The 57,671-nt window shown below is 52.0% G+C and carries 55 protein-coding genes and 1 pseudogene (1 of these 56 only partly in view); 22 read left to right on the top strand and 34 right to left on the bottom strand.

The annotated features are described in order from the left end of the window. Window positions 1–195, top strand: partial view of an Lrp/AsnC family transcriptional regulator gene (locus IE076_RS13920; RefSeq protein ID WP_189437365.1) — the end only. 234 nt of this gene lie to the left of the window's left edge; only the last 195 of its 429 coding nucleotides appear in the window; its start codon lies beyond the left edge, outside the window; the stop codon is at window positions 193–195. A gap of 97 nt (window positions 196–292) precedes the next feature. Here the strand turns inward: IE076_RS13920 and IE076_RS13925 are convergent, their stop codons facing one another. The 6 genes from IE076_RS13925 to IE076_RS13950 all read right to left on the bottom strand — a co-directional run bounded on the left by IE076_RS13925 (window position 293) and on the right by IE076_RS13950 (window position 4,772). Next, window positions 293–952, bottom strand: a complete 660-nt coding sequence (locus IE076_RS13925; RefSeq protein WP_189437366.1) for a MerR family transcriptional regulator — start codon at window positions 950–952, stop codon at window positions 293–295. Window positions 953–994: 42 nt separating this feature from the next. Then, on the bottom strand, window positions 995–1,306 hold the full coding sequence (locus IE076_RS13930) for an integration host factor subunit alpha (protein WP_008546564.1): 312 nt from the start codon (window positions 1,304–1,306) through the stop codon (window positions 995–997). A gap of 135 nt (window positions 1,307–1,441) precedes the next feature. Further along, the gene (locus IE076_RS13935) at window positions 1,442–2,440 is read right to left on the bottom strand and encodes a beta-ketoacyl-ACP synthase III (RefSeq protein WP_209009104.1); all 999 of its coding nucleotides are present in this window, start codon (window positions 2,438–2,440) and stop codon (window positions 1,442–1,444) included. Further along, complete coding sequence (gene plsX / locus IE076_RS13940) at window positions 2,430–3,479, bottom strand: phosphate acyltransferase PlsX (protein WP_189437367.1); 1,050 nt, start codon at window positions 3,477–3,479, stop codon at window positions 2,430–2,432. Before plsX ends, IE076_RS13935 begins: the two co-directional genes overlap by 11 nt. Window positions 3,480–3,646: 167 nt before the next feature. Next, on the bottom strand, window positions 3,647–4,219 hold the full coding sequence (locus IE076_RS13945) for a DUF177 domain-containing protein (protein WP_189437368.1): 573 nt from the start codon (window positions 4,217–4,219) through the stop codon (window positions 3,647–3,649). Then, window positions 4,212–4,772 (bottom strand): ubiquinol-cytochrome C chaperone family protein, encoded by a 561-nt coding sequence (locus IE076_RS13950; protein WP_189437369.1) that lies wholly within the window; start codon window positions 4,770–4,772, stop codon window positions 4,212–4,214. The genes IE076_RS13945 and IE076_RS13950 overlap by 8 nt, the downstream gene beginning before the upstream one ends. Before the next feature lie 127 nt (window positions 4,773–4,899). Here IE076_RS13950 and IE076_RS13955 point away from each other — a divergent pair, with 127 nt between their 5' ends. Beyond that, on the top strand, window positions 4,900–5,337 hold the full coding sequence (locus tag IE076_RS13955; RefSeq protein ID WP_189437370.1) for an outer membrane protein assembly factor BamE: 438 nt from the start codon (window positions 4,900–4,902) through the stop codon (window positions 5,335–5,337). A 415-nt stretch (window positions 5,338–5,752) separates the two neighbouring features. Here IE076_RS13955 and IE076_RS13960 read toward each other — a convergent pair whose 3' ends face one another. After that, window positions 5,753–7,882, bottom strand: a complete 2,130-nt coding sequence (locus IE076_RS13960; RefSeq protein ID WP_189437371.1) for a sodium-translocating pyrophosphatase — start codon at window positions 7,880–7,882, stop codon at window positions 5,753–5,755. Window positions 7,883–8,062: 180 nt separating this feature from the next. Continuing rightward, the gene (locus IE076_RS13965; RefSeq protein ID WP_189437372.1) at window positions 8,063–9,280 is read right to left on the bottom strand and encodes an MFS transporter; all 1,218 of its coding nucleotides are present in this window, start codon (window positions 9,278–9,280) and stop codon (window positions 8,063–8,065) included. A 379-nt stretch (window positions 9,281–9,659) separates the two neighbouring features. Between IE076_RS13965 and IE076_RS13970 the strand changes: the two genes are divergently transcribed. The 3 genes from IE076_RS13970 (at window position 9,660) to IE076_RS13980 (ending at window position 13,596) form a co-directional block, all read left to right on the top strand. Then, the gene (locus tag IE076_RS13970) at window positions 9,660–10,838 is read left to right on the top strand and encodes an aromatic ring-hydroxylating oxygenase subunit alpha (protein ID WP_189437373.1); all 1,179 of its coding nucleotides are present in this window, start codon (window positions 9,660–9,662) and stop codon (window positions 10,836–10,838) included. A gap of 588 nt (window positions 10,839–11,426) precedes the next feature. Next, on the top strand, window positions 11,427–11,729 hold the full coding sequence (locus IE076_RS13975; protein ID WP_189437374.1) for a GYD domain-containing protein: 303 nt from the start codon (window positions 11,427–11,429) through the stop codon (window positions 11,727–11,729). A gap of 415 nt (window positions 11,730–12,144) precedes the next feature. Continuing rightward, entirely contained in the window at window positions 12,145–13,596 is a 1,452-nt protein-coding gene (locus tag IE076_RS13980; RefSeq protein ID WP_189437466.1) for an alanine/glycine:cation symporter family protein, read from the top strand. 59 nt (window positions 13,597–13,655) lie between these two features. On the opposite strand, the gene IE076_RS13985 is transcribed toward IE076_RS13980, so the two are convergent. The 17 genes from IE076_RS13985 to IE076_RS14060 form a co-directional block, all read right to left on the bottom strand. Beyond that, complete coding sequence (locus IE076_RS13985) at window positions 13,656–13,856, bottom strand: helix-turn-helix transcriptional regulator (RefSeq protein WP_189437375.1); 201 nt, start codon at window positions 13,854–13,856, stop codon at window positions 13,656–13,658. Continuing rightward, entirely contained in the window at window positions 13,856–14,239 is a 384-nt protein-coding gene (locus tag IE076_RS13990; RefSeq protein WP_189437376.1) for a hypothetical protein, read from the bottom strand. The genes IE076_RS13985 and IE076_RS13990 overlap by 1 nt, the downstream gene beginning before the upstream one ends. 125 nt (window positions 14,240–14,364) lie before the next feature. After that, window positions 14,365–14,775, bottom strand: coding sequence for a GNAT family N-acetyltransferase (locus IE076_RS13995; RefSeq protein WP_209009105.1), 411 nt, complete (start codon window positions 14,773–14,775; stop codon window positions 14,365–14,367). Between the two features lie 697 nt (window positions 14,776–15,472). Continuing rightward, window positions 15,473–16,492: a thiamine-phosphate kinase gene (gene thiL, locus IE076_RS14000; protein ID WP_189437378.1), complete on the bottom strand. Its 1,020-nt coding sequence runs from the start codon at window positions 16,490–16,492 to the stop codon at window positions 15,473–15,475. Between the two features lie 2 nt (window positions 16,493–16,494). Further along, entirely contained in the window at window positions 16,495–16,986 is a 492-nt protein-coding gene (gene nusB, locus IE076_RS14005; protein WP_189437379.1) for a transcription antitermination factor NusB, read from the bottom strand. An 8-nt stretch (window positions 16,987–16,994) separates the two neighbouring features. Further along, window positions 16,995–17,444, bottom strand: a complete 450-nt coding sequence (gene ribH, locus IE076_RS14010; protein WP_189437380.1) for a 6,7-dimethyl-8-ribityllumazine synthase — start codon at window positions 17,442–17,444, stop codon at window positions 16,995–16,997. 157 nt (window positions 17,445–17,601) lie between these two features. Further along, complete coding sequence (locus IE076_RS14015) at window positions 17,602–18,225, bottom strand: riboflavin synthase (protein ID WP_189437381.1); 624 nt, start codon at window positions 18,223–18,225, stop codon at window positions 17,602–17,604. After that, on the bottom strand, window positions 18,226–19,371 hold the full coding sequence (gene ribD, locus IE076_RS14020; protein ID WP_189437382.1) for a bifunctional diaminohydroxyphosphoribosylaminopyrimidine deaminase/5-amino-6-(5-phosphoribosylamino)uracil reductase RibD: 1,146 nt from the start codon (window positions 19,369–19,371) through the stop codon (window positions 18,226–18,228). 93 nt (window positions 19,372–19,464) lie between these two features. Then, entirely contained in the window at window positions 19,465–19,950 is a 486-nt protein-coding gene (gene nrdR, locus IE076_RS14025) for a transcriptional regulator NrdR (protein WP_189437383.1), read from the bottom strand. 69 nt (window positions 19,951–20,019) lie between these two features. Then, entirely contained in the window at window positions 20,020–21,333 is a 1,314-nt protein-coding gene (glyA, locus tag IE076_RS14030; protein WP_189437384.1) for a serine hydroxymethyltransferase, read from the bottom strand. 186 nt (window positions 21,334–21,519) lie between these two features. Then, window positions 21,520–21,705 (bottom strand): DUF6898 family protein, encoded by a 186-nt coding sequence (locus IE076_RS23090; protein WP_371871505.1) that lies wholly within the window; start codon window positions 21,703–21,705, stop codon window positions 21,520–21,522. Window positions 21,706–21,867: 162 nt separating this feature from the next. Continuing rightward, window positions 21,868–23,235, bottom strand: a complete 1,368-nt coding sequence (locus IE076_RS14035; protein ID WP_189437385.1) for a L,D-transpeptidase family protein — start codon at window positions 23,233–23,235, stop codon at window positions 21,868–21,870. A gap of 506 nt (window positions 23,236–23,741) precedes the next feature. Further along, complete coding sequence (gene ldtR / locus IE076_RS14040; RefSeq protein ID WP_189437386.1) at window positions 23,742–24,254, bottom strand: transcriptional regulator LdtR; 513 nt, start codon at window positions 24,252–24,254, stop codon at window positions 23,742–23,744. Window positions 24,255–24,409: 155 nt separating this feature from the next. Further along, window positions 24,410–25,312, bottom strand: coding sequence for a 3-hydroxyisobutyrate dehydrogenase (gene mmsB / locus IE076_RS14045; protein ID WP_189437387.1), 903 nt, complete (start codon window positions 25,310–25,312; stop codon window positions 24,410–24,412). A 157-nt stretch (window positions 25,313–25,469) separates the two neighbouring features. Further along, entirely contained in the window at window positions 25,470–25,880 is a 411-nt protein-coding gene (locus IE076_RS14050) for a DUF6163 family protein (protein ID WP_189437388.1), read from the bottom strand. A gap of 59 nt (window positions 25,881–25,939) precedes the next feature. Then, window positions 25,940–27,031 carry an enoyl-CoA hydratase/isomerase family protein gene (locus tag IE076_RS14055; RefSeq protein ID WP_209009106.1) on the bottom strand — a complete coding sequence of 364 codons (1,092 nt, stop codon included), beginning with the start codon at window positions 27,029–27,031 and terminating at the stop codon, window positions 25,940–25,942. Between the two features lie 22 nt (window positions 27,032–27,053). After that, window positions 27,054–28,193 (bottom strand): isobutyryl-CoA dehydrogenase, encoded by a 1,140-nt coding sequence (locus IE076_RS14060; protein WP_189437389.1) that lies wholly within the window; start codon window positions 28,191–28,193, stop codon window positions 27,054–27,056. 477 nt (window positions 28,194–28,670) lie between these two features. Here IE076_RS14060 and hemB point away from each other — a divergent pair, with 477 nt between their 5' ends. From hemB to IE076_RS14085, 5 genes are all read left to right on the top strand, one after another. After that, complete coding sequence (gene hemB / locus IE076_RS14065) at window positions 28,671–29,699, top strand: porphobilinogen synthase (RefSeq protein WP_189437390.1); 1,029 nt, start codon at window positions 28,671–28,673, stop codon at window positions 29,697–29,699. A 35-nt stretch (window positions 29,700–29,734) separates the two neighbouring features. Further along, window positions 29,735–30,976 (top strand): threonine ammonia-lyase, encoded by a 1,242-nt coding sequence (locus tag IE076_RS14070; protein ID WP_189437391.1) that lies wholly within the window; start codon window positions 29,735–29,737, stop codon window positions 30,974–30,976. 219 nt (window positions 30,977–31,195) lie between these two features. Then, complete coding sequence (locus tag IE076_RS14075; RefSeq protein WP_189437392.1) at window positions 31,196–31,684, top strand: RDD family protein; 489 nt, start codon at window positions 31,196–31,198, stop codon at window positions 31,682–31,684. A gap of 83 nt (window positions 31,685–31,767) precedes the next feature. Further along, window positions 31,768–33,600: an SLC13 family permease gene (locus tag IE076_RS14080; RefSeq protein WP_189437393.1), complete on the top strand. Its 1,833-nt coding sequence runs from the start codon at window positions 31,768–31,770 to the stop codon at window positions 33,598–33,600. 38 nt (window positions 33,601–33,638) lie between these two features. Continuing rightward, window positions 33,639–34,385, top strand: a complete 747-nt coding sequence (locus IE076_RS14085) for an arginyltransferase (RefSeq protein ID WP_189437394.1) — start codon at window positions 33,639–33,641, stop codon at window positions 34,383–34,385. A 21-nt stretch (window positions 34,386–34,406) separates the two neighbouring features. On the opposite strand, the gene IE076_RS14090 is transcribed toward IE076_RS14085, so the two are convergent. Together IE076_RS14090 and IE076_RS14095 are read right to left on the bottom strand one after the other, a co-directional pair. Further along, on the bottom strand, window positions 34,407–35,078 hold the full coding sequence (locus IE076_RS14090) for a uracil-DNA glycosylase (protein ID WP_209009107.1): 672 nt from the start codon (window positions 35,076–35,078) through the stop codon (window positions 34,407–34,409). Then, a complete protein-coding gene (locus IE076_RS14095) occupies window positions 35,065–35,649 on the bottom strand; it encodes a LabA-like NYN domain-containing protein (protein ID WP_189437395.1) in 585 nt (194 codons plus the stop codon). The genes IE076_RS14090 and IE076_RS14095 overlap by 14 nt, the downstream gene beginning before the upstream one ends. 825 nt (window positions 35,650–36,474) lie before the next feature. Here IE076_RS14095 and rpoZ point away from each other — a divergent pair. The 9 genes from rpoZ (at window position 36,475) to recO (ending at window position 44,474) form a co-directional block, all read left to right on the top strand. After that, window positions 36,475–36,870: a DNA-directed RNA polymerase subunit omega gene (gene rpoZ, locus IE076_RS14100; RefSeq protein WP_189437396.1), complete on the top strand. Its 396-nt coding sequence runs from the start codon at window positions 36,475–36,477 to the stop codon at window positions 36,868–36,870. A 95-nt stretch (window positions 36,871–36,965) separates the two neighbouring features. Beyond that, entirely contained in the window at window positions 36,966–39,203 is a 2,238-nt protein-coding gene (locus IE076_RS14105; protein ID WP_189437397.1) for a RelA/SpoT family protein, read from the top strand. A gap of 26 nt (window positions 39,204–39,229) precedes the next feature. Next, window positions 39,230–39,823, top strand: a complete 594-nt coding sequence (locus IE076_RS14110; RefSeq protein WP_189437398.1) for a type I phosphoribosyltransferase — start codon at window positions 39,230–39,232, stop codon at window positions 39,821–39,823. Window positions 39,824–39,848: 25 nt separating this feature from the next. Next, complete coding sequence (locus IE076_RS14115; protein WP_189437399.1) at window positions 39,849–40,433, top strand: DUF2062 domain-containing protein; 585 nt, start codon at window positions 39,849–39,851, stop codon at window positions 40,431–40,433. Window positions 40,434–40,585: 152 nt separating this feature from the next. Then, a complete protein-coding gene (gene acpS / locus IE076_RS14120) occupies window positions 40,586–41,005 on the top strand; it encodes a holo-ACP synthase (protein ID WP_189437400.1) in 420 nt (139 codons plus the stop codon). A 144-nt stretch (window positions 41,006–41,149) separates the two neighbouring features. Then, window positions 41,150–41,899 carry a signal peptidase I gene (gene lepB / locus IE076_RS14125; protein ID WP_189437401.1) on the top strand — a complete coding sequence of 250 codons (750 nt, stop codon included), beginning with the start codon at window positions 41,150–41,152 and terminating at the stop codon, window positions 41,897–41,899. A gap of 136 nt (window positions 41,900–42,035) precedes the next feature. Beyond that, the gene (gene rnc / locus IE076_RS14130; protein ID WP_189437402.1) at window positions 42,036–42,743 is read left to right on the top strand and encodes a ribonuclease III; all 708 of its coding nucleotides are present in this window, start codon (window positions 42,036–42,038) and stop codon (window positions 42,741–42,743) included. Between the two features lie 46 nt (window positions 42,744–42,789). Then, complete coding sequence (era, locus tag IE076_RS14135; protein WP_189437469.1) at window positions 42,790–43,710, top strand: GTPase Era; 921 nt, start codon at window positions 42,790–42,792, stop codon at window positions 43,708–43,710. Window positions 43,711–43,718: 8 nt separating this feature from the next. Continuing rightward, a complete protein-coding gene (gene recO / locus IE076_RS14140; protein WP_189437403.1) occupies window positions 43,719–44,474 on the top strand; it encodes a DNA repair protein RecO in 756 nt (251 codons plus the stop codon). A gap of 15 nt (window positions 44,475–44,489) precedes the next feature. On the opposite strand, the gene IE076_RS14145 is transcribed toward recO, so the two are convergent. Continuing rightward, window positions 44,490–44,801, bottom strand: a complete 312-nt coding sequence (locus IE076_RS14145; protein WP_209009108.1) for a hypothetical protein — start codon at window positions 44,799–44,801, stop codon at window positions 44,490–44,492. A 300-nt stretch (window positions 44,802–45,101) separates the two neighbouring features. Here IE076_RS14145 and parC point away from each other — a divergent pair, with 300 nt between their 5' ends. Then, entirely contained in the window at window positions 45,102–47,354 is a 2,253-nt protein-coding gene (gene parC / locus IE076_RS14150) for a DNA topoisomerase IV subunit A (RefSeq protein WP_189437405.1), read from the top strand. A 108-nt stretch (window positions 47,355–47,462) separates the two neighbouring features. On the opposite strand, the gene yjjX is transcribed toward parC, so the two are convergent. The 3 genes from yjjX to dapA all read right to left on the bottom strand — a co-directional run bounded on the left by yjjX (window position 47,463) and on the right by dapA (window position 49,539). Beyond that, a complete protein-coding gene (yjjX, locus tag IE076_RS14155; RefSeq protein WP_189437406.1) occupies window positions 47,463–47,996 on the bottom strand; it encodes an inosine/xanthosine triphosphatase in 534 nt (177 codons plus the stop codon). 120 nt (window positions 47,997–48,116) lie between these two features. After that, entirely contained in the window at window positions 48,117–48,593 is a 477-nt protein-coding gene (gene smpB / locus IE076_RS14160; RefSeq protein WP_189437407.1) for an SsrA-binding protein SmpB, read from the bottom strand. 67 nt (window positions 48,594–48,660) lie between these two features. Beyond that, a complete protein-coding gene (gene dapA / locus IE076_RS14165) occupies window positions 48,661–49,539 on the bottom strand; it encodes a 4-hydroxy-tetrahydrodipicolinate synthase (RefSeq protein WP_189437408.1) in 879 nt (292 codons plus the stop codon). Between the two features lie 505 nt (window positions 49,540–50,044). Here dapA and IE076_RS14170 point away from each other — a divergent pair. Both IE076_RS14170 and IE076_RS14175 read left to right on the top strand, forming a co-directional pair. Beyond that, a complete protein-coding gene (locus IE076_RS14170; RefSeq protein ID WP_209009109.1) occupies window positions 50,045–52,150 on the top strand; it encodes a lytic transglycosylase domain-containing protein in 2,106 nt (701 codons plus the stop codon). 301 nt (window positions 52,151–52,451) lie between these two features. Further along, entirely contained in the window at window positions 52,452–53,357 is a 906-nt protein-coding gene (locus IE076_RS14175) for an alpha/beta fold hydrolase (RefSeq protein ID WP_189437410.1), read from the top strand. Window positions 53,358–53,422: 65 nt separating this feature from the next. Here the strand turns inward: IE076_RS14175 and IE076_RS14180 are convergent, their stop codons facing one another. The 3 genes and pseudogenes from IE076_RS14180 to tnpA form a co-directional block, all read right to left on the bottom strand. Continuing rightward, window positions 53,423–54,655 (bottom strand): porin, encoded by a 1,233-nt coding sequence (locus IE076_RS14180; RefSeq protein WP_189437411.1) that lies wholly within the window; start codon window positions 54,653–54,655, stop codon window positions 53,423–53,425. A 485-nt stretch (window positions 54,656–55,140) separates the two neighbouring features. Beyond that, entirely contained in the window at window positions 55,141–56,196 is a 1,056-nt protein-coding gene (locus IE076_RS14185; protein ID WP_189437412.1) for a porin, read from the bottom strand. Window positions 56,197–57,078: 882 nt separating this feature from the next. Beyond that, window positions 57,079–57,513 (bottom strand): annotated as a pseudogene (gene tnpA, locus IE076_RS14190) (IS200/IS605 family transposase). Window positions 57,514–57,671: the final 158 nt, after the last annotated feature.

A 57,671-nucleotide genomic window follows, 5' to 3' on the forward strand; every position in this document is an offset into this window, starting at 1 on the left:
ATCCTTGACACTCTGGCTGCATTTCCAGAGGTCAAACGGGTAAGCTCGGTCAGCGGAGAACTGGATCTGGTGGTAGAAGTTGTCGCTGCCTCAATGGAACACCTCAACAACGTCAGAAACACCATCGCAACCATTGAAGGCGTGCAAGATCTGACAACCACCATCATCTTGCGCGATGAGTTGCAGCGCACCTGAAACAGCAAAGGGCGCTGACTGCAAACAGCCAAGCGCCCAATAAAGAAAGGCTCCGCTCAGCAATTCGCCGAACACAGTGCCTGCTATCAATTGCTGATTATCGTGCCTGATCCAGCATGCGTTTGCACTCCAGAAGCTCAAAGAGCGTGGATTGCAGCCGATCTACGTCATCCTTGGAAAGGCCCGCAGAGCGCGCAGTCTCGTCCCTCTCAGAGCCCATCAGGCGATCCATAAAGCCAAACGCCCCATGACCACCTTTTCCATGCTGGTCTGGCGCATCATCCGGTAACAGACCAGATGGCAATGGCATTTGCGGCTCAGGCTCGCTTTCAAGCACAAGATCACCCTGCGGCTCACTCGCCTCATGCACCGCCATCTCTGGTTCTGGCGCACGTTGCACAGTTTGTGCAGAAACTTGAGATGGATCAGGGGCAACACCTATAGGCGTCGCGGTGCCGGAGGAGCTTGGAATGACAATGCCACTCCCCTCTTTCCAGACATCCATAACAACGTGCACGCCTTGCTCACGCAAAATACGTTGCACGCCCTTGATCGTGTAGCCTTCCCCATAGAGCAAATGGCGAATACCGCGCAAAAGCTCAAGATCGTCAGGTCTGTAGTAGCGGCGCCCACCGCCTCGTTTCAGAGGCCTGATCTGGGCAAATCTTGTTTCCCAGAACCGCAGAACGTGCTGCGGCAGATCCAGTTCAGTTGCTACTTCACTAATTGTTCGGAACGCGTCGGCGCTCTTCTCCACGATGCAGACCCTCTAAAACCTTATTATTCTCGGGGCAGCAAATTAGCTGGCGCCCTCAACCAGTGCATCATTGATACGCTGTTTAAGAACATTGCTTGGCTTGAAGACCATAACCCGGCGTGGAGAAATCGGAACTTCCTCACCTGTTTTCGGGTTACGACCAATGCGCTCGCCTTTTGAGCGAACAACAAATGAGCCAAAGCTAGACAGTTTGACAGACTCGCCGTTTTCCAGGCTGGCAGAAATTTCTGCAAGGACCTGTTCAACGAGTTCGGCAGATTCAGTCCGAGATAGGCCGACCTTCTGGTAAACCGCTTCACACAAATCAGCGCGGGTTACAGTGTGACTACCCATTCCACCCTCCTCCGGTAAAGCCATGATCCGTAAGAATAAAGCTTGCTTTCAACAAGTTACGGTATGGCCAACCGGCCTCAGCGTCAACAGCTCATTTGCCAAGAAATGCAACCCTTTGGGTTTTTATGCCCCTTTTTACCACTTAAGCAGCACGGAACCCCAGGTAAAGCCGCCACCCATAGCCTCAAGCATGATCAAATCACCCTTTTTAACATCGCCAGATTTGACAATGCTATCCAGCGCAAGAGGAATCGATGCTGCGGATGTGTTACCGTGCTCGGAAACTGTTTTCACTACCTTTTCAGGCGCAATGCCAAGTTTCTTTGCAGATGCATCAATGATGCGCTGGTTGGCCTGGTGCGGCACAAACCAGTCCAGGTCGTCCGCAGTTGTGCCAGTCGCTTCAAAGGAAGCTTCGATGACATCAGTGACCATACCAACAGCATGCTTGAACACTTCACGGCCCTGCATGCGCAGGTAACCAGCGGTCTGCGTGGTAGACGGACCACCATCCACGTACAGCTTATCCTTATGGCGACCGTCAGAGCGCAGCTGACAGGTCAATACGCCGCTCTCTTCAAGAGAAGGCGCGCCTTCCTGCGCTTCCATAACGACAGCGCCCGCACCATCACCAAACAGAACGCAGGTTGTACGGTCTTCCCAGTCCAGAATGCGGGAGAACGTCTCAGCGCCGATCACAAGCGCACGCTTTGCCAGACCGCCACGCAAATAGGCATCAGCCGTGGTCACCGCGTAAACAAAACCGGAGCAAACCGCCTGGATATCAAAGGCAAAGCCATGATTGATCCCAAGCGCAGCTTGCACATCAACCGCCGTTGCCGGAAATGTATTATCAGGTGTAGAGGTCGCCAGAACGATCAGATCGATATCCTGAGCATCAACACCGGCATTTTCCAGTGCAGCCTTTGCCGCATTAATCGCAAGATGTGAGGTAAACTCACCTTCTGCGGCTATATGACGGTTCCTAATTCCGGTACGCTGAACGATCCACTCATCAGAGGTGTCAACCATCTCGGTAAGCTGCTGGTTAGTTAGTGCTTTCTTGGGCAGGTAACTACCGCAGCCCAAAAACACAGAGCGAAGTGCCTTCACTTTAAACCCTTCAGTTTTCATCAGCCTCTGAGAAACGACCGCGATGGTAGTTTACCAGATCATCAGAGATCTTTTGTATTAGTTTATTCTTGGCCATATCGTAAGCCAGTTCTACTGCAGAGGCGAAACCCTCGGCATCAGTTCCACCATGACTCTTAATGACAATGCCATTAAGTCCGAGGAACACACCGCCATTCACCTTGCGCGGGTCCATTTTGTCACGCAGCCGCTCAAACGCTCCGCGTGCAAAAAGGTAGCCAACCTTCGCCATAAGGGTACGACTCATAGCAGCTCGCAGATAGCCAGCAAACTGTTTTGCCGTGCCTTCCGCAGTCTTGAGCGCAATATTTCCTGCAAAGCCTTCGGTCACCACAACATCAACGGTGCCTTTGGCAATGTCATTACCTTCAACAAAACCGGAGTAAACAAGGTTTGGCGGAGACAGATCGCGCAGCATCTTGCCCGCAGTCCGCACTTCCTCAACGCCCTTTACTTCTTCAACACCGATATTCAAAAGCCCAACGGTCGGCTGATCCAACCCATGCACGGAACGAGCCATCGCCCCGCCCAAAATAGCAAAATCAATTAGCTGCTGAGCGTCTGCCCCAATGGTGGCGCCCACATCCAGAACGATGGATTCACCGCGTGTAGTCGGCCACATTGCTGCAATGGCAGGTCGTTCGATGCCAGACATAGTACGCAGGCAAAACTTGGACATTGCCATGAGTGCACCGGTATTACCGGCGGAAACAATCACATCTGCTTCGCCATTCTTGACCGCAGAAATCGAATTCCACATGGAAGATTTCCCGCGCCCCTTACGAAGGGCCTGACTGGGCTTTTCATCCATTGAAATGGAGACGTCACAGTGATGAACAACAGATGCCTGTTTCAGACGAGGGTATTCCTCGAGCAGCGGCTCGATGACCTTCGAGTCACCGTAAAGCAGGAATTCGATGTTTGGGCATCGCTGCAGCACCTGATCAGCACCCGGAACCACCACCTCAACACCGTAATCCCCTCCCATAGCATCGAGAGAAATACGTATTTTTTCAGACATTTCCAATTTCTTGCCTTGTCCCAACAAAGTCTGCCCTTGTATCGGCAGACCTTGAAATAGTTAAGAGCACTTTTCCTATGTTCAGTGGAAATGCGCGTGGCGAAGATACCCGATTATAAATGTCTCGCAACACCCACCTCCAAAAAACCTTTGCAGCGACCTCAATGTTATTTTTTGACCTTCAGAGCTTCAAGAGCTGCGAAGGGAGAAGGCTTGTCCTCCTCATCCTGTTTCTTTTCTTCCTCTGGGTCCGGCGCGTATTGGTCATCCATCACAACCCCCTCTGCCCGAGGGAAAGGGTTTAGACCCAAAGCAAAATGTTCGCAAATAACAGCGCCCAGGTCCACCTGCGGACCATCGAAATAGTCCGGTGGATCACCATCATTGATATCCAGATCAACTTCCAGAGTGTCATCATCATTGCGACGACGCCCGCGGGAATCTTGTTCTGGCAAAAATGTGCGATCGAACTCCTCGTCAATCATGCAATCAACAGCTTCAAGTGTCACCACACATTGCTGTATAGCTTTGGCATGAATGTGACCACGCATAGCCAATCCGTCACGGCGCCACGGACGCACGTCAAATTCAGCTTCAAACTCAGGCAGATCAATCAGATCATAGGCCTTCGCGAACTGCGCCCGCTCGCTCTCGTTGAGCGTAAGCTTTACATGTTTAGGTTTGTTCCCCAGACGCGTCGCATCAAATAGATAGGCCCACGGGTGTTCAGTATCAGCCATCGCTGGCGGTTTCCCTTATCAGTTCTGTTTTTGGAGCCACAAATTTGACGTCGCCCGCAAGAATTTGTTTGGTTGAAAGGGCAGCAAGTCCTTCCACCGCATCATTCATGTAATGAACCAGCGCTCTTATCGCAACAGCTTCGCCGCGCTCGCCATATATGTTTCTCACAAAGGCTTCAAATAGAGCGTCATTATCTTTGTTGTCCAGAGCATCCATATAGCTGGACGTGCGTCCATAAAACGATTCGACCATAATTCTGACACGTTTACGCACACCTTCGTCGCCGATACCCAGCTCCCGCATGCTCTGATCCATATCTTGAAAAAAATAATCAAATACAGCCTGTGCAAATTTCCTTGCCGCCTTATCTTCGCCTCTTAAGCGGTGAAATACACAAAAAGCGTGCAAAACAATCATCTCAAAGCGACCTTCGCTCGTATCAGGTATACCATAGTGCTCATAAAACACTGGTAGTCGTGCCTGCGCGACGATCCGCTCGTAAGTTGTTTTGACGGATGTGTCTTTTCGTCGACGGAGTAAACCGAAGATCATGGCACCTCTCTTGCGCTTATCGAGTTACTTGTGCCCCTGCCACGAGGATGGCATAAGCACAAATCTGAATCTAAACCGCTTGCTTGCTGCATTTTGCTGGCATTTGCAAGCCAACAGGATGTTTGGAATGTTTGCATTTGCACGCCGTACTGTGTTCCTCGCTTTTTTGAGCCTGCCACTTGCCGGCTGCTTCACCCAGACACTAACCCATGGCCAGGTGGTTTCACCTGATGCAATTCAAGATGTTCAAGTCGGTTCTAGCCGCGAGCAGGTAGAACTCCTCCTTGGTAGCCCGTCCACGACATCGAATCTGGACGGTGAAAGTTACTATTATATCTCTCAAAAGAGCGAAACAGTGGCGTTCTGGACCCCGTCTATCGTAGATCAACGGGTTGTCGCAGTTTATTTTGATAATGATGGCTACGTGAAGTCCGTCGCCGACTATGGCATTGAAGATGGGAAGGTCTTTGATTACCTCGGCCGGAAAACACGCACCGGCGGTGCTGACTATGGTCTCCTGACGCAAATCCTGCGCGGAGCAGCCAACCCAACAGTCGGCCTCTAAGCCTAATTCAGCCTCAATTCAAAAAACGGCGCTTGCTGCAAGCGCCGTTTTTTTTGTGCACGGCCAACGAATACTGGCCGATGAGATCGACACAGCTGTTCTCGAAAAGAAGCGGTTAGATGAGCAGCAGAGTATACTGCCTGCAAGTTGGGATACGTGGGTGCTTCATAGCCCTGAGCAGGAACTGAGGTGCCTACACCATCCCCACAAGACGGTCTATCAGGAAGACAGAGATCGGGGGCATTGATAGAGGGCCCTGCCGCGACTGCTCCTCAGCAGGCATTTTCCGTCCTGCCTATGGTTTCCAGATCTTAGCCATACCCTGAACCATCCCAAAGCCCAACAGCGCCACTACAGCAAAAAGCCCGGTCCTGTCCGGAACCGGGCTTCTTATTCTCGAGTCAGATCAACCAAGCTAGTGTGCCAGCACTGCCAACAGCAGAAGAGCCACAATGTTTGTGATCTTGATCATTGGGTTCACAGCTGGACCTGCAGTGTCCTTGTACGGATCACCAACAGTATCACCGGTCACCGCAGCTTTGTGAGCCTCGGAACCCTTGCCACCATGATTGCCGTCTTCGATGTACTTCTTCGCGTTATCCCACGCACCGCCACCAGCGGTCATAGAAAGCGCAACGAACAGACCGGTCACGATCACACCCAGCAGCATAGCTCCCAGTGAGGCGAACGCATTCGCCTTGCCTGCAATCGATTCAATCAGGAAGTAGATCACAATTGGAGACAGTACCGGCAGCAAGGAAGGAACAATCATTTCCTTGATCGCCGCTTTGGTCAGCATGTCAACTGCACGACCATAATCAGGGCGTTCCTCACCCTTCATGATGCCCGGCTTTTCTTTGAACTGACGGCGAACTTCCTCAACCACCGCACTGGCAGCACGACCCACAGCGGTCATTGCAATACCGCCAAACAGGAAGGGCAGAAGACCACCGAAGAACAGGCCAACCACCACATACGGATTGGACAATGAGAAGTCGATGGACGCCTCTGTCATACCCTGGAAGTACGGAAACTGCTCAGAGTTCGCCACAAAGAACCGCAGATCCTCGGTGTAGGCGGTAAACAGCACCAGTGCACCAAGACCAGCAGATCCGATCGCATAGCCCTTGGTCACAGCCTTAGTGGTGTTGCCAACAGCATCCAGTGCATCGGTTGTGTCGCGAACTTCTTCAGGCAGGTTCGCCATTTCAGCAATACCGCCCGCATTATCCGTAACCGGACCAAACGCATCCAGAGCCACAACCATACCAGCCAGCGCCAGCATGGTGGTAACAGCAATCGCAATACCGAACAGACCAGCCAGCTGGAACGTGACGATAATACCGGCAATGATCACCAGCGCGGGCAGAGCGGTGGATTCCATTGAAATCGCCAGACCCTGAATAACGTTGGTTCCATGCCCCGTCTCCGAAGCCCGCGCAATCGCACGTACCGGACGGAAAGACGTACCCGTGTAGTATTCTGTGATCCAGATGATCAGGCCGGTGACGACCAGACCGGAAACACCGCACAGGTAGAGAGCCGTTGGAGTAAAGCTCACCCCGTTGCTCAGTGTCAGCACCGTGTCCATACCGCCGAAGACCCAGTAAGTCAGCGGATAGAGTAGGATCAGCGAGATCACAGCTGTTGCGATAAAGCCTCTGTAAAGCGCACCCATAATGGAGTTGGAGGCACCAAGGCGCACGAAGAACGTGCCAATGATGGATGCCACGGAACAAACCGCGCAGATCAGCATTGGATAAAGCATCGCCGCCTGAAGATTAGGAGTGCCAGCAAAGTAGATCGCTGCAAGCACCATGGTTGCAACCAGTGTTACAGCATAGGTTTCAAACAAGTCAGCGGCCATCCCGGCACAGTCACCAACGTTATCACCCACGTTATCTGCGATGGTTGCCGGGTTGCGCGGATCATCCTCAGGAATTCCCGCTTCCACCTTACCAACCAGATCACCACCCACATCAGCGCCTTTTGTAAAGATACCGCCGCCAAGACGGGCGAAGATGGAAATCAGGGATGCACCAAAGCCCAGAGCCACAAGCGCATCAATCACGGTTCTGGACGTTGGGTCCAGCCCCATAGGCCCCGTCAGAATGAGGTAGTAAACGGCCACACCCAACAGCGCCAGACCGGCAACAAACATGCCGGTGATCGCACCCGAGCGGAATGCAATAGATAGTCCTGCCCCCAGGCTCTGACTTGCTGCTTGTGCAGTGCGAACGTTCGCTCGTACGGAAACGAGCATTCCGATAAATCCTGCGGAACCGGAAAGAACAGCCCCGATTACAAACCCGATAGCCACCGTAACGGACAACAGGTAAGCAACGATCAAGAAGATAACAACGCCAACAAGCGCGACAGTGGTGTACTGACGAGTAAGGTACGCCTGCGCGCCCTCTTGAATGGCACCGGCAATTTCCTGCATCCTCGCAGAGCCAGTGTCAGCAGCCATCACGCTGCGAATTGCCCAAATGCCGTAAACGACAGAGAGCAAACCGCACGCAATGGTAACGATAAGTTCAGTCATATTTCCTCCCCTAAGGGTACCCTGCTACTTATGTGTTTGTTTGTAGCAAAAACCGCACTGCACTTGTGTAATTTCTCCCACACAGTGACGGTATATACCTGTCACTATCCGTCAAGTTGCTTTTGACGGATAGTGGAAGGAAACACCTACCTTAAAAGACGCTGAATTATTTGGAATTACTCAAACTTTAACTTCCCGTTTCTCAGTAAACATCAGTGAGACAACGAGAATTAGACATAACACAACAAATGGGAACACCATTAGGTTGACTGTTTGCCACCCAAACACGTTTAACAATTTCCCTGAGGAAAACGAGGCCGTTGCCACTAAACCAAAGACGAAGAAGTCATTTATGGACTGGACTCTGTTCTGTTCTTCTGGTCGGTAAGTTTGCGTAAGCAGAGCGGACGCGCCGACGAAAGACAGGTTCCATGCAAGCCCAAGAAAAATCAGGGAACTCCAGAAAATCCAACGCTCTAGCCCGGTCAAAGCGATCAGCGCGCAAACGGCGTAAAGCAAAAATCCTGTTCCGATAACGGCATCATGACCGAATCGGCTGATCAAACTGCCCGTAATAAAGCTCGGTGCGAACATGGCAATCACGTGCCACTGGATGCCAAGGGCCGCATCAGAGTTGGTCAACCCGCACCCGACCATGGCAAGCGGTGCAGATGTCATGATCAAATTCATGATCGCGTAACTGATCATTCCACAAGAAACCGCCACAAAGAACTTTTGTTGCTTCAGAATCTCAGAGAGCGGACGCCCACGCTGGTGTTTTTCCATCTTCGGCGGCAAAGGTATTTCCAAAAACGCCACAAAAAACAGTCCGATAAGCATCAGGACCGCTTGCGCAAGGTAGGTGCCTACAAAAAGAAAGGGCTCAAACATGCCCTGTGTCAGGATGACGGTCTGCGGGCCAACCACCCCGGCAAGAATCCCGCCGGTCAGAACCCAGGAAATCGCTTTGGGTTTGAACGCAGCACTGGCCGTATCCGCCGCTGCAAAACGTGCTTGTTGGGTAAAGGCCATGACAAAGCCATTACCAAGCGTGGAAACGCACAACAGCACAAAGCTGCCAATGTAAGCAGCATACGAGGCCAGCAAGGCGCAAAGCACCCCAAACAACAACGCGCCCGCAAGCCCGGCACGGCGCCCAAAACTGCGCATGATCATACCAGCGGGCAGCGTCGCGATAGCCGTGCCCAGCACAAAAGCAGTCACAGGCAAGGTCGCTAGGGATTTATCTTCAACCAAAAGAACGGAGGCAAGAATGGATGTAGTTGCAAAAATAATCGGAGGCACACCGCCAGCAAACGCCTGCGCAAGCGCCAAAAGCAGCGCATTGCGCTTTGCCAATCCGTCATCAATCAACGGAGCCGCCAGAGTATTTGCCATAATTTAGATCTTTCAAAGAATGCAGGAAGGAACCACCAACCTAATCAATTCTACGCAATGAGCAACTCAATAGCTCACCAGAACACCAGCAACTTCGGGAGATAACGACATAACAAGATGAAAATAGGTCAAGCTTCATCGATAGTCTCGATGATGCAAGGCCTCAAAGAAAGCGTCCTTTTCTGGAACCGAATTTTAATCATACCAACGGGAACTTCCCTCAACTCGCAACCACAAGGCCCCAGTTTTGGCATAGGAAGATATTATACTTCACCAAGCAGCACCGGACCGAGAACCTAATTCAGAATCGTCTGATGAAACAACCAGTTGCTTACCAAGTATCGCTGATCTTAGTGATGGGTAGGGTTAGGAGGGACCTATGACGAGAGATGAGGAATACGCACTCATTGAAGAAATACTGGAACTAGACTCCCAAAAATCGGCATTTCTGGACGAAGCAATCGCTCACTCACCTACCAGCAGGTACGCTTCTGCGGACCGGTTCCTTCAAGAGCGAGACCATATCTTCACCAAGCAGCCCACCATAATCGCCCACGCCAGCGAACTGCCCGAAGAAAACAGCTTTCTTACGCGCGATTATCTCAATTTGCCCGTTCTGCTGACTCGTGACGAGGATGGTAAAGTTCACGCGTATCTGAATGTATGCCGCCACCGTGGGGCTACGCTCGAACGAGGGGAGAAGGGATGCAAGCGCCTCTTTTCTTGTCCTTATCATGCATGGACATGGTCCAACAAAGGGGACTTGGTTCGGGTGCCCCACGAGAAACAAGGTTTTCCTGACCTAGATATGAAAACTCACAGTCTGAGAAAGTTACCCGTAGAGGAGCGCTTTGGTTTCATCTGGGTCCTAGCTGATAGCAAGACCTCCGAAGCACAAGACATTGATGCTCATTTAGCGCCCCTTACTTCAGACTTTACTGGGTTAGACCTTAGCAACCATCACATTGTTGAGGACACCTCGCTTGATTTACCGTGTAACTGGAAAATGTTGATAGAAGGGAGCATTGAAGCCTACCATTTTCGCGTTGCACATAAAGATACAATCGGCCCGTACTTTCCCGACAATCTATCTACTTATCAGATGCTTGGAGCCCACATACGTTCCGTTCTCCCCCGCAATACTTTTGGCGAGCTTCGAGACCTGCCCCGCAAGCAGTGGGTCATCAGAAGATATGCAAACATTGTTTACACGGTGTTCCCAACAAGCCTGCTTCTAGCGCAGCAAGATCACTGTGTATGGATTCAATTGCAACCTCTATCCGAAAGTATGACGCGAACCCGGCTGGCAACGCTGGCGCCAAACGAATTATCAAACGCGGAAGACATGACCCATCATTGGAAGAAAAACCATTCCATTACAGTGAACACACTTCTGGAAGACTTCCAACTTGGTGAGGAAATCCAGAAAAACCTCGCCTGCAATGCTAACACTGTGCTCACATTTGGCCGGTTCGAAGGTGCTTTAGAGGCATTCAACCGAATGGTCGAACTAAACATGAAACAGAACACCTCAATCAGGGAGCCCGCACTCCGTTGATCTGCTTTCGAAATCTAGGAATATTATCTTCTGATCCTGATAATCCAATATCTCTATTTCCTAGGCATCACCGTTCAGCTCGGATACCGCCCTCTCCCAGAAGTTTAGGGCAGCCACATTGGCTGGAAGTACTCGAGCCTGCCACTGGCCCTTGTGCGCATGTAGGCTGAGGACGAGACCGGCAGGGTGTACGTTGCCGAGGTAGGTAACAAGAGGCTTCAGATCCTTGCCCCGAAACCACCTCGGCTGGTGTACAATCCCATATAAGCGTAACGACCATCACCGTTTTTCTGCTTGCAACACAACTAGGATTATCTAAGCACCATTGGACGTCCTGTTCTTCAATTTCCAATAGTAGCGCACGGACCAAATAGTCACCTCGCTTCACTGTTCACTCTCTTTTGGGACGATCGTAATTCACCATGCTTCGATCAATGACTGAGGCAATGTGAGGTTTCCATCACGCTTTCACATAAACATAGCCGTGCTTTGCGCCCAAAAATAATCATACTAACGACCTACGTAAAACAAGGTGTCTGTGGCTTTATTCGCCGCGCCCGATAACCAAAATCTATATAGGGGAATACCATGCGGATCGCTTTCCTAAACTGCTACTCACCTTCCACATTCAAAGCCATTATCGACGGTGATGACCGAGAAAAGATGGTTGCGCAGGTATTTGAAAGCGTTGGAGGCAAGCTTGAAAGCATGATGCTCACTCAGGGGGCATTTGATGCCTTGGTTATTGGTTCTGTTCCAAATCACAATGCTGCGGCAGGGCTTGCTATGGCGATGAAGTCAACTGGGATGTGCAGTGAGTCTCTGCTTCTTGAGGAACTCAACCTTGAAGATATCCTGGTTCCGGCGCGAAAAGTGCTAGAAGCCAAATAGCATTCGAACGAGTTCGTCGGCTCTCCTTGATTTAGGAATACCGTCCCGTCATCAAAGCATGTCTACCAACTAGCTCCCATCGTTGCCTTCAGAGAGATATCGGCTCTATGAGCGCAAACGTTGCCCCGGATGCAATACTGGTGAACTTCCCGATAACCTTTGGATTTTTCACTTCTACTTTCGATATTGGCTGCCATACGGTTCTAGCTTGCTATTCGGTCGCGGAGTAATAATTCACTTAAATCCAATGCCTGTCACCGACACTCTGCTCACCAGAGAACTGACAATTCGCAGCCCTTGGGATCATCCCATTGACAGGCGAATAATAGGCTCAATCATAGTTTGAAACCGACCCTCAACTGAGGTAAACAAAACCCCCTGCTGCCTGAAACAAGAAAAAGGAAAAGAGGTCGCGATCGAGACTATTGTAGATTTTATTAATACAATTTTCTATGACTACGTTCTGCTTGTAGGATTACTTGGTGTAGGTCTTCTAATTACACTTAGACTTAAGTTCATACAGTTTCTTCACTTTAGTCACTTCTTTCACGTTCTTCTCAAATCCGGCTCATCAGATCGAAATGGTATTTCTCCGGTGCAATCGCTGTGCACCAGTTTGGCATCTCGCGTGGGCACAGGAAATCTGGCCGGAGTAGCCGTTGCGCTCACCCTGGGAGGACCAGGTGCTATTTTCTGGATGTGGATGGTTGCCATACTAGGAATGGCGACCGCCTACGCCGAGAGCACGTTGGCGCAGCTTTACAAAGTACAAGATAAAGAAGGGCAGTTCCGCGGAGGACCAGCCCAATACATTATAGCTGGGCTCAAAATGCCTGTATTAGCCCATGCCTTTGCAATTGCTCTTATATTTTGTTCAGGGCTCGTTTTCTCTGCTGTGCAATCCAACTCTATTGCATCCGCAATGGAGGACGCCTTCGCAATCCCCGAGCTAGTAACGGGCATTGCCGTAACCGTCTTCGCTGGCTTCATAATTTTTGGAGGTATCCGCAAGATAGCTCAGTTTGCAGTGATTGTTGTACCATTCATGGCTGCTGCATACGTGATTGTCACATTTGGTGTGGTCCTTCTCTATATCGAAGAGGTTCCATCGCTCTTACTGAGAATTATCAGCTCCGCCTTCGGGCTCGATCAGGCCGCTGGAGGGGTCACAGGTGGAATGCTGGCAGCAATGTCGAATGGAATTCGTCGCGGATTATATTCCAACGAAGCAGGCATGGGGACGGTACCAAACATCGCTGCATCCACCTCTCCGAGCCCACATCACCCCGCTACTCAAGGCTTTACACAAGCAATCGGGGTATTCATCGATACAATCGTTATCTGCACAGCCACGGCTTTGCTCATTCTGCTTTCTGGTGCGTATGAACCGGGCGGTGCCTTAACTGGCATAGCTTTAACACAAGCCGCTGCCAGCGAACATCTTGGCTCCGCTGGCTCCTATTTCATTGCCATAGCTATTTTGTTTTTTGCGTTCACGACGATCGTTGCAAACTTTTCTTATGCAGAAAATGTCGTCTTTTTTCTAAGCCATGGCCGAAGTTGGGCGTTACCCCTGCTTCGCATTGGAGCGCTCAGCATGGTCCTTTGGGGATCCTTACAATCCGTCACGACAGTCTTTAACAGCGCAGATGCTGCCATGGGTTTCATGGCAACAATCAATCTCTTTGCACTGACACTGCTTTTGCCAAAAGTGGTGGCCCTCACCAAAGACTATTTCAAATATATAAAGGCAGGACAGGAGCCCAAATTCGACATTTCGGAACATCCTGACTTGGCCGAAGGGGTCAACAGTTTAATCTGGACTGAGAAACACGATGCGCCGGACACCACCAATAAGAACGAATGAGGTCCATTTGCCTCCTCCGCAACAACCTCACTGAAAGCGAAGAACTCAGAACAGAACCTTCACTTGGTAGCATCGTAGATAAAGATATCCTCGATCTTCAAATCAAAGACGTGGGCGATCTTGAATGCCAGGGGTAGGCTCGGATCATAGCGTCCGCGCTCAAGTGCAATAACGGTTTGACGGGAGACATCAAGCTTCTGCGCAAACTGCTCCTGCGTCCACTTCTTCTCACCTCGCAAGGTCTTTATGTGGTTTTCCATCACACGCGCTTCCGGAAAATTGTAACAAGCACTGACCACCGAACCAGAAGAAACGCAGCAAATAGACTGTAATTGATCGGCCAGACCTGAGGCCAGTTAACCAGGATCATTAAACTCACGATGGCAACAAAGAGTGTCCAGGTACTGCCGAGCATCATCGCTTGGCGGTCTCGCTCATCCGATCGCCGGAAGAAACGAATGAACACCCAGCCAATCAGCAGCGCGGCAATTGATGGAAGAAGCGAAGCTCCCACCTGAAGAAATTGCGCTCCCAATGAATCAGCATAGACCGCCCGTAACGCACAGGCGGCAACGTAAAAGGCCGTCGCAAAAAATGTCTCAATCGTGAAACCAACTTCCTGTTTGATAAATCGATCAGACATTCTTCTCTCCTGCCCTGAGTGAGCAAACATCAAAATGTAAAGCTTAGCTTACATTCAGAACATATTATGTCAAGCGTGCTTTACAACTCAACTCAACTCAAAGAGAGCCATAGACCTCATGCCATCTAGCTCGCAAAACTAAGGAAGATCATCTCTTTGCCCTGATAGTCCAAGCTGTCCATCGTATAGGTATCATCGGTCAGCTCGGATACTGTCCTCTTCCAGAACTTCTGCGCAGCCACGTTGTCCGGGAGTACCCTCACCTGCCACCGGCCCGTATGCGCTTTCAGGCAGAGGTCAAAAGCCGCCCGTCCAACTCCCTGACGCATGAAAGATCCCAATACGAAGAACTGCCCCATATCAAGCAAATCGGTAGTGTCAGGGTAGTTTCTGACAAGCGCAAACCCAGCCAACTTACCGTTAGATATGATGAAGTACGGGTGGTGCTGAGACTTATTGAAGTAAGCTTCAACAATATCAGGATCGTAATCGAACGTCCCAGCCTCTGAAATGTCGAACCCTACGCTCTTCGACATTTCATAAAGATATAGCTGGAACAAATTCTCCAATATTGGCTTATCGCCTAATGTTATGCTTTGTAATTTTACAGACATCTGAAATCGACTTTATCAGTTTCAATTGCATCGACAGATAGCAATACCCCTTGGCTATCTCATAGACCCAAGTCTGCCAAGCAGCCGCGCAACCACATCTGCGAGCTGCTCAGGATAGATAATCTCTTCGCTCCTCTGAAGCTCATCAAAAGACCGCCAGCGATAACTCTTTTTGATCGTACTGGCTGAATACTCCATCAGCTCTCAAGGAACCTCAAAACAGGACGACGGCAGGAAGGAACCTAAAGCCCACTCAATTCCACCTAATGAGCAATCACAGAGCTACCCTGATCACCTGTAACTGTGAAAGACATACGCACAACTCGATGAGAATACATCATGCAAGGCTGTGATTGTCGATTATGACGGCAAACCCAACACAATCCGTCTTGCAACTCCAACCACCACCATTAGGCTCCACCACAAAATCAACGACCTTCCTAGGTAATGGGAGATCAGACGCCCCCTGGCCCGTCTTTGGCGTTTGAAAGTGGTTGCACGAGGGATCTTCCGCAACTTAGCAACAAAGTAAAATAGTGAAATAGCAAATGTTATTAAGTAGATAGCCAACACCATCGAGGCACCCTAATCAAAGCAAAGTTTAGCCACACAGCACACTTCAAAAATGGGTAAACCCGCCAGCCCCATGAAGCGTGTAGGCTTCGCCCTTCAAGCTCAGCGCAATCGCAGGCTCTGAGGCTTCCGGCGCAAGCAGCTCGCCGATCCGCGCGCAGGACAGACCGGCTGCCTGAAGTGCAGCTTCAAAAGCCGCCGTATTCTCCGGCAGCACCGCCGCAAGGATCTCGTAGTCATCCCCGCCCGTAATCGCTGTCTCAAAGAACGCAGTATCCTCAGCAATCATAGCAGAGGCCGCACCGGAAAACGGCACATCATCCAACTGCACCTGCGCCCGCACCTTGGAGGTGCCGCACATATGCCCCAGATCAGCAATCAAACCGTCGGAAATATCCATCGCCGCCACAGCATAATCGCGCAGCGCCTGAGCAGCTGCAACGCGCGGCTCTGGCAATAAATATCGTTTCAGCAGAAAATCACGTTCGTCAGCGGAAAGCCCGCACTTGTCAGCAAGCCCCTCATCAAGACGAAGCTTTAGGCCCAACGCCCCGTCGCCGATTGTGCCTGTCACATACAACTGCGCACCAGCAACAGCTTCATTTCGCCGAACCACCTGCCCTTTTCGCACCTGACCAAAGGCAGTGATGGAAAGCAGCGGTCCATGCGGGCACGAAATCGTATCACCGCCAAGAAGATCAATCTGAAACTGGTCCTGAACCAGCTTCAAACCACGACAAAACTCTGCCACCCACTCTTCGCTAATGTCTTTGGAAAGGCCAAGGCCCAGCAGATACCCCTTGGGTTCCGCGCCTTTTGCCGCCAGATCCGAAAGGTTCATACCCAATGCCTTTTGCGCCACGTCGAAAGGAGGGTCGTTTTCAAAAAAATGAACCCCTGCCACCAGCATGTCCTTGGTCACAACCAGGTCACATCCAGCGTCAGGGGCAAAAACAGCAGCATCATCTTGCAGATGCACAGCGCCCGCGTTGGTGGCGAGCGGCGCAAAATAGCGCTCAATAAGCGAGAACTCTCCAGGTCGGGAACTGGTAGGTTTCTCGCCCATGATCAGTCTTCAAATTCTGACTGACGCAGCTCACGAGCCAGTCGGTTCATGATACCGTTGACCAGACGCGCCTCATCGCCCTCATAGAAGGACTTCGCCACATCAATGTATTCATTAATGATCACGCGGGCCGGTACGTCTTTCTTGCGCAAGAATTCTGCGCAGCCAACACGAAGGATTGCCCGCAGTGTAGTGTCAATGCGCTTCAGCGGCCAGTCTTCAGAAAGCGCGGTATGAATACGCGGATCAATACGCAGCTGATCCTCAAATACTGCCTGAACCAGATCGCGGAACCACGCCGCATCCGCATCACGGTACTGCTCACCGTCGACTTCCTGTCCAAGGCGGTAAGCTTCGTATTCATTCAGCACATCATTGAGCCGCGCACCAGTTATTTCCATCTGGTACACGGCCTGAACCGCTGCCAATCGAGCAACCCCGCGTTTGTTAGCGGGCCTCATTTCGGCATTCTTCTTGTTATTTTCAGTTGTCATTATAAACCTTACACACCGAACCGGTCGCGCACGTCAATCATGGCAAGACAAGCTTCAGCAGCACCGCCGCCCTTGTTCTTTTTAGAGACGCTAGCGCGTGCCCATGCCTGTTCATCATTTTCAACTGTCTGAATGCCGTTACCAACTGCAACGTTTGCATCCACAGAAAGATCCATGATCGCACGAGCCGACTCGTTTGAAACGATGTCGTAATGGGATGTTTCACCGCGAATTACAACACCGAGCAGTACAAAACCATCATAATCTGCATCGCCATTTTCCATCGCTGTTAATGCCATGGAAAGCGCAGCAGGAATCTCCAAGACGCCAGGAACAGCCAACCGCGAGATTTTCGCTCCTTCACGTTCCAGCACATCCGCAGCACCTTCATAAAGGGCATCTGCCAGATCTTCGTAAAAACGTGCTTCAATAACAAGAATGTGCGGAACAGCGCTCATTTTAATTCTCCTAATGCCAACCACTTCTTTTCGCTAAACCAATCAGCAAAGAAGGGTCATGGCCACGGGCGCACAAAGCACCCACGTATGTGCCGCTCAGGAACCACGCCCCAAGCAAAATGTCCAGTTATTTCCGGTGGATTTTCTGGCTATAAGGCTATTTTGCAATTTCTGCAAGGCTTGGAAACTCGGCAAGACGTGCAACGTACCGCGCCATCATATCCACTTCCAGATTCACCTCATCCCCCTGCGCCCTGTCAGACCACGTAGTGACCTCCAGAGTGTGCGGAATAAGGAAGACAGTGAAGGTGTTTCCTTCAGCTTCATTCACCGTCAAAGAGGTACCATCCAGCGCAACAGAACCCTTTTTCGGGATGAACCGTGCAAACTCGGGCGCACACTCAAACTTCAGGTAAACGCTTTCAGGGTGATCGGTGCGCTCAACAATGGTCGCCTTCCCATCCACATGACCCAGAACAAGGTGACCGCCCAGCTCCGCGCCCATGGCGAGGGAACGCTCCAGATTGACACGCTGCCCGACTTTCCAGTTTGCAACAGTGGTCAAAGCCAGCGTTTCAGCAGCTGAGTCAACACTGAACCAGTTCTGCCCGCCATCGCGGCCCTTGGCAACAACTGTATGGCAGACGCCGGAACAGGCGATGGATGCGCCAATTTCAATCCCGTCAGGATCGTAGACAGTTCCGATTTTTGCCCGCTGACCTGCAGCAATCTGCTCCAGCTCAAGGATAGTTCCAACGTCACTAACGATGCCCGTAAACACCTAGAACCTCTCTTTTGGCGTATACCGCCACAACAGATCTTCGCCCACATGGCGCAGCATCTGCCTGTTATAACCGTCTTGCAAACTCTCCAGCCCATCTGGCCCAAAGGGCAAAATGCCGTCAGAACCAACAGTTGTGACGCCCTGGAAAATCATGAGTTCATCCACCAGACGCTGCTCAAGCAGGGCGTGCGCAAACTCCGCACCACCCTCAACCATAATCTGGGAGAGACCATGCATGTAAAGCGCATCCAGCGCCTTATCAAGGCATACCTTTCCATTTCGAAGGCAGTCCGTGACGATAACAGTCACCCCTTCACGCTCCAGCGCGCTGACACGGCCATCCGGCGCACGCTCACCAATCACCACCCACAAGGAGTTGCTTTCGGCATTTTTCACAAGCTTGGAGGTAAGCGGAATGCGCGCCTTGCTGTCAAACACCACCGGCTGCGGAGAATAATCCGTCATCCCCGGTAAGCGGCAGGAAAGCTCAGGGTCGTCTGCTATAACTGTGCCGATACCAACTGCAATCGCATCCACCTGAGCCCGCATGGCATGGACCAGCTTGCGCGACAATGGGCTGGAAATCGCCACCTGCCCCGCTCCACGCTTGCCGATATAGCCATCATTGGAAACAGCCATCTTGAGCTGAACAAAAGGACGTTCGTTGAGAATGCGGCTGATATGACCGCGCACAGCTTGCCGGCATTCCTTTTCAAGAACACCGATAATCACCTCAACACCGCCTTCTTCAAGGATTTTCTTGCCCCGCCCCGCAACCGACGGGTTCGGATCGGCCGTGCCATAAACAACCCGGCTTACGCCAGCCGCCACCAGCGCACGGGCACACGGGCCGGTGCGCCCGTAATGCGCGCATGGCTCTAGGGTCACATAAGCGGTCGCACCCTTGGCATGCGTACCCGCCTCGTTGATGGCCAGCACTTCTGCGTGGGAGCCGCCTGGAGGCAGAGTTGCCCCCTGCCCCACAATCACGGGCCCATCGCCAAAGTCTCTTGTCAGGATTGCGCCAACCGGAGGATTAGGCCACGTCCGCCCCTTGGCGCGCAGCCCATAGCTGAGCGCAGCCGCCATGAAGCGCTCGTGCTCAAGCCGTTCTTTTGCATTTATTGCTTTACGACCAGACAAAGCCGTCTCCCTGCCAGCACCAAAGCGCATACCCCAAATCAACCAACCCGAGTTTAGAGGCAATACGCAACACAACACTGAATAAGCCAGAGCTTAGGAGCGTGGCGGCATCATCAGCGGATCCACATCCGCATCGGAAAGCTCGTCCAGCAGAGCCTCAAAATCTTTGGCTTCGCGGAAATTCTTATAAACGGAAGCGAACCGTACATAAGCCACATCGTCAAGGGTTTTCAGGCCCTCCATAACCAAATGGCCTATATCCTGCGCCACAACATCGCTCTCGCCGGAACTTTCGAGCTGGCGCACAAGCCCGCTCACCATACGCTCTATACGTTCTGGCTCAACCGGACGCTTGCGTGTTGCGATCAAAACAGAGTGCATCAGCTTTTCACGATCGAACGGCACCCGGCGCCCATTGCGCTTGATAACCGTCAGCTCGCGCAACTGAACGCGCTCAAAGGTAGTAAAACGACCACCACAAGTCTGGCAGACTCTGCGCCGACGGATAGCTGTATTATCCTCGGTTGGGCGTGAATCCTTCACCTGGGTGTCATCACCCCCGCAATACGGACAACGCATCTCGCCTGCCTCCTTAAGTAAGAACTGAAGAACCGCCGAAAGGATATCCGGCGGTTCTTCTCATTTAAATCAGTTTTTGTAGATTGGGAACCGGGCAGTTAGCGCCAGTACCTTCTCTTTGACCTGTGCTTCCACAGCTTCGTTGCCCTCAACGGAGTTTGACTTGCGCAGACCTTCCAGAACCTCGGTGATCAACTTGCCGATTTCACGGAACTCTTCCTTGCCAAACCCGCGGGACGTACCAGCAGGCGTACCAAGGCGAATACCGGAGGTGATGGTTGGCTTCTGAGGATCAAGCGGCACACCATTCTTGTTACAGGTGATGTTCGCACGGCCCAGAGAAATCTCCGCATCCTTACCGGTCAGGTTCTTCGGACGCAGATCAACCAGCATCAGGTGCGTGTCAGTTCCGCTGGAAACGATATCCAGACCACCGTCAACAAGGGTCTGTGCCAGAACCTGTGCGTTCTCGACAACGTCTTTCGCGTAGGTCTTGAATTCTGGACGCAGCGCTTCACCGAAGGCAACAGCCTTACCAGCAATCACATGCATCAAAGGACCACCCTGCAGACCAGGGAAGATCGCGGAATTGATCTTCTTGGCAATGTCAGCATCGTTGGTCACAACCAGACCACCACGAGGACCGCGAAGGGTCTTGTGGGTTGTGGAAGTAGCAACATGAGCATGCGGGAACGGGCTTGGGTGCTGACCACCGGCAACCAGACCTGCAAAGTGCGCCATGTCGACCCACAGGTAAGCGCCAACTTCATCAGCAATTGCGCGGAACGCTGCAAAATCGATCTCGCGGGAATAAGCAGAACCGCCAGCGATGATGATCTTAGGCTGATGCTCTTTCGCAAGCTCGCGTACTTCGTCCATGTTGATGCGGCCAGTGTCGGTGTTCAGGCCGTACTGAACAGCGTTGAACCACTTACCGGACATGTTCGGGCGCGCACCATGAGTCAGGTGACCACCTGCATCAAGGCTCATGCCGAGCAGAGTGTCGCCTGGTTTGGCGAGGGCGAGAAGAACGGACTGGTTGGCCTGAGAACCGGAGTTTGGCTGCACGTTTGCAAACTCACAACCGAACAGTTCTTTCGCACGGTCGATTGCAAGACGCTCAACGATATCAACGTATTCACAACCACCATAGTAACGACGGCCCGGATAGCCTTCAGCATACTTGTTGGTCAGAACAGAGCCCTGCGCCTCAAGCACAGCGCGAGACACGATATTTTCTGAAGCGATAAGCTCAATCTCGTTCTGCTGACGAGAAAGCTCCTTATTGATTGCCTCAAGAAGCTCTGGGTCACCAGAAGCCAGGCTACCTGTAAAGAACTCGGGGTAAAGCGGCGTCGTAATTGGGCTATCCGATACGGACATCTGTGGACCTCATCACAAGGTTGGAGCAACACACTGGCGAAACGTTCCCAAAATCGTTCCGCGTTTCCATCCCGATATGTTGTAGCTTCGGGTGCCTAGCCCATTAACATATAGGGGGTAATGAACCAAGCGTTGTTCACTTGATTTGCGCAACACTATTATTGAGATCACCCAGATTTTTCTGTTTTACGCACCTTTAGGCTGCAATTTGCGCTCTAACTTTCGCAGCGCCAATTGCCTCAGATGCGATTCGGTTGCATTTCGCGGCCCCACCACAAACACTTCAACCCCGCTTTGAGCACATATCGCAGACATGCGAACGGAGTTCCCGATCACCCGCGCTTCAAAATAGACCTGCCCCAGCTTCGACATGCCGTTCCCCCACCTCGCCTCTCACAGATTCGGTATTTGCGTAGGTCTGTTTAGCAGGTCCCGAAACAGCGATGCAGGAGCACTGCCACGACATCCCCAAAAGAAAAGGGCCGCTCCAGCCTCTGCCGTAAACGACCCTCAAACCAAATCTCAGAGGAAGCCTTATTGAGCAGACGCCTGCGCCATCGGATCAACGCTGGCGGAATAAAGGCCATCCTTATTGTAGATGTCATCACGGAAGTGCACCATGCCATCGCTCAGCGCCCACGCAGTCACATAGGACATGAAAAGCGGGACCCGGCTCTTCATCTTCACATCAAGACGCTCACCGGAATTGATCGTCGAATCCACACGGCTGCGCGTCCAGTCAGGCGTTGTCGAACCAAGCAGCCACGTCACCAGCTCACGCACGTTCTGCACGCGCACACAGCCGGAAGAATGGAAACGATAGCCTTCGCCAAACAGCGACTGTTCCGGTGTGTCATGCAGGTAAACCTGATGGGTATTGTTGAAGTTGATGCGGATGCTTCCCATAGAGTTGCCTTCACCCGGCTCCTGGGTAAAGCGATACTTCGTCGCCTCATCCGTGTTCCAGTCAATCTCCTGCCACTGCTTTTCCTTGCCGTACCAGTCAAAGATATGGATGTTATTGTCTGTCAGATACTCCGGGTTCTTCTGCATCTTCGGAATCAGATCCTTCCGGATAATGCTGACAGGAACCGTCCAGTACGGGTTGAAGTTCACCTCATAGATCGCAGAACTCAGGATCGGCGTTTGCCGGTCTTCCTTGCCAACCACCGCGGTGTGACGGGAGCGAACCCGGCCATTCTCGACAACTTCAATTCGGGCCGCCGGAATATTCACATTCACGTAAGTGTCAGTATCACCCACGCTCTCGGCCAAAGCGGAAACTCGTTCCAGATTGGTGCGCAGCTGCTCCAACCGCACTTCGACCGGCACGTTCATGGCAATCACAGTAGATCGGCCCACAACACCGTCCGGCGTCAGACCATGACGCAGCTGGAAACGGCGCACAGCAGAGTCAACGTAACTGTCAAAAACTTCGGATACCCCAGCCTGCTGCGCCATATCACCCGAAGCAATCAGGCGCTGGCGCAAGGAGATCACTGCAGGAGCACGCATGCCAATGCGCAAGATCTTCTTTGTAGAGACCTCTGGCCACCCACCGTTGAGCGCAATCCGCTCGTAGTCAAGCGTCGCATCAATCATGTACTGTGTCGTTTGCCGCGAGATGATCGGAGCCACAAAGTCGATCTGCTCCAGCGAAGACACACCCTCATCAAAAGTATCTGCCCACTCAAGGCCCTGCGCCACCACAGGCTGTGTCGTGGCAACCGGAGCTGGCTGACTGATCGCTTGCTGAATATTTCCGCTATAAGGAAGCAGTGCTGGAACCTTCACTTGCGCCTGTGCAGCCATCACGCCGGCAGACATGACACCGGCAGAAAGACCTGTGCTTAATACCAAAGCCAGAGCCAATTTGCTGCGGTTTAAAAGAGGTGCCAACACGAATAAATTCTCCTAGCAATCGGTCAGTAAGTTAGATTCCATGCAATCTTGGTAAACAGAGACTTAACACGGCAAATCTAAATGGCATTATCTAGCGAAAGTCGCAAGACTTCCGCGAAATCTCGGGGGGTAACATCTGTTGGTGAATGTAAGAAAATGATCAGCTCCCTGAACAAATCAGAGTTGACAATTTCTATATTTCAAACGTCAGCAGCGATTTTCAGCCCGAAAATTACGAGGGTTTCTTCCCCACTCAATGTGACCGTTTAATGGCTATTTGCCCTGAGTGGGAAAAAGCTGACAGGCCTGCAAATGTTCGCCCGCACCTAGTGCAGGAAAGCAACAAATTGCCCAACTTACGCACAGTCCACCTGACAAATCCCCAGACCAAGAAACGCAGCTACCGGCATAGGCTGACACTCCATCACCAGAAAAATCTGGACAAATAAAAACACCGCTCCGGCACAGCGAAGCGGTGTTTTTGAAGGATTTAGATCGCCTGGGAATTAAAGGCGATAGAGGATTTGGTCTGTCCAGAAACGTTCCAGACGACGCAGGGACCGGTTCAGCTCTTCAAAATTCTCGGTTGAAAGCTCACCAACCTGCTCTACAGAAAGGATATGACGGCTGTACAGATCATCAACAATCTGAGCGATTTCGCGCCCTTTTTCCGTCAGGCTCACGCGTACGGAACGGCGGTCCATCTGGGAACGCTCATGGTTGATGTACCCGGTTTCAACAAGCTTCTTCAGATTGTAAGAAACGTTGGAACCAAGATAGTAACCGCGTGTGCGAAGTTCGCCCGCAGTTAGCTCCGCATCGCCGATATTGAAGAGAAGCAGTGCCTGAACACTGTTCACATCAGAACGACCCATGCGGTCAAACTCATCTTTAATGACGTCAAGAAGGCGACGATGCAAACGCTCGATGAGCGTCAATGCTTCTAGATATGCAGGCTTCAAACCTACTGTTTCTTCTTCTTGCGCCAAGACCTCAACAGCCCTGTTTGGATTGATCATCTGGTTGCGCCTCATGTCCATATTTTTTCGTGCGTTCGTATTTTTATCAGCACTTGAAGCAAATTTACGCGACCGCTTCTAAGAACCGCTTAAGAGACACGATGAATTATTTCTTAATTACTAGCAAGCGTGTAGACCTTTCTTTAACGATCTATTTACCCTAAGTTGCGAAGCAAGTGGATGATACCGGAAAAGTCGCTGTTTTCCCCGCCATTCCCACAGTACTCCTCATAGAGCCGCGCCGCTCTTTCACCCATCGGTGTTTTCGCTCCGCTGGAACCTGCCGCCTCTTCTGCCAGCAACAAATCTTTCAGCATCATAGGCGCTGCAAAGCCAGGTTTATAGCCATTATTGGCAGGCGATGTCGGAACAGGTCCCGGAATTGGACAGTAGGAGGTCAACGACCAACACTGACCGGAGGACTTCGACGAGACGTCAAAAAGCTTCTGCGGGTCCAGACCCAGCTTTTCAGCCAGAACAAACGCCTCGCATGTGCCGATCATCGAAATACCAAGCAACATATTATTACAAATCTTCGCCGCCTGCCCAGCGCCGGCGTCACCGGCATGTACAAGCGACGCACCCATGATCTCCAGCAGCGGCTTTGCCCGTTCAAAGGCAACCTCGGGCCCACCAATCATAAACGTCAGCGTGCCGTTTGCTGCACCGACAATACCACCTGAAACCGGGGCATCGACCATGTCCATGCCAGCCTCGCTTGCTGCCTTGGCAACATCGCGGCTGCTGTCCACATCAATAGTCGAGCTATCAATAAACAGCGTTCCTTTTGCCGCATGGGCAAGAATCCCATCCTCTCCCAAATAAACGGAGCGAACATGTTTTCCTGCCGGCAGCATGGTCACAACAGCCTGAACGTCGCGAACTGCCTCGGCAGCAGAGGCAGCAACCTGCCCGCCAACAGCCTGAAACGCAGCACACGCCTCTTCAGAAAGATCAGTACCGACGACTTCATGTCCGGCTTTGACAAGATTTGCGGCCATCGGACCGCCCATATTGCCAAGGCCAATAAAAGCAACGCGAAGAACTTCCTCTCCCATTGCACCCTCCCAAGAATCGCCGTCCGTCCTGATCATGAGCATTTTGAACTTGCCTGAAGCTGATCACTTCAGGTCCGCTCTGGTCAATTTGACGTATACGGCAGTTTGCAAACAGATAAATCTTTAGAAGCTGTAGACCAGACCAATTCTTAGCCGATCACGCCAGCTCCTCCCGCTCCGCAAGGTAAAGCAGAACAAGATAAAGAGCGATTGCACTGATGTAGAATACAACTTCGGCAGGACTACGACCGAAGACCACAGGAAACACAGAATACATCACCACTTGTGCCAGCGAGCGAAACAGCCACATAACCGTTCCCCAACTGGAAAGCAGCCACAGGCCAATGGCTGTCACTAAATCGAGAATCGCAAAAAAAATGATGGAAGACTGGACCTGAACTCCGATGTCTTCAAACGAGGCACCGTCAATAAAGCGCACACCGAGAATCGCTCCCCAGTAGCTCAGGCCCGCAATTAACATGAAGATGGCTAACATCCTGACATATGCATTCAGCAAAAACTGAAAGGAGGGCACCCTCTTCATCAGCTCTACAAAAACGCCAGGCATACTTTGAGCTCCACCTTACACATCGACTACAATAAATCGGAGGCTAGCCCCTTGCCCCTCTAAAAGACAAGGTCGCCGCCCTTCGGTGGCATGAAATGTGCCTCAACATCAACTGTTTTTATTTCTTCAAGGCTCGAATGCTGCCATTTGGGGGCATGATCCTTATCGATAATCACAGCCCGCACCCCTTCATAAAAATCTTTTCCCAGCAAAATCTGCGAGACGATCCGGTGCTCCATGACCATACACTCCTTCATGGAAAGCCCCTCACCGCGCCGTACTTGCTGAAAAGCCACCTCCATGCTCAGCGGTGAACGTTTGGAAATCGTCTCCAACGCGGCAGCAGCAAAATCATTGTGCTCCGTGCCAAGCAGCTTACGCAGACGGTCCACCACCTGCAGCGTGCTGTCGGCGCCAAAACACGCCTCCACAACCTCTGCCTTAGCGTGAAGTGGCGCAGGCCCCGGATCAATCGCATAGCGCGCCAGCACAGGCTCCGCATCCTGCGCATCGCAAAGCGCCTCTTCCAACGCGGCCATATCCTCTGAACGCACGGCATGGGTCAGGATACCGGACCAGTAACAATCCGCCTGCCGCAACCGCTCACCGGTCATGGCGCAATACATACCCGTGTGGTTAGGCATCTTGGGCAGGAAGTGGCTTCCGCCAACATCAGGGAAGAAACCAATGGCAGTCTCAGGCATAGCGAACATGATTTTTTCACTGCCAACGCGATAAGCACCATGTACCGAGATACCCACGCCGCCGCCCATCACGATGCCATCAATCAGCGCGATCAGCGGTTTAGGATAGCTCTCCATATAGGTGTTGAGACGATATTCATCTGCAAAGAACGGCAGGCTCTCATCAATCTTCTCAGGACCATTTTCGGCAACCTGACGAATATCCCCGCCCGCGCAGAAAGCTTTTTCGCTGTTACTCTTGATGATCACATGATGAATCTTGTCTTCAATCAGCCAGCGCTCCAGCTGCCGGTGCATGGCAACCACAATCTCATGGGTCAGAGCGTTCAGCGCCTTGGGGCGGTTGAGAATGATCAGACCTGCATGGCCTTTCTCTTCAAAAAGAACATCAGTTATCTCGGACAAAGCTTCCCCCGCATATTCCTGCTGCACAGAGTGTCTATTCATTTTGTCGCTATCCTCTTGCAACTCAGGCTTTCATCATCTCACGCGCGATGATAACGCGCATAATTTCGTTGGTACCTTCCAGAATCTGGTGCACCCGCAGGTCGCGCAAATGCCGCTCCAGAGGATAATCCTTCAGATATCCGTAACCACCATGGATCTGCAGTGCATCATTGACCACCTTAAAGCCGGTATCCGTCGCCAGTCGCTTGGCCATCGCCGCCATCTTGGTCGCCTGAGGATCTTTCCTGTCCAGCAGGAAAGCCGCCTTATGCAGCAGCAATCGCGCCGCCTCCAGCTCCGTCGCCATATCCGCAACCTTGAACTGCAACGCCTGGAACTGGGCCAGAGAACGACCAAACTGCTTGCGCTCGTCCATATACTGTAAGGCCCGGTCCAGGCAGAACTGCGCTCCGCCAAGGGAACACGCCCCAATATTCAACCGGCCACCATCAAGCCCGACCATGGCAAACGAGAACCCCTGCCCCTCTAGCCCGACAAGATTTTCAACGGGAACCCTGCAATCCTCAAAGATCACCTGCGCCGTCGGCTGACTGCACCACCCCAGCTTGTGCTCGTTGGCACCAAACGAAAGCCCGGGCGCATCCTTCTCCACTACAATGCAGGAGATCCCCTTCGGCCCGTCCTCACCTGTACGCACCATACAAACATAAACGTCGGAAACCCCGCCTCCGGAGATAAAGGACTTGGACCCATTGATCACATAATAGTCCCCATCGCGCACAGCCCGCGTCCGCAGTGACGCCGCATCAGACCCAGCCCCCGGCTCTGTCAGGCAATAACTGGCCACCTTCTCCATGCTGCAAAGATCAGGAAGGAATTTCTGCCGCAGCTCATCAGAGCCAAACCGGTCCAGCATCCCCGCCGCCATATTATGGATAGACAGAAACGCCGCCGTAGAAACACACCCCTTGGAAAGCTCTTCAAAGATCAGCGCCCCATCAAGTCGCCCCAGCTGAGACCCGCCCACATCCTCGCGCACATAAAGCCCGCCCAGACCAAGCCCAGCCGCCTTGCGCAGCACATCGAGAGGAAAATGAGAATTCGCATCCCACTCCGCCGCAAATGGCGCCATCTCCTCCTGCGCAAAATCGGCAGCCATATCGACAAAGGCACGCTGATCTTCGTTCAACTCAAATTCCATGAAATCGGTCCTCCTGACAGGCAGCCTCCCATAACCGCCAGCCCCGTATTTGATGTATTTGCGTCAATCGGTAGACCTGTACCAAATCTGCGTCAATTCTCGGAAAGGCCAAGATAAGACCAATTACGCACTTAAAACCGCTCTGGTACACAACAACGTTCAAAAAACGCCTATAACGCAAACCAACGCATTAAAACGCGCAAAACCGCCCAAGGTTCCCGTACAGCGAGTGATTCTCCGCTTATTCCCGTTGCATTTCAAATCAGTTGAGGGGATAACATCCTCGTCCACGACTATATTGCACGGAAAGCGAAATCCTTTCGGCGTTTCCAAGGAAGCTTTGGAACACGAAATGAATTTGAGTTTTATCAAGCAAACGCGCCGTGCTATCTGACAGAAAATACCCTAGTAGTTCTGAGTAAGCTCGCGCGCTCAAAATTACACAGGCCGAACAAACAGTCATTCAGGTGAGTTACCATGCCGTTTGCCAAAGACACGCATTCTTCCATAGACATGAACCAGATCTTGAACGGCCGCCGAATGCGTCGCAATCGCTCCAGCGACTGGTCACGGCGTTTGATCCGCGAGAACACAGTCACCGTTGATGACCTGATCTGGCCAATCTTCCTGATTGATGGCGAAAACAAAACCGAGCCAGTCTCTTCCATGCCAGGTGTCGAACGCTACTCTGTCGACTTGGCAGTACGCGCCGCAGAGCAAGCCGCAGAACTGGGCATTCCAGTCATTGCACTATTTCCGAACACCGATCCGGATCTGCGCGATGAAATGGGCACCGAAGCACTCAACGACAACAACCTGACCTGCCGTGCACTACAAGCCATCAAAGCGGAAGGTTTCCCCGTTGGCCTGATGACTGACGTCGCCCTCGATCCATATACCTCTCACGGCCACGATGGTCTGATGGCAGGTGACGTGATCATCAACGACGAAACAGTTGAACAGCTCTGCCGTCAGGCAATCATTCAGGCAGAAGCTGGCGCCGACATCATCGCCCCATCTGACATGATGGATGGTCGCATCGGCGCAATCCGTTATGCACTGGACAATCAGGGCTTTGAAAACCTTCAGCTCATGGCTTACTCCGCAAAGTACGCTTCCGCGTTCTATGGTCCGTTCCGCGAAGCTGTTGGCTCCAACTCCAATCTAAAGGGCGACAAGCGCACTTATCAAATGGACCCGGCCAACACTGACGAAGCCCTCAAAGAAGCAGAGCTCGATATCGCAGAGGGTGCAGACATGATCATGGTCAAGCCGGGAATGCCGTATCTCGATATTATCCGCCGCATCAAAGATACCTTCCTTGCACCAACCTACGCCTATCAGGTCTCCGGTGAGTACGCGATGATCTGCGCCGCAGCGCAAAACGGTTGGATCGATAAGGACAAAGCCATGCTGGAAAGCCTTATGGCCTTTAAACGCGCAGGCGCAGATGGTGTCTTAACTTACTTTGCACCAGAACTTGCGAAAAAGCTAAGCGGCAAATAAAGCCCAGACAACAAGACACCCGCGAGAGCAAAAACATGTCAAAGGCGGCCTCACCTCTTCTCACCCTTTCAGATATTGAAGAGGCAGCAAAAAACATCAAGGGCGCGGTGCTTGCAACACCGCTCCTGCCAGCCGTTCAATTGGATGCCATCACTGGAGCCCATGTCTTCGTAAAATACGAAAACATGCAGGTCACCAACGCATTCAAAGAACGCGGCGCCCTGAACAAACTGCTTCATCTGTCGGCAGAAGAAAAAAAACGCGGCGTGATTGCCATGTCCGCTGGCAACCATGCACAAGCCGTGGCCCTTCACGCACAACGCCTTGGCATCCCTGCCCTCATCGTCATGCCCAACGGAACACCCTATGTAAAGATCGAAGCGACCAAGGCCTTTGGCGCGAAGGTTGTTCTTGCGGGTGAAACCGTTGACGATGCGAAGAAGGAAGCCGACCGTCTCTCTGAAGAGCACGGCTATATCTGGGTGCATCCCTATGACGACTTGGAGGTCATTGCAGGTCAAGGCACCATCGCCCTTGAAATGCTTGAAGCTCAACCGGATCTGGACACGCTTGTTGTCCCAATCGGTGGCGGCGGTATGATCTCCGGCATCGCAGTCGCAGCCAAAGCGATTAAGCCGAACATCGAGATCATCGGCGTTGAAAGCGAACTCTACCCATCCATGTATGCCGCTCTCAACAATCAACCAATGAAGTGCGGCGGCAACTCTCTGGCAGAAGGCATTGCAGTCAAAATGCCGGGCGTCAACACGCAAGCACTGGCGAAACAGTACGTCGACGACATCCTATTGGTCAGTGAAACGCAGATTGAGGAGGCCATCAACATCTTCCTCACGCGCTTGAAAACAGTAGCTGAAGGTGCCGGTGCTGCTGGCCTTGCTGCCATGTGCGCCCATCCTGAGCGTTTTAAAGGCAAGAAAGTTGGAGTTGTCCTCTGCGGCGGCAACATTAATCCCCGCTTGCTCGCCTCAATCGCCCTGCGCCAGTTGGTACGCCTTGGCAATATCATCCATATCCGCTGCAACATCCCGGACCGTCCGGGCATCCTTGGCGAGATCTCAACAACAATCGGCCAACTGGGTGGCAACATTTTAGAAGTGTCGCACCACCGCCTCTTCCTTGACGTCTCCGTAAAAGGTGCAACGCTGGATGTAGCCATTGAGACCCGCGACAACCAGCACGCCAAGGAAATTATCGCAGCGCTGGAAGCAGGCGATATCCACGTCACACTGCTGTCATCCGGCGAGATGCGATTCTAGGAATATCCCCGCCAGCAAATTCCGATTAAGGTCATCTCCTGCGCCCAATACCGCCCCGGCGCAGGGACTTGCGTCATGAGAGACGAAAAATTATCCTCTCATTGTCGGATTCTACAAAATTTGTTTGCTACTCCCGCTTGAAACCTAAAAAACGCACACCCAATTCTACAAAGAGACGCTGGGGAAGGCCCGGCACACACCAACCGAGCCGAGGCAAAAATGAGCCATGAAGTGAGCACGCACCTGAACACTTATTACGACCCCTACCTTAATCCGCAGCTATTTGATGGCGTGCGGATGAAACGTATCTTTGCGTGCGTCATTGATATTATCGCGATCACCATTCTTTCCGGCATCGCCTACTTTGTCGTCGGCTTTCTGGGCATCCTGACCCTTGGCCTTGCATGGCTGTTATTCCCTGCAATCTGGCCACTTGTTGCCCTGGCTTACACAGCATTTTCGCTGGGTGGCTTTAACTCTGCAACCCCGGGAATGCGGGCTTTTGGGCTGGAAATGCGCCTCAACAACGGCAACCGCCCCTACCCGCTATATGCAGCAATTCACGTCGTGCTTTTTTATTTTTCAGTAACAGTGCTCAGTCCTTTTGTCCTCCTAGTCTCATTGTTTAGTGACCAAAAGAGACTCCTCCATGATATCGTCCTTGGTGCCGTTATTATGAATTCCCCGGTGGATAGTCTGCATCGATAAGCAGCCAATGATGCAACGTGCAGTGACGAACCTGCCGAGACCCTCTAATAACGTGTAGGAGATTAGCACGAGCGGGGACGCGCATGGAGCACCTGAACATACCGATGATCCTGACCTTTGCGATTATCGGATTCACGATTGTCCTTTATGCGGTCGAACGCGTCGCCATTGAAATCGTAGCATTGGGCTCAATCGTCGCCCTGATGCTGCTTTTCATGGTTTTCCCTCAAACATTGAATGGACTGCCCGTCAGGCCGGAGGACTTTCTCTCCGGCTTCTCCAATCAGGCCTTGATCACAGTGATCTGCCTGTTGATTGTCGGGCAGGGTCTGTTCCAGACAGACGCATTGGACAAGCCTGCTCAGGCAATCCTGCGCATGTCAAAACAGCGCCGCTGGCTGGCAACCGGTCCTTTGCTTATCACCGTCGGCATCGTCAGTGCATTTTTGAACAACACGCCGGTTGTGGTGATCGCACTTCCAATTCTGACCACCGTCGCCGCCGCGCATAACACCTCTTCCTCCCGTTTTCTTATGCCCCTCTCGTTCATTACGATTCTGGGTGGCATGACAACGATGATCGGGTCCTCCACCAACCTGCTCGTAACCAACGTCGCCAACGCAACCGGCGAAGTTCAGATCAATTTCTTCACCTTCACCGGCTTTGGCGCCATTCTGGCAGCCGTCGGCTCCATCTATGTTCTGTTCATCCTGCCACGCATCTTGCGGCCCCGCCAAACAATGGCCGAAGAGTTCACCGGTAAGGACGGACGGCAATTTATCGCACAGATTCCAATCGTTTACGGCCACCCACTGGTGGGAGAAAGAGCCATCGCAGGCATGTTCCCCGCCATGAAGGAAATGACCGTCCGCCTGATCCAGCGCGGCGAACGCCCGCTCCTGCCTCCCTTTGAGGATATCCAGCTGCAGCCGGGCGACACCGTAATCGTAGCCGCCACCCGCGAAACCCTCACCCGCGCCATCAGCCAACGCCACCCCCTCCTCCCAGCCGACGCCAACGAAAGCCCGACCAGCGACGCAGATCATGCCTCTCCATCCGGCGCGCTCACTCTGGCCGAAGCAGTAGTTGCCCCCGGTTCGCGCCTGATTGGCCGCACGCTCTCCATGACCAGTTTCCACGCCGACACCGGCTGTGTGGTCACCGGACTGCAGCGCCGCAGCCGTATGCCACGCATGCCAATGACCGATATCCGTATGGAATCCGGGGATGTTTTGCTGATTGCCGGAAATCGCGATGAAATCAATCGCCTGCGCGGAAACCGGGATGTCCTCCTCATGGACTGGTCTGCAACCGAGCTGCCACAAAGAAGATATGCCCGCCGCGCACTTGCCATTTTTGTCGTAATGATCGCTCTGGCAATCTCTGGCATCGTGCCGATCATGATCGCATCTCTGGGCGCGACACTGGCAATGATCGTATTCGGCTGCCTCAACATCCGCCAGACCCTGCGCACAATCGACAGCCGCATCTTCATGTTGATCGGCGCCTCCATAGCCGCCTCGCGCGCGCTGGAGGCCACAGGCGGTGACGACGCGATTGCGCTCGCACTCCTCAACCTTGCCGACGGGCGCTCCCCGGCATTTGTCCTCTCGCTCCTCTTTGCTGTTGTCGCGATTTTAACCAACTTACTCAGCAACAACGCAACAGCGGTGCTCTTCACACCCATTGCAATTGAGATGGCCCACAGGACCGGCGTCCCCGTTGAGCCCTTCATCATCTGCCTGATTTTTGCGGCAAACTGCTCTTTTGCAACGCCAATCGGTTATCAGACAAACCTCATAGTTATGGGTCCGGGGCACTACCGCTTCTCAGATTTTCTTCTGGCAGGCACGCCTCTTGCCATAATCATATGGTTGACCTTCTCATTCGCAGCTCCTTACTATTATAATCTGTAGGGAGAAATGAGGATAAACAACGAAGAGGGACGCGCTAGGTGACACGGCAAGCCTATGATAACCCGCAGTTTTATCTAACTGCACCCACGGATTGCCCCTACCTGCCGGATCGTAAAGAACGTAAAGTCTTCACGCATCTCGTCGGACCGAACGCACCTGCGCTCAATGATGTCCTCACACAAGGCGGCTTCCGCCGCTCGCAAAACATTGCCTACCGTCCTGCCTGCGAAGACTGCCGCGCCTGCGTATCAATCCGCGTCTGCGCACAAGAGTTCCAATGGACGAAGTCTTTAAAGCGTGTATGGAAAGACAATCAGGATCTGATCGGCACGGAGCTGCCTCCTGGTCCATCTACTGAGCAATATGACCTGTTTCATGACTACCTGAATGCCCGCCACACCAACGGCGGCATGACGGAGATGTCCCCCACCGACTACTCCATGATGGTCGAGGATACCCACGTCGACACAGCCATCATCGAATACCGCCGTAGAGGTCCATACTCCTTCATTTCCGGCGAAGGCGAAGGACCGTTGATTGGCGTGGCTCTTACTGACAGGCTTTGCGATGGCCTATCCATGGTCTATTCCTTCTTCGACCATAACGAGACTGACCGAAGCCTAGGCACCTTCATGATCCTCGACCACATAACCCGCGCCCAACACCTCGGCCTACCCTATGTCTATCTGGGATACTGGGTTCAGGGCTCGCCCAAGATGGCCTACAAAGAACGTTTCAAGCCACAGGAACACCTTGCAGCACAAGGCTGGGAACGGCAGGACTAACCTGTATGCTAACCCCGGCTTCTACAGTGATTTCAGGTAGCTCTGAACGCGCAAGAACACATTAGTAAACTGCTCAGCGGTGATCCGCCGCGTATTCACATTGTATTGCGAACAATGGAAACTGGAGAACATTCTCAGTGAAGACCTGAGCTGCACTTCAAGACCATGAGCAAAAGGATGGTCTTTGCGCCGAAGCTCAAAGGCTTTAAGCAATTCTTCGTGCGCCGTACGCCCAACAGCAACGACAGCCCGCGTCGCATCACTTACATGCAGGCTCTCCAGAAAAAACGGTCGGCAATTTAGAATCTCAGCAGGCTTTGGTGCATTCTTCGGTGGCATGCACTTCACAACATTCGTGATCCGCACATCAAGTGGGTCAATCCCCTGCCCTGGCGCAGCAGCATCTGTGTATTGCGCAAACCCACTAGCCGTCAGCGCCCCATTGAGCATCTCACCTGAAAAATCACCAAAGAACGGAATGCCCGTGCGATTGCCACCCTTGTGACCAGGCGCAAGCCCTACAACGATAAGGGAAGCATCAACTGGCCCAAAATCCAACACCGGCGCATTGTGCCAGCCAGGATGAAGCCCACGCAACTCCTCCCTGTACGCAACAAGCCGGGGACAAAGCAGACACTCTGTCCCCGGCTTGTGCAAAATCTCGATAGCGTGACGGACCTTAGTAGTCGTCATCTCCGATCTCTTCATCCTCTGGCTCAAGACGAGGCGGACGCTCGCTTGGGTCACGGCCAACACGCTGCATCAGCGTGGACAACTCGATGAAATGATCAGCCTGACGACGCAAGTCATCAGCGATCATTGGAGGTTGTGTCTGCAGTGTAGAGACGACAGAAACCTTGCGGCCACGACGCTGCAGCGCCTCGACCAAGGAACGGAAGTCACCATCACCAGAGAACAGCACAATATGGTCCACATGGTCGATCAACTGCATAGCATCTACAGCCAGCTCGATATCCATGTTGCCTTTAATTTTGCGACGCCCTGCGGAATCCACGAATTCCTTAACAGGTTTGGTAACAACCTTATAGCCATTGTAATCCAGCCAATCGATCAGAGGACGAATGGACGAATATTCCTGCTCTTCCACCAACGCAGTGTAATAGTAAGCGCGTAGCAGGTAACCCTTGGATTGGAATTCTTTCAAGAGACGCTTGTAATCGATATCGAAGCCAATAGCTTTCGCCGTCGAATAAAGGTTCGCTCCATCAATGAATAAAGCAATCTTTTCGCGGGGATCAAACATATTATTTTTAGCCTTTCCGCTGCACAGACGCGTAAGTCAGTAACTTGTTATAAGCAATCACTTTCCGGGCATGTAAATTTGCTGACGTGACATGCCTGGAATGTATGCCATTCTAATTGACCCGGTTGCACTCTACGTTAAATCGAATACGCATTCGTTACGGACAAACATAAAACCTTGCCCCAAAGCATATACATTGCATTGATCTTGTTAATACTGGATCAGTGCGGTTCGATTCACCGGGCAGAAACTAAAACAAGATGAATGAAATTTACAGATGCCATCTTGCATAAATTAACAGGAACCCACCAAATATTCCTAGTTTGGATAATAGATTCAATTTAGCTTAGAAACAAACCTTCACATAGGGATACTCAAGGTTCTAATAGAAACAAAGTTTCCCTGTTTTTTTTGAAAACTAACGCACGAAATGAATAGTTAGCCACCTAAATTTGGCAATTTCCTTGTGTTACTTTTTTTCATCTATTCCAATTTCAATATGATTTTTAGCTTGTGAGCTTCGCTAAGGAGTTGCAGTGCCAAATGTTCTGCCTGTCTCCCAAATACAATAATAAGCAATTATTTCCGCTTGGCCCCGCACACAAAAACAACTCTCCCCAAGAGTATTTAAAATAAAATCATGTGCCACAGACCTAAAGCCCCGATTTTTCTATGGCCTAATCTCGGGCACAAAAAGCACAAATTCTGGTTTTTCCTCATAGGATGTAAAGGAGTTACACAAAAAATAAGCAAACGGCTCTTGCCTTAAAACAAGAAGCATTCTATGAGTGGCCTCTGAATTCCCAGATATTACGGAGTGATCGAATGGCACGTGTGACCGTCGAAGATTGCGTCGACAAGGTCGAAAACCGGTTTGAGCTGGTTCTGCTTGCCAGCCATCGCGCCCGGATGATTTCCAGTGGCTCGCCGCTGACAATCGACCGCGACAACGATAAAAATCCGGTTGTCGCACTTCGCGAAATTGCCGAAGAAACAGTGAGCCCAGAGGACTTGAAAGAAGACCTCATTCACTCTCTTCAAAAATTCGTGGAAGTGGACGAACCGGAAGCAGAAACAGCTCCAATGGTTCCTAGTGACCCTAAACAACTTCAGATTAATGCGGTTGACGATTCAGAAGTCGAATTCGACAGCATCACTGAAGAAGAAATGCTGAAGGGGCTTGAAAGCCTGGTACCGCCGGAACGTTCCGACGACTACTAAATCGCCTTCTGCAAGATGTCGGCGTCGGCCGGGCCGGCGCCTCGCATTTTCTGGTCCGGCCCTAGCTTATTTTAAAGTGAAGCGGCCGCCCGAAAATGATGCGTCAATACGAACTTGTTGAGAAAGTAACCAGCTACAATCCCAACGCGGATGAAGCCCTGCTCAACAAGGCCTATGTTTATGCTATGCAAAAGCATGGCACCCAGACCCGTGCTTCTGGGGACCCCTATATTTCCCACCCTCTCGAAGTTGCAGCAATCCTCACGGATCTGAAGCTTGACGACGCAACAATTGCGGTCGCCCTCCTTCATGACACCATTGAGGACACTGACGCCACGCGCGCCGAAATTGACCGCATGTTTGGCGAGGAAATCGGTAAGCTGGTTGATGGTCTGACAAAGATTCAACGCCTGGATCTGGTCTCCCGCAAAGCAAAACAGGCCGAAAACTTCCGCAAACTCCTGCTCGCGATTGCAGATGACGTTCGCGTTCTACTGGTTAAGCTGGCTGACCGTCTGCACAACATGCGCACGCTGCACCATATGCGTGAAGACAAGCGTATGCGCATTGCAGAAGAGACCATGGAGATCTACGCTCCCCTTGCAGGCCGAATGGGTATGCAAGACATTCGCGACGAACTGGAAGACATCTCCTTTTCAACGCTGTATCCAGACGCCCGCGACACCATTCGCGAGCGCCTCGCAATCCTGCACAACAAGAACGAAAGCCTGATCACCGACATTGAAGAGGACCTGACACAGCGCCTCGCCGATCAAGGCATCACCGCACGGATCAGCGGCCGCGAAAAGCGCGCCTATTCCATCTTCCGCAAGATGGAGGAAAAATCTCTGGGCTTCGAGCAGCTCTCCGATATCTACGGCTTCCGCGCGATCGTACCCACTCCGGAAGACTGCTACCGCGTCCTTGGCGTCATCCACACAGCATGGCCATGCGTACCGGGCCGCTTCAAGGATTATATCTCTACGCCGAAGCAGAATGACTACCGCTCCATTCACACCACCGTTGTTGGCCCTAAACGTCAGCGCGTTGAACTGCAGATCCGCACCGAAGCCATGCACCGCATCGCAGAAAATGGTATCGCAGCACACGCGCTTTACAAGGACGGTGTCACCGGTGGCCGAAACATTCAGTCCATGACCGCTGAATCGCGCGCCTACGGCTGGCTGCGCGGCACCATTGACCTTTTGGCACAAGGGGAATCTCCGGAAGAATTCCTTGAGCACACCAAGCTGGAACTCTTCCACGACCAGGTCTTTTGCTTCACACCAAAAGGCCGCCTGATCGCACTGCCCCGCGGTGCGACCCCAATTGATTTCGCCTACGCCGTACACACCGACATCGGCAACACCTGCGTGGGCTGTAAGATCAACGGACGCATTTCCTCACTGGTCACCGAACTGACCAATGGTGATGAAGTAGACATCGTCCGCTCACAGGCACAGACCCCTCCCCCTGCCTGGGAGAACATCGCGGTAACCGGAAAAGCCCGCTCCGCCATCCGCAAAGCAACTAAAGCCTCTGCGCGCCAGCAATATGGCGGCCTTGGCAAGCACATCCTTGAGCGCACCTTCTCTCACGCTGGCAAGGACTTTGATGAATTAGCGCTCGAAGCGCACATCAAGAAGTTCAACATGGACACTACGCTCGACCTACTCGTCGCAGTCGGAAGCGGAGATATTCAAGCAAACGCCATTCTGGAAGTCGCTTATCCGGACTACGCCCCTGTGATGAGCGCTGAGCGCAATGCAAGCACACCGCCTGCAGCAGGCTCCGCCTCTGAAGGTTGGTTTGATCTGGACAAAGGCAGCTCAGTGAAGTTCAAGATCCCGGAAGGCTCTCCCGGCAACACCTCAAACGGCTCCCTGCCTATACGCACCAGTGTGTCGGGCTCCCTGCCTGTGCGCTTTGCCCCAAGCGGAGGCGCAGTCCCAGGCGATAGGATCGTGGGTATTCTCACTCCGGGCGTCGGTATCACCATCTATCCAATCCAGTCTCCGGACCTGAAGGAGTTCGACGATCAGCCAGAGCGCTGGCTTGACGTGCGCTGGGACATTGACCCCAACGCACCAGAGCGCTTCCCGGCACAGATTTGCGTCTTCGCAGTCAACGAACCCGGCTCACTTGCAGCTATCACGAAAGTGATTGGCGACCATCGCGGCAACATTGATAATATCAAAATGATCCGAAAAGCCTCTGATTTTCACGAGATGCTAATTGATCTTGAGGTATGGGATTTAAAGCACCTGAACTTGATCCTGAACCAGCTGCGTGCCAAACCTAATGTTTCCGAAGCGCAAAGAGTGAACGGCTAGCCGCTGAAAACAAAAAAGGAAAACCCATGGACCCCAATGCAGTCCTGGACGTTTTCAGAGAAACACACGCCCTGAGAGAAGGACATTTCGTCCTCCCCTCAGGCTGGCACGGCTCAGCCTATCTGCAACGACAAAAGCTGCTGGAGTACCCTGAAAAGGTCGAAATTCTGGCCTCCGAACTAGTGAAGAAAATTGCAGCGAACGAGCTTCTCAACTTCACCCATTTTGTTGCCCCCAGCTTAGGCGGCCTAATCGTCGCACTGCAAACTGCGCGGATTATGCAGAAAAGTGCCCTATGGCTCCGCCGCGAAGCCGGGCTATTCACCACCGGCCCGGCAAACATTCCGCCAAACTCAAATGCTTTTATAATTCAGGATGTTGTCGGAGCCGGCTCTCTATGCATATCCACAATTGAAGCCCTACGCTCCATGAGTGTTAACACCATAGGGATTGGTTGTTTTATCGACAGGAGTCAGGACAAACCGGACTTGGGAGTACCTCTAATATCTCTTGCTCCATTAAAACTACCAGTGTATGCAGCCGAGAATGTACCAAGGGAACTAGCTGAGATACCGGCCATAGAAACAACCCCAGTCGCGCCGTTTAACTGGCAAGATTAAAACTAAGCAAAGCACTTGAACCAAAATGATTTTTAAACGGCGGGACAAACCAACGAGAATTGAACGTATCCGCATAGCTGTGTGGCCGCGCCATAGCTGGTCCCGCTCCTTCAGGTACTTCTCGAAACGGGTTCTCCGCCTGTCAGCCAGCCCAAGAAAGATCGCAGCAGGCTTTGCCGCAGGCGCCGCTGCTTCCTTCACACCCTTCCTTGGCTTTCATTTTATTCTCAGCTTTATTCTAGCCTATATTCTGCGCGGAAACCTTCTCGCCGCAGCATTGGGCACCGCAGTCGGCAACCCACTGACCTTCCCGTTAATCTGGGCAAGCACCTATAAGGTTGGCCTTTATATCCTCGATCAGGAAGACAAGCCCCTGCCTGATCTGAGTGACCATCTGGATCACTCCATGCTGTCACAGTCTCTGGATACGATCTGGCCAATCCTGAAGCCTATGCTGATCGGCTCAATCCCGCTTGGTTTGATCGTCGGCATCTTCTTCTATTTTGTCGTGCTGGGGTCTGTATCGACTTATCAAAAAGCCCGGCAGCACCGCTTTCGCTTGAAAAGAAAGCTCGTAGAAAAAAACAGAAAAAACAATCAGGGCAAGTAGTTGGAAACGCCCGGCAAGCTTTTGGGCGATGAGCAGGCCAACAGAACGTGCCTCCCAACTCCTTTTAAAGCGAAGCACCTGAACAACAAACTCTGACGGCTTGTGACATACACGCTCACAGGCCAATATCTCCGTGAAACAACGAGGCACAGATGATTATTGGCATTGGCAGCGATCTAAGCGACATCCGTAGAATTGAAAAAACGCTTTCGCGGTTTCCGGATCGCTTCACACAACGTGTCTTCACCGAGGTGGAGCGAGCGAAAGCCGAAAGCCGCGCCAACAAGGCAGCAACTTACGCCAAACGCTTTGCGGCCAAGGAAGCCTGCTCCAAAGCTTTGGGCACAGGTCTTTCCATGGGTGTTGCCTGGAAAGAAATGGGCGTGGTGAACCTACCAAGTGGTAAACCAACCATGCGTTTGACCGGTGGCGCCAAAGAAAGACTGGATAAACTTGTACCAAATGGTTTTGTGCCACGAATTGACCTTACAATTACGGATGATTACCCAATAGCGCAGGCATTTGTTGTAATTTCAGCGTGGCCAGAGGACTGGCCCGGCGTCGAGACGTGAAAACGTAAATGAACTGGATTGCAGAAGTGGCCTTGAACCGCTAATAGATCCACCTATGTGAATATAATTGTCGGGGACTGACTCGCCTTACAAAAGTGACGGGCACTGGGCCGAGCGAGTATTCTCTTACCACGAAGGACGAACATGAGCCAATCCAAAGAAAAGGAGCAGGAAGGCGGCGTTTATGAGACCATTAAGGTCATCGCCCAAGCTCTTCTGCTCGCTCTGGTTGTTAGAACATTTCTTTTTCAGCCATTTTTTATTCCTTCAGGCTCCATGAAAGATACTTTGCTGATTGGTGACTACCTGTTTGTTTCCAAATACAGCTATGGCTACTCAAAGTACTCCTTCCCGTTTGGTCTGGCGCCGTTCGATGGTCGCGTCTGGAGCACAGCACCAGAACGCGGTGACGTCGCTGTCTTCAAACTGCCAAAAGACAACACCACCGATTACATCAAGCGCGTAATCGGTTTGCCAGGCGATGAAATCCAGATGATCAACGGTGTACTGCACATCAACGGCGAAGCTGTTGAGCGCACTCGCATCGACGACTACATTGAAAAAGATCCCTACGGTAATATCCAGGCAATTCCGCGTTACGTTGAAACGCTCCCCAATGGGGTGAGCTACCAGACCCTCGATATCACGACCAACGGGCCTCTGGACAACACACCCGTTTATCACGTACCAGCAGACCGCTATTTCATGATGGGGGACAACCGGGACAACTCGCAGGACAGCCGTGTTTCTTCTGAAGTGGGCTACGTCCCGTTCGAAAACTTCATCGGCCGGGCCGAAATCATCTTCTTCTCCATTGAAGACGATCAGCCAGCATGGATGTTCTGGAAGTGGCCTTGGACCGTTCGCTGGGATAGACTTGGCGACATGCTCTAAACCGCTTGCCCCATAGGGGTTTCCGGTTTTCGGAAAAATCGTACAATCACATGTAAAGCAGTTTGGGTGAGCCATATAATCACGCAAACTGCTTTCTTAAGTCTGCAAAGCAGTCTTCAAAGGAATTAGCCGGAATATGGGCAAAAGAAAAAGACCGGTATCAGACGCAGCGCTGGAAGAGCGCATTGGCTACACGTTCACCAACAAGGAACTCCTTGTCCGGGCGCTTACCCATGCCAGCGCACTTCCAGTGGCAAAAGCCTCCCTGCACTCTTATCAGCGCCTCGAGTTTCTGGGCGACCGAGTGCTTGGCCTTGCCATTGCGACAATGCTGGAAGAAAACTTCCCTAAAGCCGACGAAGGGGAGCTTGCTCGCCGCCTCAACCAACTCGTAAAGCGCGAGACCTGCGCTGAGGTTTCAAAAGTAATCGGCATTGGTCAATACATGCGCGTTGGTGAAGCGGAAGCACACACCGGCGGGCGAACAAAAACGGCAATTCTTGCAGACATGTGTGAGAGCCTAATTGCAGCAATTTACCTTGATAGCGGATTTGACGAGGCCGAAAGCTTCATCAAGCGCTATTTTGCTGACAGAATGGTATCCTACACAGGCCCGTTGCGAGATGCCAAAACAACTCTTCAGGAGTGGGCACAGTCCAAAGGACGTCCTACCCCGCATTACGAAACAATTGCTCGCAGTGGTCCCGACCATGCCCCGATCTTCAAGATCCGCGTGAATGTGGAAGGTGTTGATCCCGGTGAAGCTGTCGGAAGCTCAAAGCGCATTGCAGAACAGTCCGCTGCCGAGAACATCCTGCGCCGCGAAGGCGTATGGAGCGAATAGGTCTTAAATGAACGACGAAAACAACAACAATGACCTGCCAGAGGGCATGAACTTCAACCTCGGCAAACTCAACGAAAACACACGCGCTGGCTTTGTCGCGTTGATTGGTGCGCCAAATGCGGGCAAGTCGACGCTACTGAACCAGTTGGTTGGCACAAAAGTTTCAATCGTCACCCACAAGGTGCAGACAACCCGCGCAATCGTACGCGGCGTTGCTATTGAAGACGATAGCCAGGTGATCTTCGTTGACACCCCAGGCATCTTCCGCCCGAAACGCCGTCTGGACCGCGCAATGGTCGACACAGCGTGGGGCGGTGCAAAGGATGCTGATGTAGTTGCCGTTCTCATTGATGCAAAGAAAGGCATCAATGAATCCGTTGAGCGCATCCTGAACGAACTGGAGCATATCAAGCTCCCAAAAGTTCTGATCCTCAACAAGATCGACATCACCAAGCGTGAACAGCTTCTGGCCCTAGCCGCGAAAGCCAACGAGTACACCAAGTTCGACCAGACCTTCATGGTCTCTGCGATCAACGGTTCCGGTACCAAGGACATCTTGAAGTACTTTGCTGAGCAGATGCCAAAAGGCCCATGGCTCTATCCGGAAGATCAAGCCTCCGACATTCCACTGCGTATGCTGGCCGCCGAAATCACCCGTGAGAAGCTTTATCTGCGCCTTCATGAGGAACTGCCTTACATCTCCACCGTCGAAACCGACAAGTGGGAAGACAAGAAGGACGGATCTGTACGCATTGAGCAAACAATCTTTGTTGAGCGCGACAGCCAGAAGTCAATCGTCCTGGGCAAGAACGGTCAGACCATTAAGGCCATTTCAAAAGCAGCACGCGAGGAGCTCTCCGAAGCCTTTGAAACAACAATCCATCTCTTTGTATTTGTGAAAGTGCGCGAAAACTGGTCTGATGACCCAGAACGCTATCGCAACATGGGACTGGACTTCCCGCATTAGGCAACACCATGCAGTGGCAGGCAGAAGGCATCGTCATTGGAACGCGCAAGCAGGGTGAAAACAACATCCTGCTTGAGGTTCTGACACCAGACAAGGGCCGCTGCCTGGGTCTGGTTCGCGGCGGCAGATCCCGCCGACAGCAACCCGCCCTGCAACTTGGCAACCACCTCAACCTTACATGGCGCGCCCGGCTGGACGAGCATCTGGGCTTTTTCACCGTTGAGCCCGTACAATTACGCGCGGCTCACCTCATGCAAACCGCCCGTGCCATTCACGGCCTGCAAAGCCTGTGCGCACAAGTCCGCCTTTTGCCGGAGCGTGATCCCCATCCCAATCTGTTTCATGCGCTGGATGTTATCCTCGACCATCTCGAAGATCCGCGAATTGGTGCTGCTCTTGTGCTCCGTTTTGAGCTGGAACTACTAAACGATCTCGGCTTCGGCCTGGATCTGACCGAATGCGCCGCCACCGGCACAACAGATGAGCTGGTCTGGGTCTCCCCGAAGTCTGGCCGTGCAGTCTGCAAAACAGCTGGACTGCCCTATGCAAGCAAGCTTCTAACACTGCCCGAATTTATGAAGGCACCGCAATCACGGCTTTCCCAAGACGTTCAGATTTCGAAAGAGGATATGGAGGCAGGCTTCTCACTCACCGGCTACTTCCTGTTTAAATACATCTACGAGCCGCGCGGCATCCAATGGCCGCCCGCACGAGACAGCTACATCACCGCACTCAAAAAAGACTTTTCTGATCTGAAAGACTGAGGCCGAAAAACCTCATTAGTCTCTCTGCGGGCCATTCCCGCCCGGCAAGATAATAACCGGTCCAGTGCTACGCCCCGCAAGCGGCACATACCGCTTTTTAGGAGGCGCTACATAAGGGTGCTGATCCTCTGGTGGCGGCTGAAACCAGCTTGGCCGCACGCCCGGTGCGACTTGCGCCTCACCCTGCCCTGCACTAGCCTGCGGAGCAGTTTGTTGATAGGGCACGCCCTGAGACTGGCTCCGGTCATAGTCAGCGGCATGGCTATAGGACAAAAACGCAACCAATCCGCATATCAACGTAAAACCCTTGACCACTAAACTTTGCATTGCAAACACCTATTCTCCCGGCCTGCAGCAACATGTTGCCTTCTGCACGCTTTAGACTACCTCAACGAGAATCAGGTCCTCTTAAGTCATTTTGGAAAATTCGAGCAATCTCTGGCCCCTGTTTTTGCCGCCAGTGTTTGCAGTTGCTTGCGGGGAATTAAGTATTCGCAGCAATACGCTACAAAATGCATGTTTTTCCGAGAGACCCAAACCTTTGAAAAGCGCTGTTTTCTGAGGATTTCATTGACATGTCGAAGCGTGAGCGTGGACAGAACAAGCCAAGAACGATAATCAAGTGTCATGGGACAAGAAGTGAGCGGCCATGATGGCCCGGAAACAATCGATCTTAAGGGCGCTCTGGAAGAGCGTTACCTCAGCTACGCGCTGACAACCATCATGCATCGGGCATTGCCAGATGTGCGCGATGGATTGAAGCCAGTGCACCGTCGCATTCTGTATGGCATGCGCCTGCTGAAGCTCGATCCAAATCAGGGTTTTAAGAAGTGCGCACGTGTTGTGGGTGACGTCATGGGTAAATATCACCCACACGGTGACGCTGCCATCTACGACGCGCTTGTACGCCTTGCCCAAGATTTCTCCGTTCGCTACCCCATGGTCGATGGTCAGGGCAACTTCGGTAACATCGACGGCGACAGCGCCGCCGCCATGCGTTACACCGAAGCCCGCATGACTGATGTGGCCACTCGTATTCTGGATGGCCTCAACGAAAACGCGATCGACTTCCGCGAAACCTATGATGGCTTGGATTCCGAGCCCGTCGTCCTACCGGGCAGCTTCCCGAACCTGCTGGCCAACGGCTCCACCGGCATCGCTGTGGGTATGGCAACATCCATCCCGCCGCATAACGCCTATGAGCTATGCAACGCCTGTCAGCTGCTGATCTCAAAGCCAGATGCAGAAGTTGAAGAGCTGCTTGAGCACATCAAGGGCCCCGACTTCCCGACAGGCGGTACCATTGTCAACGACAAAGGCTCCATTCTGGAAGCCTACAAGACAGGCCGCGGCAGCTTCCGTACCCGTGCGAAATGGCACAAGGAAGAAGGCGCACGCGGCACCTACAATATTGTCGTCACCGAAATTCCATATCTCGTTCAAAAGTCCCGTTTGATCGAGAAAATCGCAGAACTCCTCATGGCGCGCAAGCTGCCGCTGCTGGACGACATCCGCGATGAATCGGCCGAAGACGTACGCGTCGTGCTGGTCCCGCGCAACAAGAACGTGGACCCCGAACTTCTCATGGCATCCCTGTTCAAGCTGACGGATCTGGAAAACAGATTCTCGCTGAACATGAATGTCCTGTCCAAAGGCGTCGTGCCAAAGGTCATGAGCCTGAAGGACGTCCTGCAGGAATGGCTAGAGCACCAGAAAGAAGTTCTGGTTCGTCGCTCCAACCACAGGCTGGACCAGATTAACCACCGTCTAGAGGTTCTGGAAGGCTATCTGATTGCCTACCTGAACATCGACGAAGTCATCCGCATCATCCGTGAGGAAGATGACGCCAAGGCCTCACTTATTCAAGCCTTTGAGCTGACGGATGTTCAGGCCGAAGCAATCTTGAACATGCGGCTGCGCTCTTTGCGCAAGCTCGAAGAGTTCGAGATCAAAAAAGAACACGACAAGCTTTCCAAGGAAAAAGCAGGCCTTGAGTCCTTGCTCGCTTCCAACAAAAAGCAGTGGAATCGCGTTTCCAAACAAGTCGGCGAAATCGGCAAGGCCTACGGGCCGGAAACCGAAATTGGCGCTCGCAGAACAGACTTCGGCAGCGCATCAGACCGCGACCTTGAAGAAATCCATCAGGCCATGATCGAAAAGGAACCAATCACGGTTGTTATCTCCGAGAAGGGCTGGATTAGAACGCTGAAGGGTCACGTTCAGGATGTCTCCAACCTTGCTTTCAAGCAGGGTGACCAGCTGCACTTGTCCTTCCACGCAGAAACCACCAGCAAGATCCTGATCTTCACCAGCGGCGGTAAGTTCTACACTCTGGGCGCAGACAAACTACCGGGTGGTCGCGGCCACGGTGAACCGATCCGCTTGATGCTGGATATGGACGAGACACAGGAAATCGTCAGCGCCTTTGTACATGAACCTGAACGCAAGCTCCTCATGTCCACGGACGGAGCCTATGGCTTTGTGGTTCAGGAAAAAGATGTGATTGCCAATACCCGCAAGGGCAAACAGGTGCTCAATGTGACAGCTCCGGCGAAAGCTGTCCTGTGCGTACCAGCTATTGGTGACTATGTAGCTGTAATCGGCCACAACAGAAAACTTCTCACCTTCCCGCTTGCACAAATCGCAGTTATGACGCGAGGCCGAGGTGTTCGCCTGCAGCGCTACAGGGATGGCGGAATATCCGATATCAAGACCTTCGATTCAGAAGAAGGCCTGACTTGGACAGATGCATCTGGTCGCGTCTTCAAACGCACTCTGGATGAAATGCAGGACTGGCGCGGAGACCGTGGTCAAGCTGGTCGTCTGCCACCAAACGGGTTCCCAAGAACCAACAAGTTTGGTGGAAATTCAATAGGTTGAGGCGAAGTTCGGAATCAACTTCTTCACACCTTGCCCCATACTCACAAAAACAGAGCCTGAGCGGCTCTGTTTTTCGTTTTAACTGAATCATTCTCTCAAATAAACCTGCTAAGCATCTAAGAAGGCAGGAGATCTGAATGGTAGCAGCGCGAGATAAAGCGTATCAACATAGGTTGAGGTACGCGTCAGGCGTCCCCCTGTCAGCAAGCCAACGGCTCCGCCCTTTTGTTTGATGTTGTCAGTACCATAGATCTCGTCAATCGCATGCCCAAGCTCCATACCAGAGCGGATCAAATGCATCACCTTTTCCGGCAAAGGCAGCAGCATGGAGCGACTAGCTGAAACCTGCCCTTCACGAGAGACCACCACCATCCATGCGAAGGTGTAGGCCATTCCGTGCATCACGCAGATACCGCCTTCCAGCCCAACACCAAAATCCGCATCAGCCTCCGCTTCCAATGCGTTTTGCGCACGCATCACAGCACCCTGATGTGTTTCCTCATCACTCATGGGCTGGTCAGGAACCCCGGAAGGAACAGTTGCAGAAACCAGTTCAATTTCATCAGCAGGGAACTGCGCTCTAAAAGCCTCAAGCGTAGCGTTCACCTTGACCGGGTTTTGAGAGGCGACAACAATCTTCATGAAAAGGCTCCTGACAAATCAGAGTGTCTCACGCATACACTTATGGAGAAAGCAGAGACACACATAAGAATAGGCCTGAGGCAAAAAGCTGGAGCATCGCCTGTTGAATCTTGGAATGCTCTAGCGGTTCTTCAGCAGACGCTGCTTTTCGCGGTTCCAGTCACGCGTCTTTTCGGTCTGGCGCTTGTCGTGGGCTTTTTTACCCCGCGCAAGAGCCACTTCCATCTTCGCACGCCCATCTTCGTTAAAGTAAATTCTGAGCGGCACTATGGTCTTGCCTTCTTTCTGAACAGAAGCAAAAAGCTTGTTCAATTCCCGGCGGTGCATCAGTAGTTTACGAGGACGGCGAGGTTCATGATTGAACCGGTTACCCTGCGTATATTCAGGAATGTAGATGTTGTAGACCATCATCTCACCCTGATACTCGGCGGCATAGCTCTCAGCAATATTGCTTTTGCCCTGACGAAGGGACTTCACTTCAGTCCCCCTCAGTTCAATCCCAGCCTCAAACACATCTTCAATTTCGTAGTTAAAACGGGCCTTCCGGTTTTCCGCAACAACCTTGCGCCCGGGAACGCCACCTTTTTTGGCAGCCATTTTATTTCCTTATATCATTCAATAAAGGGCTCTGCGCACACTCCAAAAAGGTGCGCAGAACACCGGACTAGTTGATCAGGCCAGCATGAACCATTGCCTTGCGAATGGTCTCCTGAGTTTCCTCAGTGACTTTAACCAAAGGCACACGTAGTTCTTCTTCCATCAAGCCAAGCAAGGACAAAGCATACTTTGGCCCAGCTGGATTCGGTTCGATGAACATCGCATCATGCAGCGGAGCAAGTCGGTCCTGAATGCTCAGCGCGGTTGCAAAATCACCTGCAAGACACGCTTCCTGAAACTGTGAGCACAGCGACGGAGCAACGTTTGCTGTCACAGAGATACACCCATTTCCACCATGAGCCATAAAGCCAAGCGCGGTGATATCCTCTCCAGAAAGCTGGATGAACTCTTTGCCACACTGATGACGCTGCATGGAGGCGCGGGCAAGGTTGGCAGTGGCGTCTTTCACGCCCACAATATTGTCAACTTCGTCAAACAGCTCGGCCATGGTTTCAGGCAGCATGTCAATGATGGAACGGCCCGGAATGTTATAGATGTAGATCGGCAGATCTACAGAAGCAGCAATCGCTTTAAAGTGGGCTTTCAACCCAGCCTGATTTGGCTTGTTGTAATAAGGTGTGACAGACAAAATTGCATCCGCCCCCACTTCCTGTGCATGCTGCGCAAACTCAATCGCTTCAACCGGATTATTTGAGCCCGCCCCGGCCATCACCGGAACGCGGCCAGCAGAAACCTCAACAGCCATCTGTACAACGCGCTTGTGCTCATCAAAAGATAGTGTCGGGCTTTCACCGGTTGTTCCCACGGGGACAAGCCCGTGGGAGCCCTGTTTTATCTGCCAATCCACGAATTCCCGGAAGGCCTTCTCATCCACTTTGCCATCCTTAAAAGGGGTGACAAGCGCTGGAATTGATCCTCTAAACATTTCAGGTTCCTCGTTGGATTACTTATAAACAGAGCAAAATTTGCATGTGCCCTCAAAGGGGTGGCAAACCGTAAAATGATCTAGCCCATCTCGACAATATCACCAAGACCTTCTGTTATTAGATTCAGGAATTTTTTTGTGCTCATATTTAGGCCAGTTTCACCTGTGAGTATGATAGGTCTACGGGCGAAACATTAAACAGATATTTACTCTGTTTGTGGCAAACAGAGTATTGGATTTTTTGCGAATTAAACCGTCCGGTGCGTATTCTGCCGGATAAATAACACTCAGGTGAGACTGGCCGACGAGTAGTATGCGTATCCGTAAGCTTCTTCTTGTATCGACACGAATTAGTGCAGTTGCGATTGCAACGACCTTTTCAGCATCGGCATTTTCTGCTGTATCCTCTTTAAATCACAGCGTAATTCCCGTTCCGAACCCTGCTAAAGCCGTGCGCACAGCAACCTTATCGGGCCAACAGAGCACCTTGCAAAGCATGCAGCTCATGGCAAAGCCACGCTCCAAACCCTCTGCAACGGCGCAAGGAATAACGGTCAGTACCAACAGCACTCAGTTGTCCAGTTACGCTCCAGCAACGCCCATAAGCAGCAGCAAAAATCAGGTCTCAAACCGCCCGTCCAGTCCGCAAAGTGCGGTAGAAGCGACCTCAACATTAACAAATTCTTATCCACAGGGATTGAGCACAGCTCAAGCAACCGGATCGGTCGAGCCGCTGAAGACTGTGCTGCAGCACGTCAAAGCTGGACGTCTGAATGAAGCCCTGCGCGCCCGCAATGCCTTGCCGGATAACCTTGACCGCCGACTGGCCGATTGGTTCATTATGCTACGCGGCGGACCTAAAACACCTGTCACCCATATTGCTCAGTTTGCCGCAAGCGCGCCGCATTGGCCCACCGCAAAGGTTGTACGGGCACGCGGAGAAGTCGCCCTTGCCGCCTCCAACCTGACACCGACGCAGGTCATTGGCGCGTTCGGCACATCTGTACCTGAAACCAATGACGGTAAACTCGCTCTCGCAAAGGCTTATCTAGCTCAGGGCAATAAAGGCGACGCAGCAAAACTCATCCGCCCACTTTGGCAAGAAAATATCCTTGAGCCCGACGAAGAAGCTGCAATCCGCAAAACCTTCGGCAGTCTCCTAAGCCAGAAAGACCATCGCCTCAGAGCCGAGATGCTGCTCTACCGAGACAGAACCCGTGGAGCCGAACGTCTGCTTTCCGAGCTGTCTCAGGACGAACAGACTTACGTTCAAGCTCGCATCGCCAGCATCCGCAAAAACAGGAACGCTCTTAGTAAGCTAAGAAACGTCCCGCGCACCATGCAATCGGACAGCAACTATCAGTATGCCCTGATAGAGCACTATCGCGAACAGGGCGATTATGAGACTGCGGCAAAACTCATGGAGGCAGCCCCAACCGACCCCGCCATCTTACTCCATGGCGACAGTTGGTGGCAGCAGCGCCGCGACATCTCCCGCGAAATGGTAGAGGCAGGCCAGTCGCGCCGCGCCTACAATATTGCCGCGCACCATGCTGCGGAAACTCCGGGCATGATTGTTGAGGCTGAATTTCATGCCGGATGGTTTGCCCTGCGATATGTTGGGGATCCAAATTTGGCCGAACCGCACTTCAAGCGCATCGCCAAGCTTGGTACCACCTCACAAACCCTGTCCCGCGCCTACTATTGGCTAGGCCGAACACGGGAAGCCCTCAAAGACACGCAGGACGCCATCTCTTATTACCAGCAGGCGGGAGCGTTTCAGACCTCCTATTACGGTCAGCTGGCACTGGCAAAACTCGGCATCAATCAACTACCATTGGCAGCACTCCCGCAGGTGACAGAGGCAGATCAAGCCGCGTTCGATCAGAACGAGCTCGTTCATGCGATCAAACGCATGGACGAAGCTGGTCTGCACAGTGATTCACTGTTGTTCTATACGCATCTTGCACGAACGCTGCCAACAAACGGGCAACTCAGGCTTCTTTCCGAGCTGGCAGAATCGCGTGGTATCTATCAGTGGTCAACAATGGTCGGCCGCCTGGCACAGGCTGAGCGCGCAGAGGCAGCCCCACTCGCGTACCCAACCAACGCACTTCCAACCAAAACGCGCATAACGAAAGGCATCGAAACACCAGTAGTTTATGCAATCGCACGACAAGAGAGCTCATTTAACCCCGAAGCACGCAGTTCTGCTGGCGCACTGGGATTACTTCAGCTGATGCCCGGAACAGCACGCGAGACCGCTCGTAAGCTCGGCGTCTCCTACAATAAATCGCGCCTCACCTCAGATCCGGCCTACAACGCCACGCTTGGCGCCGCGGTCCTGGGTGATTTGGCAGAAGAATTCGATGGGTCCTACATCCTTACTTTCGCAGCCTACAATGCAGGAAAGAACAAGGTGAAGGAATGGATCGAGCGCTTTGGTGATCCGCGCAATCCAAGCGTCGATCCAATTGATTGGGTTGAATCAATTCCTTACACCGAAACTCGGAACTACGTGCAACGCATCACAGAAAACCTTCAGGTCTATCGCTACAAGCTTGAAAACAAGCCACTCACGATCACACAGGACCTGACACGCGGCTATTAACAAGCCTTGCACAGAAACTATCCGATGCAAAGTGCCCGGCAATATTGTCGGGTCTTTTGCATTTTGGGCAGAAGATCCCTTCGCTCCCATCGCCTGATGCCTCCCACAACTTTGACAAGACACGCGCAAAAACCTGCCCTATGGTGAGTATAACTAAGTCAGCGTTCATCAAGCTCCTTTACTGAGACCATACAAGGGCCTCACAACTCAATCCGTACGCAAACACCGTTTGATAACGCGGATTTCATAGAGAGCTACAGTATAATACGCTGAAAACTCAGAAGCATTTCGGGAGGGTTTCATGCTTCAAGCCTCTGATTATATCGACAGTGACCTTCAAAACGTAGCTGGCGCAACCCGTTTCACTTGGAAGGCAAGTGACGGCCTAACCCTGTCAGCGCACATCTGGGAACCGGAAGCCCCTTGTGAGCCAACAGTGGTCTGTCTTCCTGGGCTCACAAGAAACACACGAGATTTCTACTACCTGGCAAATTACCTGAGAAAGAACGGACTCCGCGTCATCGCCATGGATTACCGTGGTCGCGGCCTATCAGACCATTCTGATGACTTTAAAACCTACAGCCTCAGTCAGGAGGCAGATGACATCGATCGCGGTATAGAAGCTCTCGGCCTCGATAAATTTGCGTTGATCGGCACCTCCCGCGGCGGCCTCCATGCCGTCTTTATGGCGCAGCGCTATCCAGAACGCCTCTTGTCTGTGATTATCAACGATATCGGCCCAGTAATTGAGCCACCTGCCCTTGATGACATCATCGCTTCAGTGGGCACACTCATGAAGCAACCAAACATGCATGCAGCAGCCGAACGTCAGGCGTCCATTCATGGAACCACATTCACTGCCATGTCGGAAGAAGACTGGATAACCTTTGCTAATCAACTATACACCCCAGTTTCTGATGGCGTAATCCTTCACTACGACAAACGGTTGGGGGACACGATCCGCAGAGAAAACAAAGCCGCCCCGGACGATAATCTCTGGAAACCATTTGGCGCCCTAAAACCAATCCCGCACCTCCTGCTTCACGGGCAAAACTCCCCCCTCCTCTCGGCAAACACTGTCAAGGAGATGCAGCAGACACATCAAAAGATGGAAGTCTTGACTGTGCCCAATCAAGGTCACGCACCCTTGCTCTGGGATCAACTCTCTCAGAACCACATTCGGAGTTTTGTTCTCGCAAACACATGAACCACGCAAAAAAGAGGAGCTGGATCGTTAGATCCAACTCCCAAGTCCTTCAAGAAACTCAAAATTTAGAAGGTCTTCTGAACCCTAAACAGCGCACTGCCCTCATCAAAGTCTTTCGTCTCCTCTGGCGAAGTCCTCACATATCCAAAGTCAACACCCATCTCCAGACCTGTTACCGGCGACCAGACAAGATCCCAATCCAGCGATACCCGGTTAAAGTCAGGAAGCGGTGCCCCAGTCGGCGTATCAACCACCGCGTAACTGGCATCAAAGTCCGTCCTCACATCAGGCGTTACATAGTGAGTAAATCCGCCGGAGAAAGACAATGCCTCTGTCTTACGGGTATCACCACCAATGTAGTAGGCATCAAAAACCTCATCGTCATCAATGCCCGCGTAGGAGACAGCACCATTTCCGTATTGGAACTGCAAAGCCATTGCATCCTGACTGCCGAGCTGTGGTAGATTGATAATCGCCCCTGCCCCAACTGCCCATCCAACTTCACCCGGAACATACGCCGCCTCAGGCCGAATATGCGTCGCAGCAGCCGACAGCTTCGCACTCCCCCAGTCGCCATCCATCCGGAACGCAGCCACCGCATCCGGCGCTTTATTTCCGGCCCTACCATTCTCGCCTTCAACACCGGTAAACACACCGTGCGCACGGTAAACAGGATCTTCGACAGAAACGGTTACAGAAACACCGTCATCAAACACTTCCGTGTATGCCGCAGACCACGAGTTCGCATCCGACCAGTCGCGATGCACGGAGCCAAACGTGGCGCCCGTAAAGAAGTCAAACAAAGAGCCAGTGCGCCCAATGGTAAAGCCACCGAACTGAATATAAGCCTTATTCAGATCCATGATCGGGGACTCCCCATAGCGTTCACTGTCTGAATCCACGGTGGCCCGCAGCTCTGAGAACGCACGAACAAACCCGAACTCTGTATCAGATCTCGCATCCATACGGATGTAAGACCGCGCGCGAAATCGCATTGAATTCAGATCTCTGCCTTGCGGACTATCATCAACAACACCGCCCCAGTTCTGCGGTTTGTCCGCAAAACGCCGATAGAGCGCGTCGGTCCGCACTCGTCCACTCAAACGAAGACAAGTCTGCGTTCCGGGGATATAGAAAAAGCCCTCACCATAAGCATCGCAGACCTGCACGTAATCCAGTGGCTCCACCAGATTGACCGGCTCCGAACTGGCTCGATAAACAGGTTTAGGCAAATCTGTAGCCTGTGCTGCAGCTCCGAATGACAGCAAGACCGGCAGGAATATCAGCTTTTTCGTCATAGTATTAAACCTCCATCCGTCACTCGGAGTAGTCCAATGCCCACAACTGCAGCGAACAAAATAAGCTGCAATGACTACCCCTGTGCAACTAGACAATTACGCCAAGGTTCAATTTTCGCAATTACTATAGATTGGTCAGGATTTTCTCACCCAACTGAAATACACAAAGGGTTTAACTGAGAAAAATTTCACAGTTTAAGAGATAGCCAAAGCCTATTAATCATTAAAAACTTGAGGAAGAGGCACAAATGGGAAAGCCCGACGGGTTGGAACCGCCGGGCTTGAGAGACTGATTGAAAGATCAGGATATATGAACTTCAACCAGATATAGTTTAAAAGGTTTTGAGCAAAACCAAAACACATAAAATCTTGAAGTAGCACCTATCTATACACCCTGCATATGCAAGTCTGTGGCAGGTATCACATCAAGGCTTTATAAGGTGGCTCCGGCGACACCGCCGCCGAAGCCATCATTCTAAGATATCTTAGAAGGAGTACTGTACGCGTGTACCAACTTTGATCTCTTCATTGTCGTTGGAGTCATCACCCCAACCTGCAGCAACTGCGAAGGAAAGACCAGTAACTGGAGTATAAACAACGGAAGCATCAATTCCGGTGCGGTCGTAGTCGGCTGCTCCCTGGTCAAGTGACAGATAGGAGAAGTCGAGCATAGCAGATACTTTATCGCTCAGATCACCCTTAACACCACCACCAACGTTGAAGCCAGTTACACCAGCTGCGTCTGTGAAGCCGGATTCAGCTGCTCCGCCGATATATGAAACGGCCTGATCAGCGTATTGTGCCTGGAAGCTTGCTTCGATGCCTTCCATAGCAGTGACTGTCACGCTAGCGCTGAGAGCATAACCGTAGTCATCGCCATCATACGCATGCGTCGCTGCAGAGAGCTTCGCGCTACCCCAGCCCTGAGATACAGAAAGTGCCCCTACGAAATCTGCACGGTTGTTAGCGCCACCACGTTCAGTGGAGTCTTCGATAGAAGCAGTCAGAGACAGACCATTACCCAGATCAGCAGTGTAACCAATCAACAACGGATAGGTTTCGGAGAAATTCTGAGAAACCGGAGCAATCCAAGTGTAACCTGTAAAGGCATCAAACTGGGAAAGCGTATCACCAATCAGAAGTGAACCAGACTCGAAGCCGAGCTGCACGTACACATCATCGATAATTACTGTGTCGTTGCCATCCTGGTCGTGGTTAGCAAGGAACGCAGTGTAAGTTTCGATCGTAGCGAACTCAGTTGTAGTCATGGAATTGAAGTACAGGTAGCCACGAGCGTAGGCTTTGTACGGGTTAGCATCATCCAGACCATGCTTCAGGTTATGAGACACGAAGTTTGTACGAATACGACCGCCGAGCTTGATGCAGGTGTCTTTACCTGGCAGCTGGAAGTAACCAGCGCCAAAAGCGTCACAGGCCTGAACGTAGTTTACTGGCTCGGCAACTACTGGAAGGTCAGCAGCCATTGCTGGAGTTGCAGCTGCAGCAGCTGCTGCTGCGAGTGCGATTTTCTTGAAGTTCATCACAAGCTTCCCATAATAAGGATTTTAAACTTTATTTAAAACAGATCATCAAACCGCAACTCTGGTGCGAACACCGTCATCAAACGCGTCTGAACTGTCCCCTCGAACCCTCCGCCTCAAATCAAGCCCTAGCTGATGAGAAAGCCCCCTGAAGGTTCGTGAGGAGAAATTACAATATCAGTAGCTTTAGGCAAGCCCGTATAGGTTACTTGATTGCCTATTTCTACTTGTGATTTTTGACATGTGTATTTTTTGCAACAGAAGGATCGGGCAAACCACGATATACAGGACACAACAGCATCCCCAGACTGTTAGAAAATTATTTGGAGGTTTCGGGCAACCACCTAAAGAGAATGAAAAATTATTCATTATCTTCAGTATATTAACATCAACAACACTTTCACCAACCAAGAAATTGGATCTACTTACATCACGTTCCAAACGTTCATTGGTATCTACTCCCTTGAGTCTAGTAAATGTGAATAAGGTATCAATAGAATTAGGCAATCATGGAAAGATAACGCATTTCCTGACGATAGGATGCAGCAGGATCACGGAGGCGCACAGCAATTCAAACAGACCAAATCTCTAAGTAGGATCAGGCATACCGTCACATTGAGGAACGTCATTGATGTACGGTTCTTCAAAACACCAAACTGCAGAACCAATAGCAGGGCACAACCAAAGAAGCACCGCTCCACTGGGTAGCCTGGGAACCGCTAACGAAGCTTGAGTGGCACGGAGCTCTCAAACCTGCTGCGGGCGGCATAGCCCGCCTCACCCGCACTCGCGATAAGCAGAAGACAAAAAGTCAAAGACCTCCACCAGAGGTGGAGGTTTGAAACGCCTCACTTGAACCACTTAAAGTGGTTTAACTAGCGCTCAAGAATTCAATTTAAACAGGTCGCTGTAGTCACTCGCCTTATCCTTTTTCTCCGGATTTTGGGTATAGCGTCTAACGACCTGTTCTTGATAGCCCGTGGTTGAGACAAAGTATCCCCGCGCCCAAAAATGATACCCTTTGCAGCACCGTTTCCTCGCATACTTATTGGCAACTCAAAGTGAGGTCTTGCCCCTCAAGAACCCAACAATGTGAGAGACTGAGTATTTGGGTGGGATCGAGATCAGCATATGTACATGGTCTGGCATGAGCTCACCCTCCTCAGTCCGACAACCTTTCTGCAAGGTTAAACTAACAAACCAATCTTTCAGTTCTCTTCGTAACTCACCGTAAAGACGCTTTGTCCGGTACTTACTCGGAAAGACAACGTGATATTTGCAGTCCCACGTGCTGTAGTTAAGGTGATCGGTATCCATAAAAAACCCTCCCTGCTTCTTCGTTCAAAGGCCACGCCAATGGCCCAAGCAGGGAGGTCTCTTACTGAGAATGTGGAACTCTTGCAGTCCTCCACCGGAGGTGGAGGATTATTTTGCTTACAACAAAAAACCCCGACAACGTCAGTTGCCGAGGCTTT

Source organism: Pseudovibrio japonicus (assembly GCF_014651595.1).
GTDB lineage: Bacteria > Pseudomonadota > Alphaproteobacteria > Rhizobiales > Stappiaceae > Pseudovibrio > Pseudovibrio japonicus.

Coding starts and splice junctions, on each gene's coding strand:
- IE076_RS13930 (WP_008546564.1), bottom strand. CDS start 1,306: ATGGGTAGTCACACTGTAACCCGCGCTGATTTGTGTGAAGCGGTTTAC.
- IE076_RS13935 (WP_209009104.1), bottom strand. CDS start 2,440: ATGAAAACTGAAGGGTTTAAAGTGAAGGCACTTCGCTCTGTGTTTTTG.
- plsX (WP_189437367.1), bottom strand. CDS start 3,479: ATGTCTGAAAAAATACGTATTTCTCTCGATGCTATGGGAGGGGATTAC.
- IE076_RS13945 (WP_189437368.1), bottom strand. CDS start 4,219: ATGGCTGATACTGAACACCCGTGGGCCTATCTATTTGATGCGACGCGT.
- IE076_RS13950 (WP_189437369.1), bottom strand. CDS start 4,772: ATGATCTTCGGTTTACTCCGTCGACGAAAAGACACATCCGTCAAAACA.
- IE076_RS13955 (WP_189437370.1), top strand. CDS start 4,900: ATGTTTGCATTTGCACGCCGTACTGTGTTCCTCGCTTTTTTGAGCCTG.
- IE076_RS13960 (WP_189437371.1), bottom strand. CDS start 7,882: ATGACTGAACTTATCGTTACCATTGCGTGCGGTTTGCTCTCTGTCGTT.
- IE076_RS13965 (WP_189437372.1), bottom strand. CDS start 9,280: ATGGCAAATACTCTGGCGGCTCCGTTGATTGATGACGGATTGGCAAAG.
- IE076_RS13970 (WP_189437373.1), top strand. CDS start 9,660: ATGACGAGAGATGAGGAATACGCACTCATTGAAGAAATACTGGAACTA.
- IE076_RS13975 (WP_189437374.1), top strand. CDS start 11,427: ATGCGGATCGCTTTCCTAAACTGCTACTCACCTTCCACATTCAAAGCC.
- IE076_RS13985 (WP_189437375.1), bottom strand. CDS start 13,856: ATGGAAAACCACATAAAGACCTTGCGAGGTGAGAAGAAGTGGACGCAG.
- IE076_RS13990 (WP_189437376.1), bottom strand. CDS start 14,239: ATGTCTGATCGATTTATCAAACAGGAAGTTGGTTTCACGATTGAGACA.
- IE076_RS13995 (WP_209009105.1), bottom strand. CDS start 14,775: ATGTCGAAGAGCGTAGGGTTCGACATTTCAGAGGCTGGGACGTTCGAT.
- thiL (WP_189437378.1), bottom strand. CDS start 16,492: ATGGGCGAGAAACCTACCAGTTCCCGACCTGGAGAGTTCTCGCTTATT.
- nusB (WP_189437379.1), bottom strand. CDS start 16,986: ATGACAACTGAAAATAACAAGAAGAATGCCGAAATGAGGCCCGCTAAC.
- ribH (WP_189437380.1), bottom strand. CDS start 17,444: ATGAGCGCTGTTCCGCACATTCTTGTTATTGAAGCACGTTTTTACGAA.
- nrdR (WP_189437383.1), bottom strand. CDS start 19,950: ATGCGTTGTCCGTATTGCGGGGGTGATGACACCCAGGTGAAGGATTCA.
- glyA (WP_189437384.1), bottom strand. CDS start 21,333: ATGTCCGTATCGGATAGCCCAATTACGACGCCGCTTTACCCCGAGTTC.
- IE076_RS23090 (WP_371871505.1), bottom strand. CDS start 21,705: ATGTCGAAGCTGGGGCAGGTCTATTTTGAAGCGCGGGTGATCGGGAAC.
- ldtR (WP_189437386.1), bottom strand. CDS start 24,254: ATGATCAATCCAAACAGGGCTGTTGAGGTCTTGGCGCAAGAAGAAGAA.
- mmsB (WP_189437387.1), bottom strand. CDS start 25,312: ATGGGAGAGGAAGTTCTTCGCGTTGCTTTTATTGGCCTTGGCAATATG.
- IE076_RS14050 (WP_189437388.1), bottom strand. CDS start 25,880: ATGCCTGGCGTTTTTGTAGAGCTGATGAAGAGGGTGCCCTCCTTTCAG.
- IE076_RS14055 (WP_209009106.1), bottom strand. CDS start 27,031: ATGAATAGACACTCTGTGCAGCAGGAATATGCGGGGGAAGCTTTGTCC.
- IE076_RS14060 (WP_189437389.1), bottom strand. CDS start 28,193: ATGGAATTTGAGTTGAACGAAGATCAGCGTGCCTTTGTCGATATGGCT.
- hemB (WP_189437390.1), top strand. CDS start 28,671: ATGCCGTTTGCCAAAGACACGCATTCTTCCATAGACATGAACCAGATC.
- IE076_RS14070 (WP_189437391.1), top strand. CDS start 29,735: ATGTCAAAGGCGGCCTCACCTCTTCTCACCCTTTCAGATATTGAAGAG.
- IE076_RS14075 (WP_189437392.1), top strand. CDS start 31,196: ATGAGCCATGAAGTGAGCACGCACCTGAACACTTATTACGACCCCTAC.
- IE076_RS14080 (WP_189437393.1), top strand. CDS start 31,768: ATGGAGCACCTGAACATACCGATGATCCTGACCTTTGCGATTATCGGA.
- IE076_RS14090 (WP_209009107.1), bottom strand. CDS start 35,078: ATGACGACTACTAAGGTCCGTCACGCTATCGAGATTTTGCACAAGCCG.
- IE076_RS14095 (WP_189437395.1), bottom strand. CDS start 35,649: ATGTTTGATCCCCGCGAAAAGATTGCTTTATTCATTGATGGAGCGAAC.
- rpoZ (WP_189437396.1), top strand. CDS start 36,475: ATGGCACGTGTGACCGTCGAAGATTGCGTCGACAAGGTCGAAAACCGG.
- IE076_RS14105 (WP_189437397.1), top strand. CDS start 36,966: ATGATGCGTCAATACGAACTTGTTGAGAAAGTAACCAGCTACAATCCC.
- IE076_RS14110 (WP_189437398.1), top strand. CDS start 39,230: ATGGACCCCAATGCAGTCCTGGACGTTTTCAGAGAAACACACGCCCTG.
- IE076_RS14115 (WP_189437399.1), top strand. CDS start 39,849: ATGATTTTTAAACGGCGGGACAAACCAACGAGAATTGAACGTATCCGC.
- acpS (WP_189437400.1), top strand. CDS start 40,586: ATGATTATTGGCATTGGCAGCGATCTAAGCGACATCCGTAGAATTGAA.
- lepB (WP_189437401.1), top strand. CDS start 41,150: ATGAGCCAATCCAAAGAAAAGGAGCAGGAAGGCGGCGTTTATGAGACC.
- rnc (WP_189437402.1), top strand. CDS start 42,036: ATGGGCAAAAGAAAAAGACCGGTATCAGACGCAGCGCTGGAAGAGCGC.
- era (WP_189437469.1), top strand. CDS start 42,790: ATGAACTTCAACCTCGGCAAACTCAACGAAAACACACGCGCTGGCTTT.
- recO (WP_189437403.1), top strand. CDS start 43,719: ATGCAGTGGCAGGCAGAAGGCATCGTCATTGGAACGCGCAAGCAGGGT.
- IE076_RS14145 (WP_209009108.1), bottom strand. CDS start 44,801: ATGCAAAGTTTAGTGGTCAAGGGTTTTACGTTGATATGCGGATTGGTT.
- parC (WP_189437405.1), top strand. CDS start 45,102: ATGGGACAAGAAGTGAGCGGCCATGATGGCCCGGAAACAATCGATCTT.
- yjjX (WP_189437406.1), bottom strand. CDS start 47,996: ATGAAGATTGTTGTCGCCTCTCAAAACCCGGTCAAGGTGAACGCTACG.
- smpB (WP_189437407.1), bottom strand. CDS start 48,593: ATGGCTGCCAAAAAAGGTGGCGTTCCCGGGCGCAAGGTTGTTGCGGAA.
- dapA (WP_189437408.1), bottom strand. CDS start 49,539: ATGTTTAGAGGATCAATTCCAGCGCTTGTCACCCCTTTTAAGGATGGC.
- IE076_RS14170 (WP_209009109.1), top strand. CDS start 50,045: ATGGCAAAGCCACGCTCCAAACCCTCTGCAACGGCGCAAGGAATAACG.
- IE076_RS14175 (WP_189437410.1), top strand. CDS start 52,452: ATGCTTCAAGCCTCTGATTATATCGACAGTGACCTTCAAAACGTAGCT.
- IE076_RS14180 (WP_189437411.1), bottom strand. CDS start 54,655: ATGACGAAAAAGCTGATATTCCTGCCGGTCTTGCTGTCATTCGGAGCT.
- IE076_RS14185 (WP_189437412.1), bottom strand. CDS start 56,196: ATGAACTTCAAGAAAATCGCACTCGCAGCAGCAGCTGCTGCAGCTGCA.